Consider the following 55,992-nt stretch of genomic DNA (forward strand, 5'->3'; position numbering starts at 1 on the left):
TTGCGACGCGCACCGGGGCAATCGCGGCGGGAGCGGCCGGGATCGATCCCAAGTTCGTCGTGATGCACCAGATGTGGCTGGGCGGCGGCTTCGGCCGGCGGTTGGACGCCGACATGATGGTGCCTGCGGTGCAGGCGGCGAAGGCCGTCGGCAAGCCGGTCAAGGTGATCTATTCGCGCGAAAACGACATGACCATGGACTATTCGCGTCCGCTGACCTTCCAGAAGGTGAAGGCGGGCCTGGATGGTGACGGCAAGCTGATCGCGCTCAACCACGACGTGGTCTCGGCCTGGCCGACCGCGCGCTGGGGAATCCCCGATTTCCTGACGCCATCGGTCGACAAGAAGGGGCCGCTCGACTCGTTCACCGTGAACGGGGCAGACTTCTTCTATTCCGTGCCCAATCACAATGTCCGCGCGATCAAGAACGAGCTGGCGCACACCGCCACGCCGTCCGGGCAGTTGCGCTCGGTGGCGCCGGGCTGGACGTTCTGGGCGGTCGAAAGCATGATCGACGAGATTGCGCACGCGACCGGCCAGGATCCCGCGCAGTACCGCATCGCGCTACTGGATGGCAAAGGCAAGAACGACGGCGGCGCGCAACGGCTGCGCAACACCTTGCTGGCGGCGATGGGCATGGCCGGCTACGGCACCACCAAGGTGCCGAAGGGCGAGGGCATGGGCATCGCCTGCGTCTCGTCGCAGGAACGGGCAACCGCAAGCTGGACCGCCTGCGTGGCTCATGTCGCGGTCGCTCCATCCGGCGAAGTCAAGGTCAAGAAATTGACCGTGGCTACCGACGTCGGCATGCAGGTGCATCCCGACAACATCCGCGCCCAGGTCGAGGGCGCGGCGCTGTGGGGCCTTTCGCTCGCCATGTATGAGAAGGCGACGCTGAAGGATGGCGGTATCGAACAGACCAATTTCGATACCTATACACCGTTGCGGATGAGCCAGACGCCGGAGGTCGCCGTCAACGTTATCGCCAACGGCGACAAGCCGACCGGCGTCGGCGAGCCGGCGGTGACCGTCGTCGCGCCTGCGATCGGCAACGCCATCTTCAACGCCTGCGGCGCGCGCATCCGCTCGTTGCCGATCACGGCGGAAGCGGTGAAGGCCGGCATGAAGGCGTAAGGTAAGCGTGATTGGTTGATGACAAACAATCCGCCGGGGGCGATGCCTCCGGCGGATTTTTTCTATGCCACCGTCGTCATGCCCCGCGCGCGCGGGCCATCCAGTACGCAGCGGCGGTGCCGTTTCCACGCCCGTCACGGCGTACTGGATCATCCGCTGGAGCCTGTCATCGGGCTCGCGTTCGCGCGACCCGGTGGCGGATGATGACGACCGCGGGATGCCGCGAGTGCGGCGCATCACGAACGAGGTCACTAAAATTTTAGCATTTATAGTAGCTCGCATTCACGATGCCTCTTAAGCCCCGGGGAACTCCTTATCCGCTAGCCTCGGTTGCACGTCATCACCGCTAGGGGTCCGGGGTTTCATGACATCGGCAGCCAACAAGACTTCGACCAAGCGCCGGCTGTTGCTGGCTTCGGATCGGAGCGATCAGAGCAGCGAGCTCGCCAGCATTCTGCGGTCCGTCGGTCAGGTCGACACCATCGCGACATCAGACATCCCCGACGCCCCGGAACGCGATCTCGCGGGCATCGTGGTCGACATCAATTTGCGTTCCGCCGAGAGCGTGCAGTTGGTGCGCAACAAGCTGCGGGCCGAGGCCTATCGCGAGATGCCGCGCCTGTTCGTGCTCGCGGACGCGCTTCATCACGGCTCGATGCAGGCTTGGGCGCTCGGTGCCACCGATACCATTGCGCGGCCGTTCGACGCACAGGGAATTCTGCAGCGGATCCGCGCCGCGTTTCCGGACAGCGATGGATATGACGACACCGATCGCGGCAAGGCCCTCAACAGGGGCGTCGAGGCGGCGCATGCCGTGATGGTCAAGATCTTCGAAAAGCTCCCGGCCGGCGTCCCCCTGAAATTCAGCGACATCGTCGAGGCCGAGAGCAAGATTCTCAAGGCAATCAAGCATTCGTCCTTGCGCGAATGGTTGACCACGGTCGGCTGCCATCACACCGGCAGCTACCGCCATTGTCTCTTTGTCACCGGCTTTGCAGTGGCGTATGCGCAGCACCTTGGCATGCGCGAGGACGACCAGCGCCGTCTTGCCCGCGCCGCCCTTCTGCACGACGTCGGCAAGGCGTTCATTCCGGTGGCGATCCTGGACAAGCCGGGCCCGCTGACGCTGGAAGAGATGGAAGAGATGCGCCAGCATCCGCGCCGCGGCTATGACGCGCTGTTCGTGCAAGGCGGTTTCCCGCCCGAAATGCTCGACGTGGTGCTGCACCATCATGAGTATCTCGACGGCACCGGCTATCCCAACGGCCTGAGCGGCAAGCAGATCAGCGACATCGTGCGGCTGACCACGATCGTGGATATCTATGCGGCGCTGGTCGAGAAGCGCGCCTACCGGCTGCAGTTCACGCATGCCAAGGCGTTCGGCATGATGGAAGAAATGGGCGACAAGCTCGACCAGCATCTGCTGCACGCCTTCCGCCCGGTGGCGTTCGGGTATTATTGATTTTCCTTCTCCGTCGTTCCGGAGCAATGCGCAGCGTTGAACCCGGAACCTCGAGATTCTCAGGTGCCAGTTCGAGGTGAATTGAAGGGATTGCGTAGGCTGGGCAAAAGGAGCGTCAGCGACGTGCCCACCGTTCCTTGCGCCGTTGTTGCCGCGGGAGGGTAGGCACGCTTCGCTTTGCCCACTCTATGATTGCGTGCTCAGCCTTCCAGCATCTTCCTCAACTCTGCTTTCGCCACCTTCTCCAGCGTCGAGCGCGGCATGTCGTCGACGAAGTGAATCTCGCGCGGCACCTTGAAGTCGGCGAGGCTGTTGCGGCAGGCGGCCATCACGGCGTCATGCAGATCGGGCGGCGCATCCTTGACGCCGGCCTGCGGAATGATGAACACCACCGGCACCTCATCCAGCATCGGATGCTTCTTCGCCACCACGGCGGCCTCGCGCACGCCCGGTACCACCGCGATCACCTGTTCGATCTCGGAGGCTGCGACATTCTCGCCGCCCACCTTGAGCATGTCCTTGGTGCGATCGCCGAATTTGATAAAGCCGTTCTCCAGCAGCGTGACGCGGTCGCCGGTGATGAAATAGCCGTGCTCGTCAAAACTTTCGCGCGTGGCCTTTTCATTGTGCAGATATTCGGCAAACAGCGACAGGCCGGGAATGCCCTTGATCAGGAGATTGCCGGTGCCGCCGACTTCAGTCGGCCCGCCGTCGTCCTCGACGATGCGGATCTGGTATTCCGGCGCGGCGCGGCCGACCGACATTGGGGTGTTGGGCTGGTCGACCTCGCCGACGATGCCGTGGGTGATGGTCTCGGTCATGCCCCACCAGCCGATGATCTTGACGCCGAAGGCGGCAAACGGCGGTGGCTCGGATACCGCGGTGCCCCACAGCCGGAATTTGTGGCTCTTCGGAATCTCGTGCTCCAGCAGCGCCTTCATGCAGAACGGAATCGTCGAGGTCCAGGTGCAGTTGTGTTCCAGAGCGACGCTCCAGAAGCGGCTGGCGGAAAAGCGCGGCTGGATCACGCAGGACGCGCCGACCCACAGCGCCGCCAGCATTGAATAGGCCAGCGCATTGGTATGGAACAGCGGCAGATAGGTCTGGTGCACGTCGCCCGCGTGCAGGTCTTCATGCACGGCGTTGATCTTGGCGCCCCACAGCGCATTGGCGTGCGTCCACAACACCGCCTTCGGACGCGACGTCGTGCCTGAGGTGTATTGCACGCTGCACGGCGCGAACGGGTCAGTCGCCCGCCGCGGCCGATCGGCACCGTCGGCGAAGAGCTGCTCGAAACGGTCGCCGCGCGATACGCTTTGCGCAGGCGCGCTGCCGGCGTCATGCGAGATCACGGCGATCCAGCGCAAGTCCCGGCAATTGGCCGAGATCAGTTCGGCATAAGCGGGCTGGGTGATGGCGGCCACCGCGCCGCAATGGCCGGCGAAATACTCCATCTCGGCTGCCGCCGAGCGGGTGTTGGTGGTGACCGCGATGGCGCCGAGTTCGACGCAGGCAAACCAGGCGAGCATCGCCTCGATGCAATTGTCGAGATGGATCAGCACGTAGTCGCCGGGCTTCACGCCCCGCTTAACGAGACCGGCAGAAAGGGCACCGACGCGCTCGTGAAATTCGCCATAGGACCATCTTTGCGCGGGACCCTCGAACGGCGCCCAGATCAGGAATGGATGATTGCGGCGGCTCTCGGCGCGCATCCGCAGCAGCCAGGGCACGTCGAGGCCCGCGAACGGTCCGACAATGCCCGGCGCTGGCTGTGAAAACGACATGATTCCTCCCATGCGGCCTTTACGGCGGCCTTGGATTTGCTTGGGAGTAGTTCTGCCATCGGATGGCGCCCGGGGCAAATCGGGAATTGCGGGGTTCTCTCCCCGTCATTGCGAGTGAAGCGAAGCAATCCATAGCTCCCACGGGGACAGTGTGGATTGCTTCGTCGCTTCGCTCCTCGCAATGACTGGGAGGGGGTGCCTTACTTCACATCACCCTCATACGACGAAATCTAAATCAGGCTCCCATCCGGATCCCGGCAATAGACCGAGCGCAGCGTGCCGCGGGCGCCTTGCCTCGCCACCGGGCCTTCCTCGATCGCAACGCCGTTGGCCTTCAGATGCGCCACGACCTCGTCCGGCGTGCTCGACGTCAGGAAACACAAATCGTCGCTGCCGGCGGTTTCGTGGTCGGCCGTGAACCACTCGACCTTGTCGGCGTCGCGTGGCCGCACGTTGATCTTCTGGTTACCAAACACCAGCGAGGTCCGCGGCGTTTTGCCCGGGCCTGGATCGAATACCTTGACCTCCATGCCGAGGATCTTGCGGTACCACTCGGCGGAACGCGCCACGTCGGACACGTTGATGACGAGGTGGTCGAGAGCGTTAACCCTGACGGACATGCCTTATCCTTTCGTCGCGGTCGGAGACGTTGCGCCGCACTGGCCGCATCTGACTTTGTTTGTTACAACGCGGCCCGCGTTCGGTTCAATAGAACCGAGCCCTAATAGAAACGGACCGGGCCTGAACCCGGCCTCCAAGGAGAAGCTTTATGATTTCACGTCGCACCGCGATTTGTCTGGCCGTCATCGGCCTTTCCACGGCCGCTTCGATCGGCAGCGTTTCGGCGGCGGATTATCCGACCCGGCCGGTGAAATGGGTCGTCGGATATCCGCCGGGTGGCGCGACCGACATCATTGCGCGCCTGATCGGCCAGCGGCTTTCCGAGCGGCTCGGCCAGCAATTCGTGATCGAAAACAAGCCGGGCGCCGGCAACAATATCGCCACTGAATCGGTGATCAATGCCGAGCCTGACGGCTATACGCTGCTGCTGGTCAATCCCGCCAACTACATCAATGCCACGCTCTACGCCAATCTGAAGTTCAACCTGGTGCGCGATCTTGCGCCGGTTGCGGCGTTCAACCGCGTGCCGAACGTGATGACCGTAAACAAGGACGTGCCAGCCAAGACGGTCGCCGAGTTCATCGCCTATGTGAAGGCCAATCCCGGCAAGGTGAACCTGGCGTCATCCGGCAATGGCACCTCCGTGCATCTGTCGGGCGAGATGTTCATGGCGATGACGGGCGCCAAGATGCAGCACGTGCCCTATCGCGGCGCGGCGCCTGCAATCACCGATCTGCTCGGCGGCCAGGTCCAGGTGATCTTCGACAACATGCCTTCCATCCTCCAGCATGTGCGCGCGGGCTCGGTGCGGGCGCTAGCGGTCACCAGCGCGGCGAAATCGCCGCTGCTGCCTGACGTGCCGACCCTTGCCGAAACCGTTCCGGGTTACGAGGCGAGCGCGCTGTTCGGCATGGGAGCCCCGAAGAATACGCCCAAGGAAGTCATTGCCAAGCTGAACAAGGAGATCAACGAGATCCTCGCCGAACCGGCGATCAAGGCCAAGCTGGTCGATCTCGGCGGTGAACCGCTGATCGGCACGCCGGAGGCGTTCGGTGCGATGATCGTGGCCGAGACCGAGAAGTGGAAGAAAGTGATCGAGGAAGCCAAGGTCGAGAAGGTGCAGTGATCTACCTCACGGAACCTCGGCGCGGCCGCCGTGTTTTATGGCAAAGGCGACGCGGCTTTTGCGTTACGTGAAGGAGACAAAATGATGCGCAATGCAATGTTAGCACTATTGGCGCTGTCGGCGGCGACAGTCGCTACTGCCGCCGGCAGCTCGCCGGCGGCGGCCTACGATTATCCCTACTGCCTGCAGGGTCGCGGCATCGGCATTCCCGGTGATTGCTCCTATGCCTCCTATGAGCAGTGCCTGGCAGCGGCCTCCGGTCGGGCGCTCTACTGTAATATCAATCCGCGCGTAGCCTTCGGACAACAGCAGCGGATGCGCATTTATCGGGATTATTGATCGAGCCCGGGAGTTTCTTTCTTTTCCCCGGATGGCCGGACTGATCCGGCCGTCCGGACTTCCGTCGTCAGAGCTCTCAAACAGGTGATGCAAACGCCGGCTTGACGGCGTTTTGTTTGCCTCTATACTAAACCACATGGTTAAGTATCACGAAGATGCCCTCGATCGCACCTTTGCCGCGCTGTCCGATCCGACCAGGCGCGCGCTGCTGGCGCGGCTGGAGAATCGCGAAAGCCTGTCGGTCAGCGAACTGGCGCAGCCGTTTTCGATGTCGCTGCCGGCTGTCATGAAGCATCTCGACGTGCTGTCGGACGCCGGCCTGATAGCGCGAGAAAAGACCGGCCGCACGGTGTCGTGCCGGTTGACCGCCCAGCCGATGGAGCAGGCGATGGATTGGCTCAATCGCTACCGGCGCTTCTGGTCCGACGCGCTCGACCGCCTTGCCGCTTTTGTGGAGGAAGACCCATGGCCACCCAGTCAAGCCTTGCCAAGCACGACGCTATCAGCGATGCCGATCTCGCCGCGCGCCCAAGCCTCACGCTCACGCGCCGGTTCAGCGCAGCGCCGGAAAAAGTCTACGCCGCGTGGGCCGACCCGGAAAAGCTAGTGCAATGGTTCGGCCCTGCCTCGGTTGAGGAGGGCTCGGTGAAGGCCGACATCGACCTGCGCGTCGGCGGCCGCTACCGCATCAGCTTCCGCGCCGACGGCAGTTACAACGAGGTCGGCGGCATCTATCGCGAGGTCGTGCCGAACCGGCGGCTAGTGTTTAGTTGGGCATGGCATTCCACGCCTGAGCGGGAATCGCTGGTGACCATTTCGATCAAGCCGGAAGGCAGCGGTTCGCTGCTGGTCTTCCATCACGCGCAGTTTGTCGATGAAAAAGCGCGCGACAATCACCAGCGCGGCTGGACCGAATTCCTTGGCAAGCTTGAAAGCTACCTGGCCTGAACAAAGGAGCCGCCCATGCAACTGCATCCCGTCGCGTCCCGCGAGGAATGGATCGCAGCCCGCAAGGCCCACCTTGCGCGTGAGAAGGAGTACACCAGGATGCGCGAGCGTCTCAGTGAAGAGCGCCGCGCGCTACCGTGGGTCAGGGTGGAGAAGAACTATTTGTTCGACCGGCCCGGCGGCAAGGTGTCGCTCGGCGAGCTGTTCAACGGGCGCAGCCAGCTCGTCGTGCAGCATTTGATGTTCGCGCCGGATTGGAACGAGGCCTGCAAGAGCTGCTCGTTCTGGGCCGACGGGTTCGAGCGCATGATCCCGCATCTGGCCGCTCGCGACACCACGATGGTCGCGATCTCGCGCGCGCCGCTGCAAAAACTCGCCGCGTTCAAGCAGCGGATGGGCTGGACTTTTGACTGGCTGTCGTCCGGCGGCAACGAATTCAACTACGATTTTGGAGTTTCGTTCACGCCCGAGCAGCTCAAGTCAGGCGGCACGCTTTACAATTTCGGAACCACGCCATTTGGCGGCGAAGAAGCGCCAGGGATCAGCGTGTTCTATCGCGACGAGACAGGGAATATCTTCCACACCTATTCCTGCTACGCGCGCGGCCTCGACATGATGAACGCCGCCTATCATTATCTCGACCTGACCCCGCTCGGGCGTCAAGAGGAAGGCCTGCCCTATCCGATGGACTGGGTGCGGCTACGTGACCAATACCAGCCCGCGCCAGTTCAGGCATCCTGTTGTCATAGCTGAAAGCGCCTGATCGTCATTGCGAGGAGCGCAAGCGACGAAGCAATCCATCTTCCTTGGCGGCCCGATGGATTGCTTCGCTTCGCTCGCAATGACGACGACAATGACACGAGGAATCCGCATGCCCTACGTCGATGGCTTTATCGTCGCCGTGCCGAAGAAAAATCTTGAGGCCTATGCCCGCCTGTCAAAAAAAGCCGGCAAGGTCTGGCGCGAACATGGTGCGCTCGACTATCGCGAATGGGTCGCCGACGACGTCAAGGTCGGCAAGTTCACGTCGTTTCCACGTGCCGTGAAGCTCAAGCCGGGCGAAACCGTCGTGTTCGCCTGGATCACCTACAAGTCGCGCGCCCAGCGCGACAAGATCAACGCCAAGGTGATGGCTGATCCCAGGCTCAGCGAGATGATGGATCCGAAATCGAAGCCGCCGTTCGACGGCAAGCGGATGATCTATGGCGGGTTCGAAAGCCTCGTGAAGGTGTAGCCGCAAGGGCGTCTCCGGACGTCCGTGTGGGGGCGCTGATTGTCGCCGGCACCGCTTCAAGGACCGAAGGCGCAGACCGTCCACATATGTCGGCCGTCAGCTCCGCCGGGTCTGCGCCTCCAGGCCGCGGCTGTAGCGCGACATCGCGAAGCAGAACAGGAAGTAGATCAGCGCCACGAACAGGTAGACTTCAACGCTGAACGGCTGCCAGGCGGGATCGATGATCGATGTCTTTGCCGTCGTCAGCAGGTCGAAGATGCCGATGATCAGCACCAGGCTGGTATCCTTGAAGAACGCGATGAAGGTGTTCACCAGCGGCGGAATCACGTGGCGGATCGCCTGCGGCAGGATGATCAGGCCGTTCTTCTTCCAGTAGGAGAGCCCGAGCGCGTCGGCTGCGTCGTGCTGCCCCCTAGGCACCGCCTGCAGCCCGCCGCGGATGACTTCGGCAAGATAGGCGCCGGCAAACAGCACGAATGCAATCTGCGCCCGCAGCAGCTTGTCGATATTGACGCCTTCGGGCATGAACAGCGGAAACATGACGCTCGCCATGAATAGCAGGCTGATCAGGGGAACGCCGCGGATCAATTCGACATAGAGCACGCAGAGCGAGCGGATCGCAGGAAGTTTGGAGCGGCGGCCCAGCGCCACAACGATCCCGAGCGGGAAGCCGAAGGCGAGCCCGAACGTCGCCAGGATCAGCGTCACCGGCAGTCCGCCCCAGCGGTCCTGCGACACGTAGGTCAACCCGAAGGTACCGCCCCACATCAGAACGCCGATCAGCGCCAGCGCGGCGGCCCAGATCAGCAGCAGTTCCTTGCGCCACCAGCTCCGCCGGGTCGACACAAAGAACAGCGCGATGAATGTCAAGCACACCAGCGCGGGCCGCCATTGCTCATTGAACGGATAGGTGCCGAACAGGATGAAGCGGTATTTTTCAGGGATCACGGCCCAGCAGGCGCCGAGCCCGCGGACCGAGCGGCATGCGCCGGTCTGGTCGCCGGGGACGGACCAGACCGCATTCCAGTAACCCCATTGCACCAGGCTGATCAGCGCCTTGCCGAGCAGCACGACGAGGATCACGGTGATGAGCGAGGATGTGACCGAGGCGAACAGGTTGGCGCGCAACCAGCGGATGACGGCGCCGCCCGGCGTCTTGCGGGATCGTGCGCCGCCGAACGGCAGCGGATTTTGCGGCGCCTCGGAGATCGACGTCATCGGTCAGCGCTCCACCAGCGCGATGCGCGCATTGTACCAGTTCATCAACAGGCTGATGCCGAGGCTGATCGACAGGAACACCATCATGATCAGCGCGATGGCTTCGATGGCCTGGCCGGTCTGGTTCAGCGTGGTGTTGGCGATCGAGACGACGTCCTGGTAGCCGACCGCAACGGCCAGCGAGGAATTCTTGGTGAGGTTCAGGTACTGGCTGGTCATCGGCGGAATGATCACACGCAGCGCCTGCGGCAGCACGATACGCTGAAGCACGAAGCTGCGGCGCAGGCCGAGCGCGCTGGCCGCATCCCATTGTCCGCGGGGCACGGCCTGGATGCCGCTGCGTACGATCTCGGCGATGAAGGCCGAGGTGTAGGTGACGAGCGCGATCAGCAGCGCGAAATATTCCGGCGCCAGCGTCAGCCCGCCGACGAAATTGAAGCCGCGCAATTCCGGCATCGTGATGGTCCAGGATGCACCGAGACCAAACGACACCAGCGCCGGCAATCCAGCGATGAGCGCCAGCGCGTAGGGCCAGAGATGGCGCACTTTGCCGTCGGCCTCTTGCCGCGCCATCAGGTGCCGTCGCAGCACGAACAGCGCGATCAGTCCGCCGATCAGAGCCGCGATAACCCAGAGATTTGCCTCCGTGATCGGAATCGCGGGCAGCACCAGCCCTCTGTTCGAAAGAAAGATGCCTTCGATCGGCTTCCACGCGGCCCGCGCCGCCGGGAGGCCCTGCATCAGCACGTACCAGAACAGGAGCTGCAGCAGGAGCGGAATGTCGCGCAGCAGTTCGACGTAGACGGCGGCGAGCCGCGACAACAGCCAGTTCGACGACAGCCGCGCGATGCCGACCAGCGTGCCGAGCCCGGTCGCCAGCACAATGCCGATCACGGCGACGCGCAGCGTATTGACGATGCCGACGATGAAGGCGCGAACGTAAGGATCCCTCGGGCTGTAGGCGAGCCAGGTGTCCGTGATCGGCATTCCGGCCTCGCGGCCGAGAAAAGCGAAACCGGTCGAAATCCGCCGTGCCGACAGATTGTGCAGGGCGTTCGACCACAGGAATGCGATGATCGCGACCGCGATCCCGACCACCACGACCTGCCAGAGAAGTCCGACGATCTGCTGGCGACTGAGCGAGAAGCGCAATTGCCTGCGGCGGCGGAGTTCGGACCCGGATGTCGTCACAGCGCAAGGATCCTTCTGCCAACAGCGATCTTCGGCCATGCGCCGGAGGGCGCGTTTCATATGTTGCATCAAAACACAAAATATGCAACATTTGTTTCATGGCGCAACCGCAACCGAAATCCTCGCCGCTTAACGAATTGTGCAGCGCGTTGCCAACGCTTCCGGCGCGGCTGCAGCAGGTTGGGCGCTTCGTCGCCGCCAATGATTACGATGCCACCACGCGTTCGATGCGCGATCTGGCCGCCGAGGCCGGCGCCGATCCCGCCGCTTTCACGCGTCTGGCGAAGGCGCTCGGCTATTCCGGATGGGACGAGTTGCGCGCCGCGTTGACCGAGGCGCGCCGGCCGGCGCAGGCGCAGCCCTTCTCAGCCCGCACCCGCGGCGGCCGCAAGGGTCCTCATGCCGAAACCTCGCTGGTTGCCGACAAGTTGGAGGCTGAGGCGGCGGGCCTTGCGCGCATTTCCACCGGCTCGGTGGCCGACGCAGCCAAGGCCCTGCATGCCGCGCGACGAATTTGGATCGCCGGCTTTCGAAGCTGCCGCAGCGTGGCCGAATTGCTCAATTATCAGCTCCGACTGTTCCGTTCCGATGAGGTGCAGCTGGTCGGCGGCTCCGGTCCGGAAGATCTCGACCTTGGGGCGTTTCAGCGCGGCGATGCGGTCGTAGTCATCGGCTTTGCGCCCTATTCCAGGGCCAGCGTGCTGTCGGCGCGGGCCGCTCACGATTCCGGCGCCACGCTGGTTGCGATTGCCGATGCGATCGCCGCGCCGATGGCGGAGGGCGCCGATCATTTGCTGCTCTACGAAGCCGCCGCATCGCCCGGATTTTTCCCGAGCCTGACCGGAGCCATCGCCATCGCGCAGTCGCTGGCGGCGGTCACCTTCGTGCTCGGCGGTGCCAGGGCAAAGCGCCGGCTTGAAGAGACCGAGGGCCGGCTCGCTGCGATGTCGCAATATGTTGCCGAGAAAGGTTGACCGTGATGAGAGCCAGCAAGAGCCGGGTGCTGCATCGAAGCCTGCGCGAAACCCCTCCCAAGGCGATCGGCGGCGAAGGCGTCTGGCTGATCGCCGAGGACGGCCGGCGGATCCTCGATGCGTCCGGCGGCGCTGCCGTCTCCTGCCTCGGCCACCAGCATCCGCGCGTACTCGAGGCGATGTCACGCCAGGCTTCCAAGCTCGCTTATGCCCATACCGCCTTCTTCTCGTCGGAGCCGGCCGAGGCGCTGGCGGACAAGCTCGTTGGCCATGAGCCCGGCGGGCTTGCTTACGCGTATCTGGTCAGCGGTGGCTCGGAAGCGGTCGAGGCCGGCATCAAGCTGGCGCGGCAATATTTCATCGAGATCGGCCAGCCGCAGCGCCGGCACTTCATCGCGCGCCGCCAGAGCTATCACGGCAATACGCTCGGAGCGCTGGCGGCCGGCGGCAACGCCTGGCGCCGCGAGCCTTACGCCCCGCTACTGTCATCCGCCTTCAGCCATGTGACGCCGGCCTTCGCCTATCACGAAAAACGCGACGGCGAATCCGAGACAGATTTCGTCAGCCGTCTGGCGGCCGAACTCGAGGAGGAATTCCAGCGCCTCGGCCCGGAGAACGTGGCGGCGTTCATCGCCGAGCCGGTCGTGGGTGCGACCGCCGGCTGCGTGCCGGCGCCGGAAGGATATTTCCGCGCCGTCCGCGAGATCTGCGACAGCTACGGCGCGCTCGTCATTTTCGACGAAGTAATGTGCGGCATGGGCCGCACCGGCACGTTGCATGCCTGGGAGCAGGAAGGCATCGCGCCTGACATCCAGGCGATCGCCAAGGGGCTTGGCGGTGGCTATCAGCCGATCGGCGCCATGCTTGCGAGCGGGCGCATCGTCGATGCCGTCCGCGACGGCTCGGGCGCGTTCCAGCACGGCCATACCTATCTGGCCCATCCGATGGCCTGCGCTGCGGCGCTCGAGGTGCAGCGCGTGATCGACGCTGAGCAATTGCTCGACCGGGTCAAGAAGCTCGGCAGTCAGCTCGAGCGGCGGCTGACCGAGCGCTTCGGCAATCACCGGCATATCGGCGATATCAGGGGCCGCGGTCTGTTCCAGGCTATCGAGCTCGTCGCCGATCGTCCCACCCGCGCGCCGTTCGATCCCGCGCTGAAGCTGCATCAACGCGTCAAGGCGATCGCCTTCGAAGGCGGCCTTGGCTGCTATCCCGCGGGCGGGACCGTCGACGGCCGCAGCGGCGATCATGTCCTGCTCGCGCCGCCCTATATCGCGACGTCGGACAATATCGACATGATCGTCGATCGCCTGGGCCAGGCGGTCGACAGCGCCTTGAAAAGTGTAGGTCATTAGCAGGAGGGCAGTATGAAGTGGATCGTCATCGCTACAGGCTTACTCGCCGCGTCGGGCTGGATGGCAGAAGCCGCGACGCTGGATACCGTCAAGCAGCGCGGCATGCTGGTATGCGGCGTCAGCATCGGTTTTGCCGGTTTCTCGACACCGGACTCGCAAGGCAACTACAAGGGCCTCGACGTCGACTATTGCCGCGCGCTGGCGGCCGGCGTGCTCGGCGATCCCAAGAAAGTGCGATACGTCGCGCTCACGGCGCAGAACCGCTTCACCGCCCTGCAATCGGGCGAAATCGACGTACTCTACCGCAATTCGACCCAGACCTATCTGCGCGGCACAACGCTCGGGCTGCGGCAGGGCCCGGTCAATTTCTATGATGGCCAGGGATTCGTCGTGCGCGCTGATGCCGGCGTGAAGAGCCTCAAGGACCTGAACGGTGCCACCGTCTGCGTCGCGCAGGGCACGACCCACGAGGTCACGCTCGGCGATTACGGCCGCGCCAATGGCATCGATTGGAAGCCATTGGTGTTCGACCGCACCGACACGATGTACCAGACATTCTTCGGCGGCCGCTGCGATGCCATGACCCAGGATGCCTCGGCCCTGGCCGGCGCGGTCACGACGGCGGCCTCGAATCCCGCCGACTACACCGTGTTGCCGCAGACGATCAGCAAGGAGCCGCTCGGCCCGTTCACCCGCAATGGCGACGAGGCGTGGACCGACATCATCGCCTGGCTGCACTATGGCCTGATCGAGGCTGAAGAACTCGGCGTCACCGCTGCCAATGCCGACGAGATGGCGAAGTCCTCCAGCGTGCCGGCGATCCAGCGGCTGCTCGGCACGTCAGGCGAGCTCGGATCGCGGCTTGGCCTCGACAACAACTGGATGCTGCAGGCGATCAAGGCGAGTGGTAATTACGGCGAAATCTTTGAGCGCAACGTCGGTAAGTCGAGCCCGTTGAAGCTCGATCGCGGCCTTAACGCGACCTGGAACAAGGGCGGCCTGATGTATGCGCTGCCGTTCAAGTAGTGAGACGTGCGGCGCGGCAGGTTGACACACCTCGCGCGGTAGGCAGAGGGACCCGCATGCGCATAGCCCTGATCCACGCCCTGAAACACTCGATTGTGCCGATCGAGGCCTCGTTCGCGAGGCATTGGCCGGACGTGCGCCTGATGAATCTGCTCGACGACAGCCTCTCGGCCGATCTGGCGCGCGAGGGCGGGCTGACCGAGGCGATGACCGAACGCTTCCTGCGGCTTGGGCGTTATGCGGCAGGCACCGGATCGGATGCGATCCTGTTCACCTGCTCGGCGTTCGGCCCCTGCATCGAAGCGGTCGCGCGTGCGCACGCGCCGATGCCGGTGCTCAAGCCGAACGAGGCGATGATCGAGCAGGCCGCCGCGCGGGGTAAGAAGATCGGGTTGCTGTCGACGTTTCCGCCGACGCTCGCTTCCATGCCGCGGGAATTTCCGCCGTCGATCGAGCTGGTGCCGAAACTGGCGGACGGCGCGCTGGGCGCGCTCGATCGCGGCGACCGCGCGACCCATGATCGCCTGGTCGTGGAAGCATCCAAGGACCTGCGCGACTGCGACCTGATCGCGCTCGCCCAGTACAGCCTGGCACCGGCCGCGGCTGGGGTCGCTGAGGCAACCGGGCGGCCGGTCCTCACCACGCCCGACAGCGCGGTGCTGAAGCTGAAGAAGATGCTGGGTGCCGGGCCGGACTAGCTAGGCTTCTTTCGCCTTAGCCGGCTTCTTCGAAGGCTTCTTCGCCGCCGCAGCCGCCGCTTCTTCGGCCGCGTTCCGGATCGCCCGCGCGTAGCTGTCGGCGGTGTTTTGCGCCGAATTCTGCAGCCGCCTGGCCGCGGCCGTGCCGAGCTCCATCGTGCTCCTGGCGATCAGCCGGAATTGGTTCCGGGTGTCCTTGTCCTTGGACTTGGCGGCGCGGGCCATGATCTGGTCGCGCCGTTTCTTGACGGCGGCCATCAGGGCCTTGTTCTGCGTCTTTGCGATTTGCCGGATGACGACGTCGAGATCGGCTTCAGCCATGATAGGTCACTCTTAGCGCACCATGCCGTTCCGCATGGTGCGGGGAATCATTGGCGCGTCGCGTTTGAAGGATAGGCGCCATTGTGTCGCCGCGGCGCCGTCATTTCAAGCGCCGATTCTCGCATCGTACGCCGCCGACTATTCGCGCAACCCGATAACAGTAGATTAACGGTGTATTGGTAGAAATCCTCAACCAACAGGAAGGGAAGCGGCATGCGTAACCTCACCGTCTATCAGCGTTTTGCGATGATCATTGCGGCGCTGACGATCGTGCTATTTGCCGTTTCCGCCCTGCAGATCCTGGTGCTGCGCGATTCAGTACTGGAGGAGCGCCGGACCACGGTCCGGGATCTGGTCGAGGCCGCGACAAAGATTCTCGCCCACTATGAAGGTGAGGCCAAGGCCGGCCGGATCGGGCCGGACCAGGCGCGCCAGATGGCCTTTGCCTCGATCAGCGCCATGCGCTGGGGCGAATATTCCGACTATATCGGCGTCTACGGCACCGGAAGCGCCGACGCCGGTGTCACCTATGTGCATGCCAATCCGAAATACATCAACGTCAACCGCTGGGACTTCAAGGACAAGAGCGGCAAGCTGTTGATCCAGGACATCGTGCGGACCGCGCGCGCCGGCGGCGGTTTTGTCGAATACCTGGCGCCCCGGTCGGCCGGTGGCGCCGAGCTGCGCAAGATCTCCTATGTCGGGTCCTTCGGTTCGGGCGACAAGCTTCTGGCGCTTCAGGCGGGCGCCTATGTCGACGATATCGACGCCGTGGTGTTTCGCCGGATGATCTGGGCCGGCATCGCCGGCCTCGCGGGCCTGGCCCTCGCGGCATTCGTTGCGTTCTGGCTCGGCCGCGGCCTGGTCGGCCCGCTCAACCGAACCTGCGCGGCGATGGACGAACTGGCCAAGGGCAATCTTGCGGCCGAGATTCCGTTCGTCGACCGGACCAACGAGATCGGCCGGATCGCGCGCAGCCTTCAGGTCTTCAGGGATCACCTGGTCGAGACGACGCAGCTTCGCACCGAGCAGGAAGCGATGAAGGCGCGCTCCACCGAGGAGCGGCAAGCGGTTCTGTCCCGCATCGCCGACGAATTCGAGCGCAGCATCGGTGGCGTGATCCGGGGCACGGCCACCGCCGCCGACGAGCTGCAGAATTCCGCTTCATCGATGTCCACGATCGCGGTTGGGACGACGGATCAAAGCGCCAAGGTGGCGGCCGCCGCCGAACAGACCGCATCGAACGTTCAGACCGTTGCGGCGTCGGCTGAGGAGTTGTCGTCCTCGATCCAGGAAATTGCCCGGCAGGTCACCCAGTCATCGTCGATTGCCCAGAGCGCGGTCGGGCAGGCCAACCGGACCGAGGCCATGGTCGGACGCCTGGTCGAGGCTTCGCAAAAGATCGGCGAGGTCATGGCGCTGATCCAAACCATCGCGGGACAGACGAACCTGTTGGCCTTGAACGCAACCATCGAGGCGGCGCGGGCCGGCGAGGCCGGCCGGGGCTTCGCCGTCGTCGCCAACGAGGTCAAGGCGCTGTCGTCGCAAACCGCCAAGGCGACCGACGAAATCACCAGCCAGATCCAGGAAATTCGCGAGGCGACCGGCTCGACCGTCGCGGCAGTCCGCGAGATCGGCACCACGATCGGGCAGATGAACGAAATCACCGGTTCGATCGCCGCCGCGGTCGAGGAGCAGGGCGCCGCGACCAAGGAAATTGCCCGCAGCGTTCAGCAGGCGGCGCAGGGCGCGCAAGAGGTCATGCAAAACATCGCGGGCGTTCGCGAAGCCTCGAGCCAGGTCGACGCTTCCGCAACCCTCGTCCTGAATGCCGCCGCCCAGCTCACCTCGCAATCCGAGCAGCTCGAGACCGAGACTGGAAAATTCCTCGGCAACATCCGCGCGGCCTGATTTAAGCTTCCTGGCCATAGCCGGGCATAGCCGAGCGGAAGCGACGCCGTCCTTCGACGGCTATGCCCCGCCATGACGGACAATGGCGGCCCGCGATTAATTCAACCGTGCGCCGATCCCCGTGAGCACGCGGTAATCCGGCTTCGACTGAACTCCGTTGTGCTGGTTGATAACAGGCACACCGAAGGACACGAAGCCCGAGAAGCGATCGACGCCGACGCGCACGCCGGGCGAGAGATAGACGGTGGTGCCGCCCGAATTCGGATCGGCAATGCCGGCGATGCGCTGCTTGTCGTGCCATTCACCATTGAGCTCGAGAACGAGGTCGAGCGTATAGGGCGTTTTCTTCATGTCGCTGTGGTCGTGATTGGCATGATAGAGACAATGCTCCTGCAACTGGTTGCGCGGCTGCATGCAGTATTCGTGCAGCTCCACCTCTTTCGCGGAGCCGGTGGGGCCGACCAGGCGGTATGACACCGCGGTGCCGAACAGGAAGCGATCGCCGAGATTGGTGTTCTGCGTGCCGGTGCTGATCAGGTAATAGAGGCCGCTCACGTCGAACGACCAGCGGCCCGTGCGCTTGGTGAAGGCGGCGCCGAACAGGCCGTCCCACGAGCCCGAGCCCGGCTGAAACTCGGCCTGGAAAAGCTGGCCGGCGGCGTCGCGCTGGCTGGTGCTGCCGGTCGGCGTCTTGAAACCGAACAGCACGGCAGCCGACGTGCCGGTCTGCGCGTTGTTGTGGAAGCGATATTGCCCGAGCATGGTCACGTCGCCGAAACCAGCCGAGTTGCCGCGGCGGTTGATGCCATCGGGGCTCATCAGGCTCGTCATGTCGCTCGGATTCATCATGCCCATATGGCCGCCGCTCAGCATGTCCTCTGCTGGCTCACGGATGTCGGAACGGCGGACGCCGGCCGCGCGAACCGCGAGGGTCAGATCGTTGGTGATGCCGTAGGCGACCGAAAGCGAGACGCTGTCGATTGAACGGAGCGAATGCGCGTGCGTGCCGCGGTTCGCGGCAGCGAGCAGGTCGGCATCGCTGAGCTGGCCCAGCCGGATGAATTCGTAGCGGATCGAGGCGGCAATCAGCCCCTCGGAAAGCGTGTCGGCGGAGATGGTGTTGATAGGGCCGCCACTGCCGGTATTGCCGCCGCCGCCGGGATGATGCGCTTCGGCGGGAGCCGCGAGAAAGAGCATCACGGATGAAAAGAAACCGGCCGCGGGCCGTCTAAGATACGCACACACTTACGCCCCCTGTACTCACTGTGTGGTGATTAGCCATCACAATCGGGCGCGAGATTGACTGGATCGTGCGAGAAGCGCGGCTTGCGCGCGACGGAAGCGAAGCGGAAAAACGAAACCGCCGTCGCGAGCGCGGCATCTGTGCGGCTGTCGCGTGTCGGGCGAACGGCGAAACAAGCGCAGCGCGCTTGCGCGGTTGTACGACCGATTTTGTTCGCGTCGCGACCAGTTGCCGCAATGAGGTCCGGCAGCGGTCGTATTCGCGTCCGATTGTTTCTCTACATGCCGTTCTGTCCAGCGTAAGCATGAGTACCGGAGCGGACAGCATGACAACCATATTTAGAACCTTCGTCGTATCTATTGCAGCGGCCGCCTTTGCCGCGACGGGCGCCGCGGCGCACGAATACAAGGTCGGCGCACTCGATATCGGTCATCCCTGGTCGCGCCCGACCCCGAAGGAGGCCAACATCGCCGGCGGCTATCTCACCATCACCAACAAGGGAAAGACTGCGGATCGCCTGATCGGCGGCACGTCGCCGGTTGCGAGCCAGATCGAGGTGCACGAGATCGTTGATGTCGACGGCATGGCCAAAACGCGCCCGCTCGCCAACGGCATCGAAATCAAGCCCGGCAAGATCGTGGAGCTCAAGCCCGGCGCGCTTCGCATCGTGCTGCTCGGCCTCAAGGAACCGCTGCAGGTTGGCCAGAAGATCAAGGGCACGCTGGTGTTCGAAAAGGCCGGACCCGTCGACATCATCTACAACGTCGAGGAAAATCCGGGAGCCGCGGTCAGCGGTATCGCCCACAAGCACCATTAGAGCGATTGCACTTCCTCGCCGGCGAGGAGCTGACTGGAAGGGGATTCAACCGGCGCGCCGCCGCCAGCGGCGGCCGCTCTTCGCATTCGTCATTTTTCATTGGGGACGGTAATCGGTGTCCATCTCGAGCCAAACGTCGCTCGTTACCCCTGGCAAGCCACAACCATCGCCGCGAGCAAGGTCAGTCGCCTTGCAGTCCGTCGCCGCGGTCCTGTCGGCATCGCTTCTCGGAATTGGATTGGCTTACTGTGCCTGCACGTTGCTGATTACTGCCGTCGCACATGACAGGAGCAGCTCATCCGTTCTCTCGACGGGTGGTCGTGCGCTGGATGTCATCTGTTCAAGCCGCGCTTCTTCAGCTCTGCCGCGGACAACGCGTGCGGATGAATGACGCGGTGGCGTTCGCGACATTTTGAGTTCCGGCCGCGGGCCGCCTCCGTCCGATGAGTGGCCGCCGTCAACCGTCCGGAAACCACGCGCACGCTCTCCCAACCGCGCTAACCAATCGAAAATCGTTCTGCCGCAAGTTCGTCGTCGGGAAAAGAAATGGGGAGATCCAGACATGAACGGCCTGGCCATCATGGAAAACGTGCGCCGATACCGCACCGTCGCATCCTTGTACCGTCAAACCGCGGCCTTCCGGCCGCTGCGTAGCGATTCCCTTTTGGCGCAAGCCAGGGAATGGGAGTACCGCGCCGTCGCCGAACTGGAAGCCTATTTTGGGGCTTTCTGCCAGGCGGCTTCCGGCAACGCGCCGTCGCACACCGCTGGCTGCGCCATGAACTGACGGCGAGTGCTCCGGAAGCGGCAGCGCTCTGAATTAACGAAATTGCGGGCGGCGCGGGTAAGATCTACCTTCGCCGTTTCCAGATGAGCAACTCGAATCGATCAAGCGAGCTTGGTTAACAAAGATTTGTCAGCTCGCGGACACGATTAATCCTACTCTCAAATCCTTCGCAAGATAGACGCAGTGGTCGTCGGCAAAGACACGGCCATTCGCAATTGCAACCGCCAATCTGCCGCGCCTGACTTGGCGCATGCTAACCTCGTACCGCACGCGCCTTGTGTCCGGCGTGACGCCGCCTCGCAAACTGACTGCGCCAACGCCGACCGCGCGTCCTTTGCCCGGCGAGCCCGACCAGCCCGGCCAGTAGCCGATGACACACATGGCGTCGAGACGGAGGCAGCGCGGCATGACCGGATCACCGGCAAAGTAGCAGTCGAAGAATCAAAGGCTCGGCGTGATATCGAGCTCGCCGACGACATGCCCTTGCCGAATTCGCCGCCGTCCACGCTGATCCGACGATACGGTCCATCATCAGCATGGGCGGCGCCGGCGACTGCGCATTGCCCGGGCCAAAATAGCCGCCGTCGCTTGATTTGAGCAGCTCTTCCCTGCTGTAGGACGACTGCGGAACGTGAAAGTCGCGGGGATCGGTCACGGCTGTATCAACTTCGATGTCTGGCGGGTAGCTGAATGGCGGGCGGTCTCGTGGCAGCCCTAGCCGCCCAGACGATCCGGCCGATAACCTGCCACGGACTACGACCTTGCGCTACGCCTCATGGGCGGCCGTCTTCCCGATTTCGCGAGCAACAGCGCGCTGCTCAAGTCGCTTTCGATGTCATGCTTGACGCGACAAACATTCCGATATTGTCGAGCGTAGCATCGGCAGCGCCGAGAATGCCGGCGCTGGAGGGAAACACATCCAGCATGCCGTCCCAAACGTGGACCTCGATGCCATCAATGCCTTCTGCATAGCGCAGCGAATCGTCGAGCAATATTTCGGCGTCGCCGACATGGACAAGTATCGGCGGCAAGTCAAAGTTCGGGGACGTCTATCGCCGCTACTGCGCGCGGGTACGGCGCTGGCTGTAGCGCTTGCCGCCAGGACATGGTGCCGGGAAGCCCATGCTCGCCGGTCCCGCTGCGCAGAACGCCATGGCATCGGCCGTCGGAAGGCGTATAATTGGGTGGTCCTTCGCGCAATTGATCGACATCACGTGGAGGTGGCCATGAAATATGTGCTGCTTGGTAACCTGAGCCCGGAGTGGGCAAGCAAGCAATCGGAGCGGATCGGCAAGGCCAAGGCAAAACTCGACAAGCTGGGCATCAAGGTCGAGTCGATCCACTACACGCAGGGCTACTACGATTTCGTCGACATCGTCGATGCCCCGAATGAGCAGGCGATGCTCGCGTTCTCCGTCTGGTACGCGACGCAAGGTCTCGGACGGGTCCAAAGCATGCCGGCCTTCGACGCCGAGAGCTTCGAAGCCGCGGTCAAAGACGCGACGGGCTAAGCGCCGCGGCGCGGCGCATGGCTTGGCTGCCGTGTCTACTTCGCTTGTGCGAGCTTGGTGCGGCATTCTCCCCCGGGGCGCGGTGGCGCTTCGCCGGACCAATAGAGGCGCGACCTCCCATCGCGAGAAGATGCGTGCGGGCTTGCGAATATTGATTCCCCGAGAAAGTCTGGCTCATCGGGCTCCCAAGTTCCACGTGCGATTTCGGCGACTCCCGCTGATCGATCATCTCGCCGCTAAGCCGCCGCCGGCAGGCTGAGACGGGCCGTGGCAGATGGAGCATAAGCAGGCGGGTGTCTGCCGCCGCGCGCTCGATTTCGACCGCTAAATGTAAGGTTGTTCACAATACCGGGTACATCCGCGTGCTAGCATCGGATGGTCGCCAACCCGCGGCGGTGCGCGCAGGGGCTGGCGCCCCGGGTTCCAGCCAGAGCTGCCGGGGGGAACGGGCGCTTGGTCCAGGAGGCGGCATGAGCTTGCGCATTGCGACGTTCAACGTTGAAAATCTGTTCACCCGCCCGCTCGCCATGGACCACGATCAGGCTCCGGGCGGACAGGCCGCGATCGACGATCATGCGGAGCTCAATCGCATCATCAGCAAGACGGTTTACGATGCGTCCGACAAGGCGCGGCTGATTGCGCTCGATGAGGTTTACGGGTTCAGCGCGCTCAATCCGCCGCAAAATTCGCTGGTGCAGTTGAACAAGGTTCGCGGCCACCTGTATTCGCGGTCGCGGGCCGGTGTCGTGACCGTGGTGGCCAACGGGCGCGCCGACTGGACAGGCTGGTTCTTCCTGCTATCGACCGACATAACCTGGGAAGCGACGTTCAACACTGGCCGCGTGATCGCCGAAGTCAACGCGGACATCCAGGTCTGCATTGAGGTCGAGAACCGGCCCACCTTGGTGCGCTTCAACGAGCAGGTGCTCGGCGCCAAATTCAGCAGGGCCTATCCGCATGTCATGGTGCTCGACGGCAATGACGAGCGCGGCATCGACGTGGGCATCATGAGCCGCTTCCCGATCCATTCGATCAGGAGCCACGTCGACGACCGCAACGGCAACGGCGAGCGCACGTTCTCGCGGGATTGTCCGGAATACCTGATCGAGCTGCCCGGCGGCGGCGAGTTGCTGGTCCTGCCAAACCATTTCAAATCCAAGCGGGGCGGCAATTCACCTTCCGTGCAGGCGCGCCGGAAGGCTCAGGCCGATCGCGCCCACGCCATTGCCAAGGACGCCCTGGCTGCGACGCCACTCGTTCTGATTGCCGGCGACCTGAACGATACGCCTAACACGCCGTTGTTTACGTCGCTCTGGCAGGACGGATTTGTCGATGTCAGCGACCATCCGTCCTATCCCACCGACCGGCCAGGCACCTTCGATACCGGGACCGCCGCCAACAAGATCGACTACCTGATTATGTCGTCCGGGTTGCGAGAAAAGCTGACTGGCACCGGCATCGAGCGCCGGGGTTCATACCATCCGCACACCTGGGTGCCCTTCGACACCGTGACGAAGCCGGCTGATGAAGCATCCGATCATCATCTGGTTTGGGGCGACTATTCGATCTAGCCGAGGGGCGGCTTGCCGACTCGATCGGGAAGGAAGTGACACGCCACGGCCGACGAAGATGGGCACTGCTGCTTCGCCGTGGCGCTATGATGCCGTGGTCTGCTGCACGATCCAATCGGTAACGTTCCGAGCATCAGCGATTTTGTGCTACGCCGTGGTGCCAGCGCATGCTTCCGCTTGGCTCACGCGACCCGGCGCCGCGTTCAGGCGGAAAAGAAAGGCTTGGATGGTCTGACGGCTGAGCTTGCAGCTCGATGACCGGTGGCGCCTAGCTTGTGGAAGCGGGCTCAAGCTCGACATGGCCAAGCAGGCATGAACGCAGGGTTTCGATCTCGGGACAATCCGCCGTGCCAAGCGGGCCGATCAGAAAACCACCCTCCAAAGGCTCGCACCTGTAACCTGGATACCGCCGCAACCTTTCGGCGATCACGACATCGACCTTACCCTCGAGCAGCTCGTCGAGACCCGCGGGCTGGCTGAGGCGAATGGCTACCTGTGGCTGCGTCTGACGGAACTGCGCCAGGCGCGTCCGCAATCCATCTACGTCGAAACCCGCATGTACCCCGATATGCAGCAGACTTGTGACGCCGTCAGGTCTGAGTTCGGCAGTGGCGTCGGCGAGGCAGCGAAACGCCTGACGTACCCGCGCCAGATAGGTTTCCCCGGCAGACGTCAGGATCACCTGCCGCGTGCGCCGCTCAAATAGTTGCACCCCTAGCCGCTCTTCCAGCAGGCGGACCTGCTGGCTGACGGCGCCGGCAGTGACGTGCAGTTCGTGGGCGGCCTGCTTGAAGCTGAGATGGCGGGCGGCGGCCTCAAAGGCGCGCAGGGCATTGAGTGGCGGCAGCAGATACGTCATGGCGACCCCGGACTATCCGATAGGGCCGCAGGGTGCATGAGTTTCGCTCGTTCTACAAAAGAGAAATCCTGCTTTGTCGCAGGTGAGGGCGGGCCGTACCTATGGCCGACTTGGACGCAAGCCTCGAGGAAGCCTGCCATCGTGCCGCCTGAAATGCCGTCGATCGAGACTTCATATTCCTGGACCCGCCTCGTCGTCTCCATCACCCTCAGCACACTGGGCTGCGTGGGCATGTGGTCTCTCGTCGTGGCGCTGCCGGCAGTGCAAGCCGATTTCAACTCGCCTCGCGCCGACGCGACGCTGCCCTACACGCTCACGACCATTGGCTTCATGATCGGCGGCATCATTGTCGGCCGACTAGCGGATCGATTCGGCATCTTGCCGCCTCTCGCTACGGGCACCATCCTGATGAGTCTCGGCTACATCCTCACTGCGTCCGCTCCGAGCCTGCCCGTCTTCGCGGTTGTCTCCGGCGTCACGATCGGCCTCGGCGGCGCAGCGAGCTTTGCGCCCTTGGTGGCCGACGCCTCGCTGTGGTTCGACAGGCACCGCGGGCTCGCCATTTCCCTGGCCACCGCCGGCAGCTCCCTTGCCGGCGTGGTCTGGCCACCAATCCTCCAACACTTCATCACTGTGGTCGGCTGGCGGCAGACCCATATCGGCATCGGCCTGTTCTGCCTGGCGACGATGCTGCCGCTCTCGCTGGTTCTGCTGCGGCGGCCCGTGTTGCACAAGGCTACGCGCGAAGCGGCGAGCACCGGCAGTACCTACCAGGCCACAGGCTTGGCTCCGGGCGTTACCCAAGGTCTGCTGGCCTTCGCCGGCCTGTGCTGCTGCGTCGCCATGTCGATGCCGCAGGTCCATCTGGTCGCCCACTGCGGCGATCTGGGATACGGCCCTGCGCGCGGCGCCGAGATGCTGGCGGTCATGCTCGGCTTTGGTGTGGCGAGCCGTCTGATCTTCGGCTGGGTGTTGAACCTTATTGGCGGGCTGCCGACCTTGCTGCTGGGCTCGGCGATGCAGGCCGTCTCACTCGCGCTTTATCTGCCGTTCAACGGGTTGGTCTCGCTCTACGTCATTTCCGCCATTTTCGGCTTGGCGCAGGGTGGCATCATCCCGAGTTATGCGGTGATCATTCGCGAGCTGTTCCCGGCGCAAGAGGCCGGTCTTCGCGTCAGCCTCGCCATCTCGGTCACTCTCGCTGGCATGGCGCTAGGCGGCTGGTTGGCCGGTGCAATCTACGACTGGACCGGTTCCTATACAGCGGCGCTGGTCAATGGCATCGCCTGGAACATCATGAACATGGCGATCGCAGCCTGGCTGCTACACCGGCGCACTCTGCAGAGGCGATTGGCGGCATGTCGACAAGAGGTGTTATCGGCTTGACGTGAAGCCTGCGCGTCAACCGGCAAGATCGTGCAGCATCGCAGGATTGGCGCACCACGGCCGATCCGGCCGGATAGTCGGCGACGGACTGCGATCTTGCGCTACGCCTCATGGTGTCTACGCGAGACCATGATGGCCGTCCGCTGACGCGTAGGCGTCCTGCATGGCAGGAATTTCATTACCGTCGTTCGCAACGCCTATGGCATATTTGCCGCGCGAGGCTATGCGTTTGAGGGAAGAGGGGCGAAGATGCAGCACGGCACGGAAGGGGCAATCCGTGGGCTCGGATACGCGGCACTCAATAGCATAACGCTGCGCGAAGGCTGGCTTCTCGCGCGAAACCGCGAGCAAGGCACCGTCGTCATCCACCTGGCGCAACTCGATGCGCCCGCGGACTTCGTAGCTCCCGGCCAACTTCGTTTGTGAGAGGATCGTCAGTGGCGCGCAAGGCCGGAAAGAAAACGCCGAACCGGGGCGGCATGGCCTTCGGGCGCAACCTGATGGTGCTGGGTGCTCTCCCGCTCGGGCTCGGAGCCTATTGTGCAATCATGGGTACGCTGACGCTCAATTGGCCGCGCGCGACCGCCGCCATCGCCAGTGCCGAAACGGTGCGGCAGACGGTCAATGCCGAGAACCGCGGCGCGGGCGGAGGACAGGAAGGCTGGAATACGTTCCGCGTGCTCTATACCTACCGCGTCGGCGAGCACGATTACGTCGCGGGCGGCGTCGAGCCTTATGACCTTGGCATGCAGAACTCGGCGAGCGCGGGTAACATGCGGGTGCTGCACCCGCCCGGCAGCCGCGCTGAGATCGTCTACGATCCGCGCAACCCCGAGATTGCCTATCTGAAGCCGGGGCCGAGTTCGGCGGCGCTGGCCTTCACCGCCATCGGGCTCATCATCTTCCTGTCCGGTTTCTGGGTGCGCCGCAAGGCGGCTGACGGCCTTGGCGCGATGAACGCGGAAGGCGCGACCGAGCGGATCGAACGCGCCCAGAAGCAAGGCACCAGGCTCCCCTGACGCGGTTCGCTCCGGCCCTTCGCATGCGTGCGGCGAAACCAAATTGGGGCCTCGGCAAGCCCAAGTGCTGCTGTCGACGACGCGATGCGGCGCTTGCGTGCCAATCAGCGACAATGCCGCGCAAAATCGTAAACTGGCGCGCCACGGTCGATCAAGATGGGCACTACTGCTTCTCCGTGGCGCTACGATAAGGCGGCCCGCCGCACGCTCCAAACGACTAGTCTGCGAGAGCATACGATGAAGCTGGACGCTAGGCGGTCCCGAACATGACCTTGCGCCCATCTGGATCAACTACAGTCAGCACGACATCGTCGACGGACCAGGGCGAAATGCCAAGCCCGTCCAGGTGGGCGCGAAACATCCTTTGATCTTCAATTTTGAAGTAAATGTGCGTCAGGTTGGAGCCTGCCAAAGGCGGATATGTGTACTTGGCGAACGCCTTGGCATCATGGATCGCAAATTGCACTCCGTTCCGCTCGAGCCGCCAGTAAATGTATTCGCCCTTCATTCCCACGGTCTCCAATGGGAGTAAGGCCACGTCTTTATAAAATCTGGCCGTTGCCTCTGGATGTTCGCTGGTCAGGAAGATCCCTCGAAATGTCGGCTCCATGTACTCTCCTGCGTACTCTCCTGTGCGGGCCCATTTCCGCAGTATAATGGCTTCAGACGCTCGACACAGCCCAGTGTGTGGAGCAACTGCCCGTAGTTGCGATGTCCGCTCGTGATGCTGGTTCGCCATAGCGTTGCTGGCCTCGAAGAACGGCGAGGCAACCGGCAGTAACTCAGTGCGGCTGTCGGCGGCTTGATGCGGCGCTTGCGCGCGGCAGGATGTGAAGTCGCAGCATCGCAAACTGGCGCACCCGACACGATTCGAACGTGTGACCTTTGCCTTCGGAGGGCAACGCTCTATCCAGCTGAGCTACGGGTGCTTCGCCGCTCCATTTAGCCGATTGGCCGGGCGGGGGCAACCGGCCGTTGCCCGGGTCGTGAGACGAAGGTGACACGACGCAGGCCGCGTTTCCGGTGCAAAATTCCGATCCGTTCCTGCCAATTGGTGGTAGTCTTGGCGCGTTGAACCATGGATGGGGACGTCCGATGTATAAGAAGGTTCTTCTCGCCTATGACGGTTCGGTCGAAGGGCGGCGCGCGTTGCGGGAGGGCGCAAAGCTCGCACAGCTCTGCCGTTCCGAGGTGTTTCTGCTCGCCGTTGTCGAAGTTTCCTCGATCATGACGCCCGAGGCCGGGCTGACGATCCCGATCGAGCTGCAGACCGAGGATTACAAGGCCATCCTGAACGAAGGCACCGAGCGGCTGAAGGCGCTGGGCTTTTCGCCGACGGCGAGGCTCGAGGTCGGCGATGCCGGGCAGAAAATCGCCGAAGTCGCCGAGGAAATCGGCGCGCATCTCGTTGTTGTCGGGCACCGCCCGCAGGGGGCGCTGGCGCGCTGGTTCGGCTCGATCGGCAGCTATCTCGTCAAGCGTCTGCGCTGCAGCGTGCTGGTGGCCCAGACCGAGATCAGCGACGCTGAGTTCGAGCGGCTGAAGCCTGCGGAAATCGCGGCCTCGGGATAGACTGCGAGCTCAATTCGCGGGAACGATGATCTTGCCGATCGGCCACAGCGCGATGCCGGCGAGCTTCAGGTGTGCCCAGGCAAAGGGAATGCCGATGATGGTCACGGCCAGCACAACGGCCGTGACGACGTGCCCGAGCGCCAGCCACCATCCCGCCAGCACCAGCCAGATGATGTTGCCGATCACCCCGAGTGGCCCGGTGCCGATATCATCCTGGCCCGTATAGAAGTCGCGCGATACGGCCCTGAAGCCGAACGGGAACAAGGTGTAGGCCGCGATATTGAATGCGGCCCGCGCCCAGGGAATTCCGACGATTGTGATCGCCATGACGATCGACGCGATCAGCCAGCCAAACGCCATCCACGCGCCGCCGAGAACGACCCAGATCACGTTGAGGATCAGTGAGACCGGCGACATGGCTGCTATCCCTATATTGACGCAATCCTGCTGAAGCTGTGGTGCGGGTGGACCCGATTGCCCCAGGCCCGGCAGACGCTAGACTGATTCCCACGACGATCAAGCAACAAGCGCGCCAAAGAATGCGTCAAGGGAGAAACGCCCATGCGTCCACTCGAATTCGGCTGGTATCTGCCCACGCATGGCGACACCACGGCGTACGGCCTGATGGAGGCGCAGATTCCTAGCTCGTCTGAACTGTGCGACCGCGTGGTGCAGGCGGCGGAACAGGCCGGTTTCGAATATCTCCTGATCCCGGTCGGCTCGGTGTGCTGGGAGGCCTGGATCACGGGCGCGTTCATGGCGGCGCGTTCGTCGTCGATCAAGCCGCTGATTGCGGCGCGGCCCGGCTATATCAACCCGGTGTTGCTGGCGAAGATGATCTCGACCTTCGACCAGATGTCGGGCGGGCGCATCTGCATCAATTTGATCGCCGGGCAGAACGAGAGCGAGGTCGAAGGCGAGGGCGTGCGTTACCCGAAGGAAGCTCGCTATGAACTGATGGAAGAGGAGGTCTCGATCCTGAAGGCGCTGTGGACCACGCGCGGGCCGGTAAATTTTGACGGAAAATTTCACAAACTGTCGGGCGCGCATATCCGGCCGCGGCCGCGCCAGCAGCCGTTCCCAAAATTCTATCTCGGCGGCGGCTCGCGCAAGGCCTGGGAATTGTCGGCGAAGCATTCCGACGTGCATCTGTTCTGGGGCGACCTGCCGGAAAAGATTGCTTCCAATATCGCCGAGATCAGGCAGATGGCGCGCGACCATAGCCGCGAAAACGACATCGGCTTCGGCATGCGGCTGCAGGTGATCTGCCGCGAGAACGAGGCGGATGCCTGGGAGGCCGCCAATCAATTGGTGCGGCACGCGACCGAGCGGCAGAAGCAGGAAATGAAGACGCTTTATAACCGCTCGGAAGCGAACCTGCGGGTGCAGCAGCTCGCCCGCGAGCATGGCGATCTCCTTCTCCCCCATTTGTGGACCGGCATCACCAAGGTCCGCCCGGGCGCCGGTATCGCCGTCGTCGGCGATCCCGCCCAGTGCGCCGAGACGCTGCAGCTTTTCATCGACGCCGGCTGCCATTCCTTCTGCCTGTCCGGCTATCTGCATGACGAGGAGGCCGAGCGCTTCGGCCGGCTGATCCGGCCTATCCTGGCCGAGAACAATCGCGGCCGGTGGGCGGCGTAGAACAGTAGCTGCGGTTATGCTGCAGTGCATCCGCTGGGGCTGTTCGACTTCGGGCATGTTGCTGCGGTGCGCTCGCGGGTCTTCATATCGCTCGCGGCGCCGTGCGCCCGGCGCTAAAGTCGGGCCGCGAATTCAACTGGGTACCGCCAAATGAATGGGTCGAGTTCGGTACTTGCGTGGAGCTCCGCCCTGGAGGACTTCGCGCTGTTTCGAACGCTCAGTTCCGAACAGCGGCTCAAGGCCCTCAACGCCATGGTCCGCCAGGATCTGGTGCGCGGCCAGATGCTGGTCGCGCAAGGCGGGCCGTCGGACTCGCTTTTCCTGGTGCTGCACGGTGCGCTGGCGGTGCGCAAGACCGGCTATCTCGAGCCGATCGCCGAGCTTCGCGCCGGCGAACTGGTCGGCGAGATCGGCTTCTTTGCCAATGTCCCGCGCACGGCTGACGTGATCGCCATCCGCGACACCAGCGTGCTGGCGTTGACGCGGCCGGCCTACCAGAAGCTCGTCGCGGAAGCCCCTGCGATCATCGAGGCGCTGCTCGCGGCGCTGGCGCAGCGCTTCGCCAGGGAGACCGCGCGCATCGCACCGTTCCGCACCTCGCCGAAGGCGCGAACGGTGGCGCTGATCGGTGGCGGCGTGGAGCCGCTGCCGGAAACTTTCAATCGCCGGATGCGCGAGGGGCTGGCCGTGACCCATGCCGAGATCGTCGACGCCGCCCGTCTGCAGGCGATGTTTCCGGGACGCGCGCTCGATTCGCATGAAGTCACGGAATGGCTCAACAAGCTCGAACACGCCGCGCCGCTGGTGATTTATCTCGGCGGCCATGAGACGTCGCCCTGGGCGCGCAAGGCGATCCGTCAGGCCGACATGGTCGTGTTCGCCTGCCGCGGCGAGGCGCCTGCCGCCGCATTGACGGAAATCGAGGCCTTTGCCTGCGAGGTGCATGCGATTTCGGCCAGGCGCCTGGTCCGCATCCATGACCGGCGCAGCGCCGCGGTATCTGGCACCGCAGCCTGGCTTGCGCGGCTGCCGGCCTTCATGCATCACCATGTCGCCCTTGAAGACCAGGTCGATATCGACAGCCTGATCCGCTTCATGTGTGGCCGGGCGGTCGGCTTCGTCGCTGCCGGCGGCGGCAGCTTCGGGACCGCCCATGTCGGCATCTACAAGGCGTTTCGCGAACGCGGCGTGATGTTCGATATTTTTGTCGGCACCAGCGTCGGCTCCGCCATGGTGGCCGGCTTTGCCAAAAATCTCGAAGCCGAACATCTCGAGCAGGGCACGCACGAGATCTTCGTTAAAAGCAGAAGCTTCCGGCGGCCGACCTGGCCGCGCTATTCCCTGCTCGATCACAAGGCGTTCGACCGCGCGCTTGCGCAACAATACGGTGCGGACTGCCGGATCGAGGATTGCTGGCGGCCGTTCGCGGCCGTTGCCACCAACCTTTCGACCCACAATCTCGAATTGATCCGCACGGGACCGCTGTGGCAGGCGGTGCGGGCGTCGAGCGCGATTCCCGGGCTGTTGCCGCCGTTCTACACGGCGGAGGGCGCGATGCTGGTCGATGGATGCCTCATCGACAATGTGCCGCTGGCGTCGATGCACCAGCTCAAGAGCGGCCCCAATCTGGTGGTGCATTTCGGCGAGCCAGCCGCCGAGATGTTCGATGTCGACTATGCGTCGCTACCGGGACGGTTTGAGCTGATCGCCGCCATGCTGACGCCGTTCCGCAAAAAGCTGTTGCCGGCGGCGCCAAGCGCGGTGAACGTCTTGTGGCGAAGCCTGGTTGCGCATCAGCGCTACGATACGCTGCCGGTCGGTCCGTTCGATACGGTGATGCGGCCGCCGCTTCCGCCCGATATCGATGTGACGGATTTCGATCGCCACACCGAAATCTTCGAAGCGTCCTATGCCTGGGCCAAAGAGGCCATCGCGGCGCTGGAGTCGGGTGGCAGTTCGGCGATCGCAGCCATACTCGACGCCGCCGCGCTGGAACGGCGTCAGGCCACCGCCGTCTCGGTCTCCACTCGCGCGCCCAGCAGCCGCCTGGCCTCAGCGGCCGGCTTGGGCGCGCTGAACAGATAGCCCTGCATCTGGGTGCAGCCGAGCTGGCGCAGCATCTCGCGTTGCTGCACGGTCTCGACGCCTTCCGCGGTCGTGGTCATGTTTCGGGCGGCCGCGATGTTCACCACCGCCTGCACGATCGCTGCAGAGCCATCGATCTCGATGTCGCTGACGAAGCAGCGGTCGATCTTGATCTTGTCGAACGGGAATCGCTTCAGGTAGCTCAACGAGGAGAAGCCGGTGCCGAAATCGTCGAGCGCGATGCGCACGCCGATGGCGCGAAGCTGGTGCAGGATCGCCAGCGCGCTTTCATCGTCATGGATCAGCACCGCCTCGGTGATTTCGATCTCGAGCCGGTCGGGCGGCAGGCCGGAGGCGGCCAGCGCGCCGGTGATCCGCAGCGCCAGCGTCGGCGACTTCAACTGGATCGGAGAGACGTTGACGGCAAGCCTGACGCGGGACGGCCAGCCGGCCGCTTCCGTGCAGGCGGTCTGCATGACCCAGTCGCCGATCTCGTTGATCAGGCCGGTGTCCTCGGCGACGGGAATGAATTCCGCGGGCGACACCATGCCGCGTTCAGGATGACGCCAGCGCAGCAGCGCCTCGCAACCCGTCACCTCGCCGCTCGAAAGATCAAGCAGCGGCTGGTAGTGGATATCGAAGCTGCCGGCGGTCAGCGCCTGCCGAAGATCCTGCTCCATGGCGAGCCGCGCCTGGGCGCGGGCGTCCATGGCCGGCTCGAAGAAACGGTGGGTGCGGCGCCCCTCGGCCTTGGCGGCATACATCGCGAGATCGGCATGCTTGATCAGTTGGTCGAGCTCGGTGCCGTCCTCGGGCGCGAGCGCGATGCCGATGCTGGCGTCGGTCGAGAGCTGATGGCCCAGGCATTGATAGGGGTGGCGTATCGCCTCGTAAATGCGGGCGACGAATTCCTCGACCTCGGCACGGCCGCGGATCGCGGTCTGGATCACCGCAAATTCATCGCCGCCGAGGCGGGCGATGAGATCGCCCGGCTTGATGCAGTCTTTCAGGCAGGCCGCGACTGCCTTCAAGAGTTCATCGCCGACATGGTGCCCGAGCGAATCATTGATGCCCTTGAATTCGTCGATATCGATATAGAGCAGCGCGAACTGCTGGCCGCGTATCGCCTTGCGAAGCTCGCGATCGATCTGCTCGCGGAACAGCACCCGGTTCGGAAGGTCAGTCAGCGCGTCGTAATGCGCCAGATGGGCGATCTTCTCGTTGGCGAGTCGGCGCTCGGTGACGTCGTCGACGACGTTGATGATGTAGCGTGCCTGTCCCGCCGCATTGCGGATTCCGAGCCGTTTGGAGGTGATGAAGCGCGGGCCCATCGCTTGGCTTTCCCAGACATGCTCGTCCTTGAACAGGCCGTCGGGGGATTGCAGCGTCTTTTCCTCATCGGCGGCGATGATCTCGGCGGCTTCCTTTGGAAAGATGTCGGCGGCTGTCCTGCCTACGATCAGGTCGCGCGAAATGCCGAACTGGGTTTCCGCCACGCGGTTGACCAAGAGATAGCGCCGGTCGTGCACGTCCTTCACGGTGATCTGCGAAGGGATGTGATCGATGATCTGGCTCAGGAAAGCGTAATTGCGGTCGCGCTCCTGTTCGAGGTTGCGCCGTTCGGTGATATCTTCCATGGTGGCGACCCAACCGCCATCCACCAGCGGCTTTCTCACGGTCAAGAATGTGCGCCCGTCGGCGCACTGGGTGACGCTGTGGCCGGCCTCGCCACGCGCGATGTTCTGCACGACCGAATGACAGAACTCATCGATGTCGCCGTCGAACGAGCCGCGATCCTTGCGATGCTGCATCAGCTCGCGAAGATGGCAGCCGGGCTTGACCACGTCGGCGGACAGATTGTGCATGTCGATGTAACGCTGGTTAAAGGTGACGAGGCGAGCCGAGGCGTCAAACGTCGCCAGGCCCTGGATCATGTTGTTCAGGGCGGTATCAAGCCGGCCCCGCTCGGTTTCCAGCCGCTGCTGCGCTTCGCGGCTCTGCCTTGTGATCTGCCGGATGATCAGGAACAGGATCAAGGCGACCACCGCCGCCGACAGCGTCGCCGCGACGACGAGGAATCTGGTCTGCTCGCGCCAGTCGGCGAGCGCGGCGTCAACTGTGTTGGTCGCGACCACAACGCCCGAGTAATGTGTGAGCGGCGCCGCAGATCCCAGCCTGTCCATCTGGTCGATCGGACTTTGCACGCGCAGCGTCTGTGATCCGCCGCTTTCGCGCACGCGCTGCAGCAGCGGCGCTGTCGAGAAATTCTGACCGATCAGCGCCTCGACACGCGGATAGCGCGCCAGCAGGGTGCCGTCGGCATGAAACATCGAGATGGCGGCGCCACTTCCGAGTGCGACCGAAGCGAAGAATTTTTCATAGTTGGCCGGGTTGATCCGCCGCGTCATCACGCCGAGGAACACGCCGTCCTCGCCGCGCAGTCGATGGGCGATGACCGAGTTCAGGTTGCCGGTGAGATAGCTGCGAACCGACTCGGCCAGAACCGAGGGTGATCGCGCGTCGAACTTGAAACTGTTGAAATAGGCCCGCTCGGAAATATTGAGCCTGGGCGCCGGCAGCGGCCGCGACCAGTTGATCATGTCGCCGTTGGAATCGAAGATCGAGATATCGCCGAGATAGGACAGCACGCCTGCCTTGGAGCGCAGGATCTCGTGTGCTTCAGAGCTTGCGACGCGGTCGCGAAATTCCTTCTCCGAGGCGAGGCCGGAGATTTGCAGCCGGGAGATCACGTCGTCGGCGAGCGTGTCGGAGTCTTCAAACTGCTGGTCGAAGTGCCGAGCGAGCAGGAGAACCGTGTTTTCCAGCTCGCGTTCGCTGTTGCGGAGCGCGCGCTCACGGAATTCGCCGGCCATCATCATGGTGCCGACAAAAATCGCGGCGACCAGCAGGCCACCGCAAATGGTCAGCCAAAGCACCGGGCCCCGGACCGTCGCGGCAAGGCGTCGCCCGGTGGCTGCGGCTCGGGCCTTCATGTCATGCAGGAGGTGAAACAGACCGCGCATTCTCCCTTCTCCCGGGAACATGCATACGATGCGCCGATGTCATAAGCCGTTAGGAAATCCGGTTACCTAAGGCTTAATCGCGTCCCTCGCGGTCACGGACAAAGCGGTATTCTGCTGCTTTTGCCGTTGTGGCGCGTCGCCTTTAGCGGCGATACCCGCCGCTGCGCGCGTAGGCAGGTCGGGCTTCCGGCGTCGGGCGGCTGCCGAGGCCGGCGCGGGCCTCGCTGGCCCGCGGGGCCGCCAGCTTCAGATCTTCGAGGAAAATCGGCTTCGAGAAGTAATAGCCCTGGGCGTAGCGGATCTTGGTCGCGGCCTGCAGATAGGCCAATTCCTCGAAGCTCTCGAGCCCCTCGGCGATCACGGTCATGCCGAGCGCTTCGCTTAAAGATTCGATTGCCCGCAGGATGCCCTGGCTCCGGGGGCGCTTATGAATGTCGGTGATGAAGGAGCGGTCGATCTTGATCTCGTCGGCGGTAATGTCGGCCAGTGCAGACAGCGACGAATAGCCGATGCCGAAATCGTCGATCGAGATCCTGACGCCGAGCTTGCGGAAGATCGGCAGGATCTCGTCCTGGAAGTGCGTCTTGGTAACGAAAGCGTCCTCCGTCACCTCGATCATGAAGCGCTTCGGAAAGCCGGTGGCCTCGATCGCCTCGGCGAACGGCCGCATGAATTCGGGATTGCCGGCCTGTTTGGCCGCGACGTTCATGCTGATCGTGGTGTCGGGGCCGAAGCTGTCGTTGATCAGGTCGATCGATTTGACGATCTCGGCCAGCACCAGGTGCGTCAGTTCGTCGATCAGGCCGAGTTCAGTGGCGAGGTTGATGAAGGTGCTCGGGGCTTGAATCACCCCATCGTCGTCGCGCAGGCGCACCAGCGCCTCGACGCCCGTGACCGCCTGGGTCCGGATATCGACCTTCGGCTGGAAGGCGCAGCAAAAGCGCTTTTCCAGGATAGCCAGGCGCAGCGATTGCTCGATCTTCATGCGCGCCAGCGCCTCGCGCTCCATGCTGGCGTCGAAAAACGCCGCGGCGCCCTTGCTGCCGTTCTTCACGCGGTACATCGCGATGTCGGCGTTCTGGCGCAGCATCTCGTAGCTGCGCCCGTGTTCGGGATAGAGGCTGATGCCGACCGAGGTCGAGGCAAAGATCTCGGATTGGTCGATGAAGAACGGCGCTTTCAGGCGCTGCAGGAGGAAGTGGATGAACTCTTCGACCTCGGCGACGCTTTCGATCGGGTTGAGCAGCAGCACGAACTCATCGCCACTGATCCGTGACAGGATGTCGGAGTCGCGCAGGTCCAGTCCGAGCCGTTTGGCCATCTCCGCCAGCAACGCGTCGCCGGCCGCGTGCCCGTAGTAGTCGTTGATGTGCTTGAAATTGTCGATGTCGAGAAACGCCAGCGCAAACCGGCCCTGTCCGTTATCGTATTTCAGCAGACTGTTGACGCGATGCTCGATTACGCGCCGCGCCGGCAGGCCGGTCAATTCGTCGTAATAGGCGGAGCGGAACAGGTGGTCCTCGAACGCCTTCTGCTCGGTGATGTCGGTGGAACTCGAGATCAGGAAATTGCGCCCGGCGACCCGGATCGGCCGATGCGAGGTGAGAAACACCTGTTTGGTCGGGCCGGCAATGGCTTCTTCCAGCATGGCCGGGCGACCGGTGCGCAGCAGCTCGAGACAGGTTTCGCGGCGGTCGCTCAGTTGCGAAGCTGCCGGCGCCGTGGCGGACGTCTGCAACAGGGCCGCCGCGGCATCGTTCACCAGCACGAACTCCCCGTCTTCGTCCTGAACCGTCACGCCAGCCGGAAGCAGCTTGAAGACATCGCGCAGGATGCTCAATTCGGAATCAAATGTGCTTTCATCGCTGGCCTGCGTCGCGGCCGCCTGAAAGTCTTTCTTGTAGGGACTATGCATGCCAAGGAACTTGGCAAAGTCCCTTGTAGCATTGGTTAAGTGGAACTGCGAAAAACCGGGACAACCCTAGAAGTCGCAGATTTCCAATCGTATTGGCTGGATCGTCATTAACAGAATGTCAACGTGATGCGAGACTGTCCGCGCTCGCAACAGGGCAATCGCGCCTAGCTTGCGGGGAGCCGGCATTGCATCGTGCAATGCACGCCCGACTTCAGGAATCTCACTTCGGTCTTGCCATCGAACGCGCGCAGCGCCGATTGCAACAGCTTGGTGCCGAAGCCCGGCGGGCCAACCTTTTCGATCACCGGACCTTCGGTTTCATCCCAGGTCACGTTGAGGCGTCCCTCCGACACCGACCATGACACCTGGAGCAGCCCGCGGGCCGAGGAAAACGCGCCGTATTTGCCGGCGTTGGTCGCCAGTTCGTGGAAGACCAGCGCCAGGCTGACCGCCAGTTTGGCCGGCAGAAACAGAGGATCGCCGTTCAAATTGAACCGGACGTGGCCATACGGTCCAAGCTCGGAATGCAGCATATCCTTGATGTCGCAGCCGCTGCCGTCGAGCCGCGCGATCAAATCGTCGGTCGCCGACAGCGCGCGGAGGCGGCGATCGATGCTGTCCCAGACCTGAGGCTGGTCCTGCAGGACCTGATGCAGCACTGCGTGAATCGTCGAGGTCTTGTTCTTGAGGCGGTGCTGCAGCTCCTCGACCAGGAGCTTGCGATATTCCTCTTCCTCGATCAGGCGTTTGGAGTCTTCCCGCTGCTGCGCGACGATCCTTCTGTAATGCTCGACACCCCAGATCGCGAACCCGCAAACTGCCCAGAACATCAATAGCAGCGCAAATCGCGCGGGGTCCGCCGGGCTGCCGAAATTGACGGCGACGCCGAGCACACCTCCCGCGATGGCCGTTGCGATTCCGACCCGGGCACCGCCGACGGCGGCGGCCAGAAACACGGCCGGGAAATATGGCGTGAAGAATACGTCGGGGCGGATCTGGGCGATGCCCCACCGGGCGATCGTCGACAGGGCGAGGCAGCCGGCCGCGAAGGCCGTGCTGAAGAGCAGCGAGGGCTGGGAAATTCCCTGCCAACCTTGGCGGAACTCGTCGATCAATTTGTTCATCGGAATGGTCACTTCACGTGATCAGCGAATCCAAAATATGGCCGAGCATAGCGAAAATCCGGATTTTCGGAGCCATGGAAGGCCGCAGGCTGGACCCGCGCCGGGCGATTGAAGTGGAACAAGCTCGCTTGCCTTGTCGGCGCGGGGCGGGAATAGTGGCATCAACCAATATCGATGGGGGGAGAGATGGGACGGCTGGACGGCAAGGTTGCTGTGATCACCGGTGCCACCAGTGGCATCGGATTGCACACCGCGGAGCTATTCGTCGCGGAAGGCGCAAAGGTCGTGATCGCCGGTCGCCGCGTGCCGGAGGGTGAGGCGCTGGCCAAAAAGCTCGGCGCATCCTGCATCTTTCGCCAGACCGATGTCACGGCGGAAGACCAGATGAAGGCGCTGATCGGCCTTTCGGTGGAAAAATTCGGCCGCATCGATTGCCTGTTCAACAATGCCGGCGGACCGGCGCAGACCGGCGGCATCGAGGACCTTGAGACCGAGCGTTTCGACGCCGCCATGGCGACGCTGGTGCGCAGCGTGATGCTCGGCATGAAGCATGCCGCCCCGCACATGCGCAGGCAGGGATCCGGCAGCATCATCAACAACGGCAGCATCGCCGGCCGTCTGGCCGGCTTTTCGTCGTCGATGATCTATAGCGCGGCGAAGGCCGCCGTCATCCATCTCACAAAATGCGTGGCGATGGAGCTCGGTGAAGCTAATATCCGCGTCAACTCGATTTCGCCGGGTGCAATTGCGACCGGGATTTTCGGCAAGGCGCTCGGCCTGCCGGTGGAGGCCGCCGAAAAGACCCCGGCCGTGATGCGCGAGGTCTACAAGTCGGCCCAGCCGATTCCGCGCGCCGGCCTGCCGGAGGATATCGCACAGGCCGCGGTGTTTCTGGCGAGCGACGAATCCTCCTTCATCAACGGCCACGATCTGGTGGTGGACGGCGCCATGACCGGCGGCCGCAACTGGAGCCAGCAGCAGCAGGGTTATGTCGCGTTGAAGAAGGCGTTCGATCAGGGTGGAGGTTAGGGGCCGTCATTCCGGGACCGTCCGAAGGATCGGACTATGGTGCGCAATTGCGCACCTGAGAATCTCGAGATTCCGGTTCGACGCTTCGCATCGCCCCGGAATGACGGATGCAAAAGTTGACGCGCTTGGGAGAGACGCAAATGTCCGAAACACTCCGGTTATCGCCGTTAACCGAAGCCCGCCCATTGTATCTTGCCATCATCGCCGGCCTTGGTTGCGCCTTCGTCATCGGCAAGACGCTGCCGTCGACCATGGACGCCGTCTCGGCGATCTTCGAGCCGCTCTGTGCCAACAGCGTGACCGGTTCGCAGGATGTCGTCGAGCCGATCAGTTCGCATGCATTGCCGAACGTGCCGGGCAAGCGCGTGACCATTGTTCGCGTATTCTACGGCCCCGGCGGCTTTACGCCGGCGCACCGGCATGCCGGCTCTGTCACTGCCTACATCACCAAGGGCGAGATCCGCTCGCAATTGGCCGGCGGGCCAGTCGAGACATTCAGGGTCGGTCAATCGTTCTTCGAGCCGCCCGGCTCAACCCATCTGGTCTCGGCCAATGCCAGCGCCACCGAGCCCGCGGAATTGATCGCGGTGTTCGTGGCCGACGAAGGCGCGCAACTCACGACACTGGTGAAGTGAGGGACGCGCCCACGATCCCAATCGTCATGGGCCTAGCCGTTCGAAGGACGGCATCGCTTCCGCTCGCCTATGACCCGCGCATCCATCGAAAGAGTTAAGCGAAGCGCGATGGATTGCCGGGTCAAGCCCGGCAATGACGACTAGACCGCCTTCACCACCACGCGCAATCCATCGCGCGGTTTCGGGATCGGCCACATCTGCCAGTCCGCCTTGTAGCCGGGCTCCAGCGACACCTCCAGGTTCTGCAGGAAGTGCCGCGCAAAAGTCTTCGCCTGCATGTAGGCGAAGTGCAGGCCGAGGCACATATGCGCGCCGCCACCGAACGGCACCCAGGCGAAGCGATGGCGGCTGCGTTGCGCCTCGTCGGAGAAACGCATCGGGTCAAACCTATCCGGCTCGGGCCAGATCTCCGGCATGTGATGCGTGAACAGCGGGTTGACGCCGACCAGCGTGCCGGCGGGTACGCTATACCCCTTGAACGAAAAGTCGCGCACCGCGCGGCGCGGCATCGACGGCACCGGCGGCTTCAGCCGCAGCGCTTCCTTGAACGCCATTTCAGACAGCGGCATCCTTTCGAGATTGTCGATGCTGAAGGGATCGTTGGCTTCGATGCCGAGGCCTTTGACTTCCTCGCGCAATTGCTGCTGCCATTCGGGATGGGCGGCAAGCTCGCCGACAAAGGAGGTCAGCGATGATGTCAGCGTGTCATGTGCCGCCATCATCAGAAAACTCATGTGGTCGATGATGTCCTGGGTCGACAGCAGCGCGCCGTCCTCGTGCGTCGCCTGGCACAGTTGCGAGAACAGGTCATCGCCGCCGCCACGCGCGCGGCGGATCGGAATCTGTTCAGCGAAATAGGCAACGATTCGCTTGCGGCCCGCGACGCCGCGGCCCATCTGCGTGAACGGCAGCGGTCGCCGGATTGGCGCCACCGCCGCGGCCACCATGTCGATGAAGGCGCGGGTGATCTCGTCGACCTCGGGCCCGATCTCGGCGCCGAGGAAAGACGTTGCTGCCAGATCGAGCGTGAGCTGCTTCATCGCTGGATACACCCGCATCTCGCCGGGCTGCGATTTCCACTGCTTGACCCGCGCGGCAATGCCGCGGTCGAGATCGACGAGGTAGGATTTCATCGGCCCCGACTTGAAGGCAACCGACAGCGCGCGGCGGTGCAGACGGTGCTCCTCAAAATCCAGCAGCATCAACCCGCGCGGAAACAACAGGCCGAGGATCGGTCCCCAGCCATAGGTGGAGGAGAACAGGCGCGCCTGGTCGAACAGCACGAGCTCGTTGGCCTCGGGGCCGAGCATCGTCACGCTGGTCTCGCCGAACAGATGGGTGCGATAGATCAGGCCGTATTTGGCGGCCGACTTTTCAATCTGTCCTTTGGGGTCGGCCAGCACCGCCAGCGTGTTGCCGATGAACGGCCAGCCCTCGTTACCTGGAATGTGCCGCAACGCCTTGGGGTTCGGCGGCACCGGGATATTGACGGCGGAAGCCACACTCTGCATCGACATGGCAATTGCTCCGGTTGAGCTTCGAACATAGCAGATATTATCCACCGCGTTTGGCGGCTTCCTTCTGCAAATCGGGCGCGTTCGCCGTGGCGATCGGGACGCGGCCGGGTCCAGTCTCCGAGAGCGCAGCGGCGGCCTTCTCGTTGCCCAGGATCTTCGCCATCACGGCTTCGCCCGCCCGCTCGAACACGGCGCGGTTCTCGATCACGAACTTCTGTGACTTGCGCAGGCTGTCGATGTAGCCATTGATTTCCGGCACCACGTAGCGTGCCACCATGTCCCAGCTGCGGCGCGTGGCTTCGATATTCGCCCAGTCATGCGCGAAGCCGATGATGCTGCCGACGCCGCCCGACAGTTTCATCACGTTCTTGATCAGGTTGACGAGATCGTCGGGCGTTCCAATCGCGGAAGCGGCGCCATCGACGAAAGCCGTCTGATCGACGGCCTCGTCGGGCGATTTGAATGCAGTGACGCCGGGCCGCATCAAGGTGCCGACATTATATTCATTGTGCCAGCGCATCAGGCCCTCACGCGCTTCGCGCCGCGCCTGCTCGCGCGTCTCGGCGACGTGCCAGGAGAGCAGCACGCGCCAGTTGGCGCGGCTCACACTGGTGCCGGCGTTCTTCGCCGCATCCTCAGCGAACTCCCATTGCTGGGCGAGCGACATCAGGCCTTTCGTCGACATCGAGCCGAGCGAAATGATGCCGATCCCATATTTGCCGGCGAGCGTCATGCCCGACGGCGAGATCATGGACGCCACCACGCACGGCATTTCCTCCTGCAGCGGCAGGATCTGCAGCGCAGCGTCCTGCATCGTGAACCAGTCGCTCCTAGCGGTGACGCGCTCGCCCCTGAACAGCCGGCGGATGATCGCGAGCGCTTCGTCCTGACGGTCGCGCTGCGTCATCGGGTCGATGCCGAGCGTATGCGCATCGGAGGCAAGCGCCCCTGGGCCGGAGCCGAAAATGGCGCGGCCGCCCGTCATCCAGTCGAGTTGCACCATGCGCTGCGCCACGTTGTAGGGGTGATGATAGGGCAGCGAGATCACGCCGGTACCGAGCTTGATGCGCTTGGTGCGCTCGCCGGCCGCCGCCAGAAACATTTCCGGGGAGGCGATCATTTCCCAGCCCGACGAATGGTGCTCGCCGCACCAGAACTCGTCGAAGCCGAGCGTGTCGATCTGCTCGACGAAATCCAGGTCGCGGCGGAACTGCAGCAGCGGATGCTCGCCGATCGGATGATGCGGGGCGAGAAAGGCTCCGAACTTCAGGCGTGCCATGGGTGGTTCTCTCCGGATTATTGTTCTTCTGCATTGCTTGGAATGAAACCTACGGGGTGGACCGGAGCAAGGCAATCCTCGTCGGCCTGCTGCCGGTGCATGGATGTCGCGCGGAGTTGGCTGGCTTGCCGCTGCCCGGAATGACGCGATGTTTCGCCGTCGATACGTCGCACCGCTAGCAGATGGCGATACCTTCATCGTGAACGTCGCGATCTACCTGATCGCCTATGCCACGCTGGTCGTTACCGGCGGGCCGGCGTGGCCGCCATCGGCGCGGTGCTCTTCGCCATCAAGTCCGCGCACCCGGCGCGGTTGGCATTGCTTGCGGCCGCGGCGCTGTTTGCGTTATCGATCAGCGCCTGCGCCGTATTTCTGACATGGATGCATCGTGTCACGGGATGACACATTAACGTCATCAGACAAAATTTGATTGTGGGGAATGACAGTGCACGGCCTTTCTATTTTGCGGTGCAACAACTATCTGTGGGTAACGTGATTAGAAAGAATCGCTCCAGGAGTTGTCGTTGTCTCTCGCCAAGAATGTCGAATTCTTGCGCCACTTCCCGAAGCTGAACGGGTTCAATGGCCTGGGAATCTATGGCCGGAGCACTTTGCCCGGGGCCGGCAGTCCGCTCGTCGAAATCAGCGGATTTGGCACCAACCCCGGCGCGCTTCGGATGTTCGCCTATGTGCCGGATCCGTTGCCGCGCGCGTCGGCGCTTGTCGTCGTGCTGCACGGCTGCGGCCAGACCGCGGCCGGCTACGATTTCGGCACCGGCTGGTCAACGCTGGCCAGGCGCTATGGCTTTGCGCTGTTGATGCCCGAGCAGCAGGCGTCCAACAACGCCAACACCTGTTTCAACTGGTTCAATCCCGGTGACACCGCGCGCGGCCGCGGTGAAGCCGCTTCCATCCGCCAGATGGTTGCGCGGATGGTCGCCGATCACAAGATCGATCCGCGCCGCATCTATGTGACCGGACTTTCCGCCGGTGGCGCGATGACATCGGTGATGCTGGCGACCTATCCGGACGTGTTCGCCGGCGGCGCCATCATCGCCGGTCTGCCTTACGGCATCGCCAGCAATGTCCGCGAGGCGCTCGGCGGCATGATGCAGTCGACGTCGCGTCCCGCCGGCAAGCTCGGCGATCTCGTGCGCAAGGCCTCGAAGCACAGGGGACCGTGGCCGAAAGTGTCGGTGTGGCACGGCAGCGCCGACCGCACCGTCAACCCGGCCAACGCCAACGAGATCGTCAAGCAATGGCTCGACGTCCATGGTCTGCCGGCGGCGCCGATGTCCACCGGCGATGTCGACGGCTATCCGCGCGAGGTCTGGTGGAACGCCGACGGCGAGACCGTCGTCGAATCCTACACCATCACCGACATGGCCCACGGCACGCCGCTGGGGCTCGCCGGCAACGACGAGCGCTATGGTGCGGAAGGCGCGTTCCTGATCGAGGCCGGAATTTCCTCGTCCTATCACATCGCGAGCTTTTTCGGCCTGACCGCGCGCGTCGCTCCGGCCAGCGAAGTGGTCAAGCCGGCGCCAACGCCGAAGGTCGTGCCATCGGCTGCGACCAAATCCCTGCAGTCATCCGATCTTGCCGCCAATCTCTGGTCCAGGACCCACAAGCCGGTTCGGCAGCCCAATCCTGCGCCGCGCGAACCGAAGCGTCGCGGCATCGATGTCGGCGCCGTCATCACCCGCGCGCTGACGGCTGCGGGATTGATGAAGTAACTCGGCATCGCAGCGAAGCGGATAAGTTCAGCTCACATCTCACCGGTGAGGAACGGATTGGTCAGGCGCTCCTGGCCGAGGCTGGAGCCTGCGCCATGGCCGCAGATGAAGCCGACATCGTCGCCGAGCGGCAATAGCTTGTCCTTGATCGAACTGATCAGCGTGGCGTGGCTGCCGCCGGGCAGGTCGGTGCGGCCGACGGAGCCGTTGAACAGCACGTCGCCGACATGGGCGAAGCGCAATTGCTTGTTGAAGAACACCACGCTGCCCGGCGAATGGCCGGGACAGTGCAGGATGTCGAACGTCAACTCGCCGATCGAGACCTGATCGCCTTCATCGAGCCAGCGGTCGGGCCCGAAGTTGCGAACCCCCGTCATGCCGAAACGCTCGCCGCTCGAGACGACATTGTCGAGCAGAAACTTGTCGGCGATATGCGGACCCTCGATCTTCACGCCCAGCGCATCGCGCAAATCGGCGGCGCCGCCGACATGGTCGATATGGCCATGCGTCAGCCAGATCTTCTCGACCGTGGCGCCGGCCTGCTTGATCGCTTCCAGAATCCTGGGAACGTCCCCACCGGGATCGATCACGACCGCCTTCTTGGACGGCTCGTGCCAGATGATGGTGCAGTTCTGCTCGAACGGCGTCACCGGCACGATCATCGCGCCGGCCTTTGCCTGGTTATCGGTTCGCTCGGTCATGCCTGCAGATTGCCGATTTTTGCCGTTCCGCCAAGCGGAGAATTTCGCATTTTGCGGGGAACAGGCCTGCAATGCGCCGCTCTCCGGGGTCACGCCGGCTGTGCAGCCTTGCCGGAAGTATCGCTATCGATGTCGCTGCGCTTGAGCAGGTAATCGAGACCGCCGATCCGATACCAGCGGTACCCGTATCCTTCGAGCAACAGCCTGTGCCTGCCGCGCTTGTTGGCGCGGCTGTGATCTTCGGACAATAGATTGACCAGGAGCTTTCCGGCGTCGCCGGGAAGTCCGACCGCAAAGGCGATCTCGCGCGGCCTCTCGTCGAGATTATGCACGAACAGCACAGAATTGTTGCGCCAGTCGTAGCGGATCACCAGCACGGCGGGATCGCGTGTCGCGATCACCCTGAAATCGCCCCAGCCGACCTCAGGTACCTCCTTGCGCATCCGGACGATGCGTTCGGTCCAGTTCAGCATGGAATTGGGATCACGGCGCTGCTTTGCCGCGTTGACGTGCTCATACCCGTACGGGCCCTTGTCGATCAGGGGCAGGCATGGGCGGTCGCCTTCGGTAAAGCCGGCATGCGGCTCGGTCGACCATTGCATCGGCGTACGCGCGCAATTGCGTTCGGGCAGCTCGAGATTGTCGCCCATGCCGAGTTCGTCGCCGTAACGGATCACCGGCGTTCCCGGCAGCGTGCACATCAGGCTATAGGCGAGTTCAAGCCGCCGGCGATCGCCCCCGAGCATCGGTGCCAGCCGGCGGCGGATGCCGCGGTCGTAAAGCTGCATGTCCTTGTCGGGACCGAACGCTTTGAACACGGCGTTGCGCTGCGCCTTGGTGAGCCGGCCGAGATCGAGCTCATCATGGTTGCGCAGGAACAGCCCCCATTGCGCGGTCGCGGGTCGTGGCTTCGTCGCCGCCAGCGATTTCGCCAGCGGTCTGGAATCGGCGGAGGCCAACGCGTAGAACAGATGCTGATTGACGTGGAAATTGAACATCATGTGCATGCGGTCGCCATCGCGGCCGAAATATTCCATGTCGGTCTTCGGCAGCACGTTGGCTTCCGCCAGGATGATCGCGTTGCCTTGTCGCCACTGCAGGAATTCGCGGAACGCGCGCAGCATGTCGTATTGCTCGACGGGCTTTCGGACGTTGGCGCCCTTGGTCGCGATGATGAATGGCACCGCGTCCATGCGAAAGCCGGACACGCCGAGCTGGATCCAGAACCCCATGATCTTGAGGATCTCGGCCTGCACATGCGGATTTGAAGTGTTGAGGTCAGGCTGGAAATCGTAGAAGCGGTGAAAGTACCAGGCGCCGGCTTCCTTGTCGCGGCTCCAGGTCGATTTCTGCACCCCCGGAAACACCATGCCGGTGTTGGCATTGGCGGGGCGTTTGTCAGACCAGACGTACCAGTCGCGATAGAACGAGTCCTTCGAGCGCCGCGCCTCGCGAAACCAGTGGTGCTGGTCCGAGGTATGGTTGACGACCAGATCGATGATGACGCGGAGACCGCGCTGCTTGCAGCCATGGGTGAATTCGACGAAGTCGCCCAGCGTGCCGTAACGCGGATCGACGCCGTAATAGTCAGTGATATCGTAGCCGTCATCCCTGCCGGGCGACGGCTGAAACGGCATCAGCCAGATAGCGGTAATGCCGAGCCCGTGCAAATAGTCCAGGCGCCGCAACAGTCCCTTGAAATCGCCGACCCCGTCGCCATTGGCATCCATATAAGTGCCGACAGACAAGCAATAGATCACGCCGTTCTTGTACCAGAGATCATCGATCATGCGAGCGCCGTCCTCATCGGTCCGCTTCGCGATGCCTCAGCGGCCACGGGATAAGCGGTGAGGGGCTTGCAGGTTCCGCGATTGCGGTGTCGTCCCGGCGAACGCCGGGACCCACAACTACGGGCTTTTGTTATTGCGAAAGCTGTTGCTCCAGCCGGCTACAACAATGGAGTGCGGTGCTTATCCATCAACACAGGGTCGAATCTATGCTTTGACCTATTCATTCCCGCAACGTTGTTAACGCGCGTTTTGCAATGGAGGTGAGCCGGTGTGTGATCCGCGCGGCTTCATGATAGGCTTGTCTGTCGTTCGGAACTTGGGGTTTCTATGAGTCAGGGTTCTGCATCGCCGCTGGTCGGGCCGCGCACAACCGCCCGCGCCTTCTTTGTCAGCGAACGCCTGAATACGTCGGGCCTTGAGCGCGGCGACGTCCTTGCCACCACACCGCTTGCATTTCGTGTCAATACGAATGGCGTCGCGGTTCTCTTCCGCTATGGGGTGGTGGTCCTGATCGGGCTGAATGCGCTGGAAGAGGAGGAATTCCTTCGCGGCCTCGACAAGCGCATGACCGGAAAGTTTGCACGGCGGGACGAGGAAATCGCAATCATCGAGCTTGCCCAGGAGAGGGAGGACCAGATTCCACCCGGCGGGCCGATCTGCCTGCAGAGCCTTTCGCCCGAGCGGCTGATCCTGATCGGCGAGGCGCTGGCGAAGAGTGTTGTTCTGGCTCGGCACGAACGCGAGGTGGCCAGCGTCTTTGACACGACTGAACCGTTCGCGCGGGAACTGGCGCAGAGCGGGCGTATGCGCGGCGGTCGTCGCTCGATCCTGCGAAATATTGGCAGCGCGCTTCTGGTGCGGCACCGGGTGTCGGGACCGGTCGAGGTGGAAGAGAAACCCGACGTGCTCTGGGACAAGCCGCACCTGGAGCGGCTGTATGCCCGGCTGGAAGACGAGTACGAACTGAAGGAGCGCGCGGAATCGCTGAACCGCAAGCTTGCTGTGATTGCCGAGAGCGCGCAGGTGTTGACCGATATCATCGACACGCGTCGCTCGCTGCGGCTCGAAGTGATTATCGTGCTGCTGATCCTGTTCGAGGTGATGATTACGATCTACCAGCTCGCGATGAGCCGGCACCCGTGATCTGGGCGGGGATGGTAGCGGGACCGTCATTCCGGGGCGGCTCGCAGAGCCGCACCCGGAATCTCGAGATTCCGGGTTCGATGCTTCGCATCGCCCCGGAATGACGATTGACTACTTCACCGCTTGATTTGCGCCTTCAGCGTATCCTCGACGACGCGGTCGAATGACGACGTCTTGGGTCTGGCCTTGGCGCGCTGGTCGGCAACGTATTTGTCGCGCTTGGCGACCAGTGCCGCGAGCTTCTCGTTGAGCGCCTCCAGTGTTTTGTCCCTCGGACCCAGGTTCCCGAGGCTTCGCGGTGCGCTGAAGTCGAAAACAGGGCGGGCCGGGGACAAATTTACGGCCGCCTCGGCGAGTGGGCGCCTGTTGCAGGGTCCAAAATCGGTTATGGTTCGAGCGCCATGGAATCACCCGCCCGTCAAATCAGCCTCGTGCCTGCACCGGATCGCCGCCAGTCGGAGACGGCGCTGGCCGTCGCGCGCGGCACCGCGCGGCTGTTGTGGTCGCTGGGCTTTTCCTGCATCAGCGAGCTGCCGCTGCCGTCGGGGCGGCGCGCCGACCTGGTGGCGCTGAACGAGCGCGGCGAAATCTGGATCGTCGAGATCAAGTCGTCGGTGGAAGATCTGCGCGCCGATCAGAAATGGCAGGATTACCGGATGCATTGCGACCGGCTGTTCTTCGCCTTCACGCAGGATTTGCCGTGCGAGATATTCCCTGAGGGTACCGGCCTGATCATCGCCGACGCCTACGGCGCCCATCTGCATTGCGAGGCGCCCGAACATCGGCTTCCAGCGGCCACGCGCAAATCGATGACCGTTCGTTTTGCGATGGCGGCTGCACAGCGGATCAACCGCTTGGTCGATCCGCAGGGGCATGCCGAGTTTTAGACCGCGAAGCGCCGGATCAAATCCGCAGTTCGAGAGAGCATCTGCCAAATCAGCCGGCGAAACAGATGGGCCGGTTAATTAAAGCCGCCTACCGTTCGGCTCGATCCTCCCAGTCCTCCCACTCTACATCATGGACTTCCAGGTAGCCGGAAACGGCTGCGCCGACGGTTGGGAAAAAGCAGCTCTCGCCAAGCTGCGCCAACAATCCGAATTTCTTCAGCTTGTCCTTCACCGGATCCTTGAGTTCGGCAAAGCAAAGCTCAATTGCCTGTGCGTGCAACGCCTCGTCCAATTCAGCGAGCGTATCGCCGGCAGTGACATCCACGTTCGTGACCGGCTCCGCCGCGACGACCAGCCAGCGTACGGGTGTCGGCGATTTCGCCACTGCGTCCAGCGCGCGTTCCTTGAAAGATTCAGCGTTGGCGAAGAATAGGGGCGCATCCCACCGGAAGAGGACCAGTCCGGGAATCTGGCGTGCATCTGGATATCTCGTGATGTCGTGGTAACCTTTCACACCATCGGCGCGGCCCAGCACGGCGGAGTGCGGACGCCATGCGTCCCATAGAAACTCGGCAATGGCGAGGGCGATTGCCAGACCTATTCCTGGAATCACTCCGAGCACGGCGACGCCGACAAAGCAGACGATCGATAGCCAGAACTCCCACCGCTGAATTCGATAGATCCGCTGGAGGTCGGTAACCTCAATCAAGCTGATCGCGGCGGCGATGACGACAGCAGCCAATGCAGCATTGGGCAAATACTGAAGGAGATTGGGTGCCGCCAGCAGAAGAAAAGCGATAGCGAGCGCGCCAACGACGCAGGTCAACTGAGTGCGGGCGCCGGCAGCTTCGGCAATAGGCGTCCGCGAACCGCTGCTGCTGATCGGGAAGCCTTGAAAAAGACCCGTTGCCAGATTGGCGGCGCCGAGCCCCACCATCTCCTGGTTGGGATCGACATGAGTGCCCAAGCGTGCGGCATAGGCCCGCGAAAGCACGCTCGTATCAGCAAAAGATACCATCGCGATCGCACAGCCGCCGATCAGCACCGGGACAATATCGGCGGAACCAATCCAGGGAACGGCGAAACCGGGCAGCCCCTGCGCAAGCGGACCCAGAACCGTCACGCTGTAGCGTGTCGCGAGGTCAAGTGCAGCAACGGTGGCCGTTGCTGCGACTACTGCAATCAGAATGCCCGGCAGCCGCCTGTATTTCTGGAGCAGGAGAATAACCGTCAATGTGCCGAGCCCAATCCCGAAGGCAACCCAGTTGGTCTTGCCTTCCAGGATTGCACCGGCGATCGCCCATAAGCTCCGCAAAGATCCTTCGCTCTCAATCGAGAAGCCGAACAGCTTCGGTAGCTGGCTGATCAATACGGTCAATGCAATTCCATTCATGTAGCCGTAGCGGATCGGCTTGGAAAGAAGCTCGGTCAGGAAGCCAAGGCGCGCGATACCCGCCAGAATGCATACCGTCCCGGAGACGATTGCCATCATGGCGGCCAAGGTTGCAGCGCGGATGGGATCGCCGCCCGACAAGGGAACGACAACGCCAAGGATGATGGCTGCAAGAGCCGAGTCTGGTCCCAGGACGAGGATGCGGCTTGGGCCGAATAACGCGTAGGCAAACAGCGGTACGATCGTTGCGTACAAACCGTAGATGCCGGGCAGGCCCGAGGCCTCCGCGTAGGCAATGCCAACCGGGACCAGCATGGCCGACAGCACGAGCCCGGCGAGGATATCGTGCCTGAGCCACGCCGTTTCATATCGAAGGAGGGTGGCGAGACCTGGCAGCCAGCGTATCCAATGCTTCATTGCCGGGCCACGCGGAGTCTTGATGGACGCTGCCTACGATTCAGACCCTCATCCTGAGGAGCGCGGAACGCACGTCTCGAAGGATGTGGTGGCCTCCACTCGGCCCTCAGAGTTCGAGGCGCCGCTGTCGCGGCTCCTCACCATGAAGGGCGGGAGTTACCGCGGCGCGCGCTTGGCCAGAATCCGCTGCAACGTGCGGCGGTGCATATTGAGGCGACGCGCGGTTTCGGAGACGTTGCGGTTGCACATCTCGTAGATGCGCTGGATGTGTTCCCAGCGTACGCGATCCGCCGACATCGGGTTCGACGGCAGCTCGGATTTCTCGGTGCCGCTGGCGAGCAGAGCTGCGACTACGTCATCGGCATCGGCGGGCTTCGACAGATAGTCCACGGCGCCCATCTTCACGGCGGTGACGGCGGTTGCGATGTTGCCGTAGCCGGTCAGCACGATGGTGCGCGCGTCGGGGCGCTTGCGCTTCAGCGCCGACACCACATCGAGCCCGTTGCCGTCGCCAAGCCGCAGATCCACCACGGCGAATGCCGGCGCAGCCTTGTTGATCTGCGCCAGTCCGTCGGACACAGTGTCGCAGGATGTCACCGTGAAGCCGCGGATTTCCATGGCGCGCGACAGGCGCTCCAGAAACGGCTTGTCGTCCTCGACGATCAGCAGCGAGCGGTCGGCGAGGTCGTTCAGTTCGGCGATAGCGTTCAAGGCAGGGTTTCCCGGTTGCAGATGAAGAGCACTATATAGACCATATGGCGCGGCGGTTTCGCACTGCCAAGGGTCTCAAAGGTCGCGCTGCCCCGACTTCCTCAATCCTTAACGTGGTGCTAATCGCCTGATCCGAGGGCGGTTTCGGAGGGTTCCTCGGCTTCAAAGCGGACACGCGGCCAGACGATCTGGACCACGGCGCCGTGATCGGGAAATGTCCGGTTCGAGAAGGAAACCTTGGCGCCGGTGCGCTCCAACAGTGTGCGGGCGATAAAGATGCCAAGACCGAGCCCGGCGCGCGGGCTTTGGGGGTCGTCGGTGCTGCTGCGCCGCCGCGATAAATAAGGTTCGCCGATCCGTTTCAGCATATCCGGTGCGATGCCGGGCCCGTCGTCGGAAATGACGATTTCGACAGTGTCTGAGTTCCACCACGCGTTCACCTCCACCGTCGTCCGCGCGAAGTCGACGGCATTCTCCAGGATGTTACCGACGCCGTACAGGATGGCCGGGTTCCGGGCGCCGACCGGCTCACGCGTAGCTGCGACAGCTAGCCGCACCTTGATCGCGACGCCGAAATCGCGATGCGGCGCGACCGCCTCCTCGATCAGCGTCGATATCGGCATGAGATCGAAGGGCGCGCCGGAGGAGGAGAGCTGGGTGATCTTGGCCAGGATCTCGCGACAGCGCTGCGCCTGCTCGCGCAGGGTCTTGAGGTCGGAGGCCAGCGGATCGTTGCCGTCGACGGTCTTTTCCAGCTCCCGCGAAATCAAGAAGATCGTCGAGAGCGGCGTGCCGAGTTCGTGCGCGGCGGCAGCCGCCAGCCCGTCGAGCTGAGTCAGATGCTGCTCGCGCGTCAGCACCAGTTCGGTGGCAGCCAGCGCATCGGACAGCTTGCGCGCCTCCTCGGCCGCCTGGAACGCATAGAGTGAGGTGACCCCGATCGCGAGCAGGATCGAAAGCCACACGCCGAGCAGATAGATCGGCGGCAGCACCAGCGGGTCCTCGCTGTCCCAGGGCAGCGGCAGATGAAAGAACACCAGCGCCGAGGCGCAGGCGACCGCGAGTAGCCCGAGCCCCACGGTCATCCGGATCGGCAGCACCGTCGCCGAGATCAGCACCGGGGCAAGGAACAGAAATGAAAACGGATTCTGCAAGCCGCCGGTCAGGAACAAGAGCGCGGCCAATTCGACGATGTTGAGCGCGAGCAGCGCCGCCGCATAGACTGGTTCCAGCCGCTGCATCGGGTTGAAGGCCACCTGCAGCGCGAGATTGAGCAGCGCCGAGACGCCTACAATGGCGACGCAGGCGATGACGGGAAACTCGAACTCCAGCCCGTGCCCCACGATGAAAATCGCGGTGAGCTGGCCGAGCGCCGCCAGCCAGCGCAGCCGGAGGATCGTATCGAGACGAACATAGCGGTGCGAATGACGGAAATCGGAAGCGGCAACGTCGGACATGACGGGAGTTTAGCTGTCGGAGCGGACGATCACAAACTCGCGCGTTCTCGTCCTCAGTAGGGGCCTGCATGGTTCTCCCGGCGATGCGAAGCATCGTCCGGAGACGCGCCGCGTTGCCGCGCTCCTCACCATGAGGGGATCGTCTGCCCTCATGGTGAGGAGCCGCGAAAGCGGCGTCCCGCACCGTGCGGGCCTGCCTCGACGCCAAGGAGTGCAAAGCCTTGCGCTCGCCCCCGCAATGGCCCAATGAACAGGCCGAAATGGTCAATAGCGACGCCATGCCAGCGCAACTGGCCGCGGCCGGGCCGGTAGGCTCCGCCGCGATCGAGGTCGCGCATCTGATCAAGCTCTACAAGACGACGCGCGCGGTGGATGACGTCACGTTCCGGATCGCGCGCGGCAGCGTCACCGGGCTGCTCGGCGGCAACGGCGCCGGCAAGACCACGACGATTGCGATGATCATGGGGCTGGTGCTGCCGACCTCGGGTCGCGTCCGGGTGCTCGGCCATGCGATGCCGGAAGAGAGCGCCGAGGTGCTCGGCCGGATAAATTTCGAGAGCCCCTATGTCGACATGCCGATGCGGCTCACGGTGCGGCAGAACCTCACGATCTTCGGCCGGCTCTACGCGGTCAAAGATCTCGCCGAGCGCATCGAACAGCTCGCATCCGACCTCGATCTGAAGGATTTGCTCGACCGCGCCAACGGAAAGCTGTCGGCCGGGCAGAAGACCCGCGTCGCGCTGGCGAAGGCGCTGATCAACCAGCCGGAGCTGCTTCTGCTCGACGAGCCGACGGCCTCGCTCGATCCTGATACCGCCGACTGGGTGCGCCAGCATTTGCAGGACTACCGCAAGCGTCATGACGCCACCATCCTGTTGGCGTCGCACAACATGCTGGAGGTGGAGCGGCTGTGCGACCGCGTCATCATCATGAAGCGCGGCCGCATCGAGGACGACGACAGCCCCGACCAGATCATGGCGCGCTACAACCGCACCACGCTGGAAGACGTATTCCTCGACGTCGCCCGCGGCCGGATGGCGGAGGGTACGTCGTCATGAGCGAGCTCGCCACCCATCGGGCGATTTCCGCCCATCGCATCCAGGCGATGGTGCTGCGCTACTGGTATCTTCTGATGTCGTCCTGGCCGAGGCTTCTGGAGCTGATCTACTGGCCGGCGCTGCAGATCATCACCTGGGGCTTTCTGCAGAACTACATCGCGCAGAACGACGGTTTCTTTGCGCGCGCCGGTGGCACGCTGATCGGCGCGGTGATCCTGTGGGACATCCTGTTCCGCGGCCAGCTCGGCTTTTCGATCTCGTTTCTCGAGGAGATGTGGGCGCGCAACCTCGGCAATCTGATGATGAGCCCGCTGAAGCCGATCGAGTTTCTGATTGCGCTGATGATCATGAGCCTGGTCCGGCTCGCCATCGGCGTCATTCCGATGACGCTGCTCGCGCTGTTCTTCTTCGATTTCAATTTCTTCGCGATCGGCCTGCCGCTGATCGCGTTCTTCTGCAACCTGATCTTCACAAGCTGGTCGATCGGGATTTTCGTCTCGGGCCTGGTGTTGCGCAATGGGCTGGGGGCCGAGAGCATCGTCTGGACGCTGATGTTCGGCCTGATGCCGCTCGCCTGCGTGTACTATCCGGTCGCGGTGCTGCCGACCTGGCTGCAAACCATCGCCTGGACGCTGCCGCCGACCTATGTGTTCGAGGGTATGCGTGCGCTTCTGATCGATCACATCTTCAGGGGTGATCTGATGGTCTGGTCGCTTCTGATCAACGCAGGCCTGTTTGCTGCCTCGTTCGCCATCTTCCTTGCCCTTTTACGCAGCGCCAAACGGGTGGGCTCGCTGCTTGGGGGTGGCGAATAAGTCACTATTTCCGTGGATTCCCGCGCGTTTTAGCCTTTTGGACCCGTAGATCTACTGGTCGGCGGATTGACGCTTAATTGCGCATTCGGCAGTATGCTGCGTCGCAAAACAGGGATCATGTTAAATGCCGATTGGTGAGTTTGGCGGCGCACCGCCGCTGGTGGCCGAAGGCAGTCCGGCGCTCACGACGCCGATGTACTGGATGTACGAAATGGGCCATGCGTCGCTCAATCCGGCACGCGCCGTGACCGACGCCACCAAGATCCTGTTTCAAAACCCGCTTAATCCCTGGTCGCACACGCAGTTCGGCAAATCGATCGCCGCGGCCTGCGAATTGTTCGAACGCACCACGCGCCGTTACGGCAAGCCCGAATGGGGCCTCGACTTCACCGAAGTCAACGGCGTGCAGACGCCGGTCGAAGTTCGCTCGATCTGGGAAAAGCCGTTCTGCCGTCTCCTGCACTTCGATCGCAAGCTGACCCGGCCGCTGCGCGCGCCGCATCCGCGCGTTCTGATCGTGGCGCCGATGTCCGGCCACTACGCGACCCTGTTGCGCGGCACCGTCGAGGCGTTCCTGCCGACGCACGAGGTCTACATCACCGACTGGTCCGACGCGCGGATGGTTCCGCTCAGCGCCGGGCGTTTCGATCTCGACGACTATATCGATTACGTCATCGAGATGCTGCACGTGCTCGGCGGCAACATGCATGTCGTCGCGGTGTGCCAGCCGTCGGTGCCGGTGCTGGCGGCGGTTTCCGTGATGGAAGCCACGCGCGATCCGTTCGTGCCGCTGTCGATGACGCTGATGGGTGGCCCGATCGATACCCGACGCAACCCAACCGCCGTGAACAACCTCGCCGAACAGCGCGGCATCGAATGGTTCCGGAACCACGTCATCACCAAGGTGCCGTTCCCGCATCCCGGCGTGATGCGCGACGTTTATCCGGGCTTCTTGCAGCTCTCGGGCTTCATCACCATGAACCTCGACCGCCACACCGATGCGCACAAGGCGCTCTTCAACAATTTGGTGAAGGGCGACGGCGACATGGTCGACAAGCACCGCGAATTCTATGACGAGTATCTCGCGGTGATGGATCTGACGGCCGAGTATTACCTGCAGACCGTCGACGTCGTCTTCGTCAAGCACGCGCTGCCCAAGGGTGAAATGACCCATCGCGGCAAGCTGGTCGATCCCTCGAAGATCCGCCGCGTGGCGCTGATGACGGTGGAAGGCGAGAAAGACGACATTTCCGGGCTCGGTCAGACCGAAGCGACGCACGCATTGTGCCCCGATATTCCCGATCATCGCCGCGTGCATTACGTGCAGAAGGGCGTTGGGCACTACGGTGTGTTCAACGGATCGCGATTTCGTTCCGAAATTGTGCCGCGCATCTCCGATTTCATGATGTCGGCTGCCAATACCAACGAGTCAGCGGCAAAGACCAAGCCAACATTGGTCAGTGCAGCCGAATAGTGCGCCCGCGGCACCGATTCCGTGTCGCCGATAAGTTGCTGAGAAGATTCAAACAA

At 63.2% G+C, this 55,992-nt stretch carries 52 protein-coding genes, 1 tRNA gene and 1 pseudogene; 31 read left to right on the top strand and 23 right to left on the bottom strand.

Annotation, left to right across the window (positions count from 1 at the left end):
* Positions 1 to 1,133: xanthine dehydrogenase family protein molybdopterin-binding subunit (locus tag HCN50_RS08655; RefSeq protein WP_171709237.1), on the top strand; the 1,133-nt coding region annotated here is incomplete at its 5' end.
* 364 nt (positions 1,134 to 1,497) lie between these two features.
* Positions 1,498 to 2,595 (top strand): HD-GYP domain-containing protein, encoded by a 1,098-nt coding sequence (locus HCN50_RS08660; protein ID WP_171709238.1) that lies wholly within the window; start codon positions 1,498 to 1,500, stop codon positions 2,593 to 2,595.
* A 200-nt stretch (positions 2,596 to 2,795) separates the two neighbouring features.
* Here HCN50_RS08660 and HCN50_RS08665 read toward each other — a convergent pair whose 3' ends face one another.
* The gene (locus HCN50_RS08665; protein WP_171709239.1) at positions 2,796 to 4,379 is read right to left on the bottom strand and encodes an AMP-binding protein; all 1,584 of its coding nucleotides are present in this window, start codon (positions 4,377 to 4,379) and stop codon (positions 2,796 to 2,798) included.
* Between the two features lie 230 nt (positions 4,380 to 4,609).
* On the bottom strand, positions 4,610 to 4,999 hold the full coding sequence (locus HCN50_RS08670) for a VOC family protein (RefSeq protein ID WP_171709240.1): 390 nt from the start codon (positions 4,997 to 4,999) through the stop codon (positions 4,610 to 4,612).
* A 149-nt stretch (positions 5,000 to 5,148) separates the two neighbouring features.
* Between HCN50_RS08670 and HCN50_RS08675 the strand changes: the two genes are divergently transcribed.
* The 6 genes from HCN50_RS08675 to HCN50_RS08700 all read left to right on the top strand — a co-directional run bounded on the left by HCN50_RS08675 (position 5,149) and on the right by HCN50_RS08700 (position 8,647).
* A complete protein-coding gene (locus HCN50_RS08675; protein WP_171709241.1) occupies positions 5,149 to 6,126 on the top strand; it encodes a Bug family tripartite tricarboxylate transporter substrate binding protein in 978 nt (325 codons plus the stop codon).
* Positions 6,127 to 6,222: 96 nt separating this feature from the next.
* Entirely contained in the window at positions 6,223 to 6,465 is a 243-nt protein-coding gene (locus HCN50_RS08680) for a DUF3551 domain-containing protein (RefSeq protein ID WP_235976906.1), read from the top strand.
* Between the two features lie 136 nt (positions 6,466 to 6,601).
* A complete protein-coding gene (locus HCN50_RS08685; protein WP_171709242.1) occupies positions 6,602 to 7,072 on the top strand; it encodes an ArsR/SmtB family transcription factor in 471 nt (156 codons plus the stop codon).
* A complete protein-coding gene (locus tag HCN50_RS08690) occupies positions 7,072 to 7,413 on the top strand; it encodes an SRPBCC family protein (protein WP_311967609.1) in 342 nt (113 codons plus the stop codon). Before HCN50_RS08685 ends, HCN50_RS08690 begins: the two co-directional genes overlap by 1 nt.
* A 15-nt stretch (positions 7,414 to 7,428) precedes the next feature.
* Positions 7,429 to 8,166, top strand: a complete 738-nt coding sequence (locus tag HCN50_RS08695) for a DUF899 domain-containing protein (protein WP_171709243.1) — start codon at positions 7,429 to 7,431, stop codon at positions 8,164 to 8,166.
* A gap of 118 nt (positions 8,167 to 8,284) precedes the next feature.
* Positions 8,285 to 8,647 (top strand): DUF1428 domain-containing protein, encoded by a 363-nt coding sequence (locus tag HCN50_RS08700; RefSeq protein ID WP_171709244.1) that lies wholly within the window; start codon positions 8,285 to 8,287, stop codon positions 8,645 to 8,647.
* Between the two features lie 96 nt (positions 8,648 to 8,743).
* Here the strand turns inward: HCN50_RS08700 and HCN50_RS08705 are convergent, their stop codons facing one another.
* Both HCN50_RS08705 and HCN50_RS08710 read right to left on the bottom strand, forming a co-directional pair.
* A complete protein-coding gene (locus tag HCN50_RS08705) occupies positions 8,744 to 9,865 on the bottom strand; it encodes an amino acid ABC transporter permease (protein WP_171709245.1) in 1,122 nt (373 codons plus the stop codon).
* 3 nt (positions 9,866 to 9,868) lie between these two features.
* Positions 9,869 to 11,056: an amino acid ABC transporter permease gene (locus tag HCN50_RS08710; protein ID WP_311967613.1), complete on the bottom strand. Its 1,188-nt coding sequence runs from the start codon at positions 11,054 to 11,056 to the stop codon at positions 9,869 to 9,871.
* A 98-nt stretch (positions 11,057 to 11,154) separates the two neighbouring features.
* Between HCN50_RS08710 and HCN50_RS08715 the strand changes: the two genes are divergently transcribed.
* The 4 genes from HCN50_RS08715 to HCN50_RS08730 are packed head-to-tail and all read left to right on the top strand — an operon-like array spanning position 11,155 to position 15,109.
* Positions 11,155 to 12,030, top strand: a complete 876-nt coding sequence (locus tag HCN50_RS08715; protein ID WP_171709246.1) for a MurR/RpiR family transcriptional regulator — start codon at positions 11,155 to 11,157, stop codon at positions 12,028 to 12,030.
* Between the two features lie 5 nt (positions 12,031 to 12,035).
* Complete coding sequence (locus HCN50_RS08720) at positions 12,036 to 13,385, top strand: aspartate aminotransferase family protein (RefSeq protein ID WP_171709955.1); 1,350 nt, start codon at positions 12,036 to 12,038, stop codon at positions 13,383 to 13,385.
* 12 nt (positions 13,386 to 13,397) lie between these two features.
* A complete protein-coding gene (locus HCN50_RS08725) occupies positions 13,398 to 14,411 on the top strand; it encodes an amino acid ABC transporter substrate-binding protein (RefSeq protein WP_171709247.1) in 1,014 nt (337 codons plus the stop codon).
* A 56-nt stretch (positions 14,412 to 14,467) separates the two neighbouring features.
* The gene (locus HCN50_RS08730) at positions 14,468 to 15,109 is read left to right on the top strand and encodes an aspartate/glutamate racemase family protein (RefSeq protein ID WP_171709248.1); all 642 of its coding nucleotides are present in this window, start codon (positions 14,468 to 14,470) and stop codon (positions 15,107 to 15,109) included.
* Here HCN50_RS08730 and HCN50_RS08735 read toward each other — a convergent pair whose 3' ends face one another.
* Entirely contained in the window at positions 15,110 to 15,430 is a 321-nt protein-coding gene (locus tag HCN50_RS08735) for a hypothetical protein (protein ID WP_171709249.1), read from the bottom strand.
* 213 nt (positions 15,431 to 15,643) lie between these two features.
* Between HCN50_RS08735 and HCN50_RS08740 the strand changes: the two genes are divergently transcribed.
* A complete protein-coding gene (locus HCN50_RS08740) occupies positions 15,644 to 17,341 on the top strand; it encodes a methyl-accepting chemotaxis protein (RefSeq protein ID WP_171709250.1) in 1,698 nt (565 codons plus the stop codon).
* A 96-nt stretch (positions 17,342 to 17,437) separates the two neighbouring features.
* Here HCN50_RS08740 and HCN50_RS08745 read toward each other — a convergent pair whose 3' ends face one another.
* The gene (locus HCN50_RS08745; protein ID WP_376700280.1) at positions 17,438 to 18,538 is read right to left on the bottom strand and encodes a transporter; all 1,101 of its coding nucleotides are present in this window, start codon (positions 18,536 to 18,538) and stop codon (positions 17,438 to 17,440) included.
* 371 nt (positions 18,539 to 18,909) lie between these two features.
* On the opposite strand from HCN50_RS08745, the gene HCN50_RS08750 reads away from it, so the two are divergent.
* Both HCN50_RS08750 and HCN50_RS08755 read left to right on the top strand, forming a co-directional pair.
* Positions 18,910 to 19,401, top strand: coding sequence for a copper chaperone PCu(A)C (locus HCN50_RS08750; RefSeq protein WP_171709252.1), 492 nt, complete (start codon positions 18,910 to 18,912; stop codon positions 19,399 to 19,401).
* A gap of 562 nt (positions 19,402 to 19,963) precedes the next feature.
* Entirely contained in the window at positions 19,964 to 20,188 is a 225-nt protein-coding gene (locus HCN50_RS08755; RefSeq protein WP_171709253.1) for a hypothetical protein, read from the top strand.
* Between the two features lie 129 nt (positions 20,189 to 20,317).
* Here the strand turns inward: HCN50_RS08755 and fabA are convergent.
* A pseudogene (gene fabA / locus HCN50_RS08760) lies at positions 20,318 to 20,843 on the bottom strand (bifunctional 3-hydroxydecanoyl-ACP dehydratase/trans-2-decenoyl-ACP isomerase).
* A gap of 283 nt (positions 20,844 to 21,126) precedes the next feature.
* On the opposite strand from fabA, the gene HCN50_RS34450 reads away from it, so the two are divergent.
* Entirely contained in the window at positions 21,127 to 21,699 is a 573-nt protein-coding gene (locus HCN50_RS34450; protein ID WP_311967626.1) for a GYD domain-containing protein, read from the top strand.
* Positions 21,700 to 22,169: 470 nt separating this feature from the next.
* Positions 22,170 to 23,270, top strand: coding sequence for an endonuclease/exonuclease/phosphatase family protein (locus HCN50_RS08770; protein WP_171709254.1), 1,101 nt, complete (start codon positions 22,170 to 22,172; stop codon positions 23,268 to 23,270).
* A 268-nt stretch (positions 23,271 to 23,538) separates the two neighbouring features.
* Here HCN50_RS08770 and HCN50_RS34220 read toward each other — a convergent pair whose 3' ends face one another.
* On the bottom strand, positions 23,539 to 24,129 hold the full coding sequence (locus HCN50_RS34220) for a LysR family transcriptional regulator (RefSeq protein ID WP_171709255.1): 591 nt from the start codon (positions 24,127 to 24,129) through the stop codon (positions 23,539 to 23,541).
* 153 nt (positions 24,130 to 24,282) lie between these two features.
* Here HCN50_RS34220 and HCN50_RS08780 point away from each other — a divergent pair, with 153 nt between their 5' ends.
* Positions 24,283 to 25,515 (top strand): MFS transporter, encoded by a 1,233-nt coding sequence (locus HCN50_RS08780; protein ID WP_171709957.1) that lies wholly within the window; start codon positions 24,283 to 24,285, stop codon positions 25,513 to 25,515.
* A gap of 117 nt (positions 25,516 to 25,632) precedes the next feature.
* Here HCN50_RS08780 and HCN50_RS08785 read toward each other — a convergent pair whose 3' ends face one another.
* Positions 25,633 to 25,884, bottom strand: a complete 252-nt coding sequence (locus HCN50_RS08785) for a hypothetical protein (protein WP_171709256.1) — start codon at positions 25,882 to 25,884, stop codon at positions 25,633 to 25,635.
* 68 nt (positions 25,885 to 25,952) lie between these two features.
* On the opposite strand from HCN50_RS08785, the gene HCN50_RS08790 reads away from it, so the two are divergent.
* Positions 25,953 to 26,534, top strand: a complete 582-nt coding sequence (locus HCN50_RS08790) for a DUF3592 domain-containing protein (protein ID WP_171709257.1) — start codon at positions 25,953 to 25,955, stop codon at positions 26,532 to 26,534.
* Positions 26,535 to 26,784: 250 nt separating this feature from the next.
* Here HCN50_RS08790 and HCN50_RS08795 read toward each other — a convergent pair whose 3' ends face one another.
* Together HCN50_RS08795 and HCN50_RS08800 are read right to left on the bottom strand one after the other, a co-directional pair.
* The gene (locus HCN50_RS08795; protein ID WP_171709258.1) at positions 26,785 to 27,144 is read right to left on the bottom strand and encodes a VOC family protein; all 360 of its coding nucleotides are present in this window, start codon (positions 27,142 to 27,144) and stop codon (positions 26,785 to 26,787) included.
* Positions 27,145 to 27,386: 242 nt separating this feature from the next.
* Positions 27,387 to 27,463, bottom strand: a tRNA-Arg gene (locus tag HCN50_RS08800).
* A 166-nt stretch (positions 27,464 to 27,629) separates the two neighbouring features.
* On the opposite strand from HCN50_RS08800, the gene HCN50_RS08805 reads away from it, so the two are divergent.
* Positions 27,630 to 28,106, top strand: a complete 477-nt coding sequence (locus HCN50_RS08805) for a universal stress protein (protein WP_171709259.1) — start codon at positions 27,630 to 27,632, stop codon at positions 28,104 to 28,106.
* Between the two features lie 9 nt (positions 28,107 to 28,115).
* Here HCN50_RS08805 and HCN50_RS08810 read toward each other — a convergent pair whose 3' ends face one another.
* Positions 28,116 to 28,523 carry a YccF domain-containing protein gene (locus tag HCN50_RS08810; RefSeq protein ID WP_171709260.1) on the bottom strand — a complete coding sequence of 136 codons (408 nt, stop codon included), beginning with the start codon at positions 28,521 to 28,523 and terminating at the stop codon, positions 28,116 to 28,118.
* Between the two features lie 144 nt (positions 28,524 to 28,667).
* Here HCN50_RS08810 and HCN50_RS08815 point away from each other — a divergent pair, with 144 nt between their 5' ends.
* Both HCN50_RS08815 and HCN50_RS08820 read left to right on the top strand, forming a co-directional pair.
* A complete protein-coding gene (locus HCN50_RS08815) occupies positions 28,668 to 29,747 on the top strand; it encodes an LLM class flavin-dependent oxidoreductase (RefSeq protein WP_171709261.1) in 1,080 nt (359 codons plus the stop codon).
* Positions 29,748 to 29,897: 150 nt separating this feature from the next.
* Positions 29,898 to 31,832 carry a patatin-like phospholipase family protein gene (locus HCN50_RS08820; RefSeq protein WP_171709262.1) on the top strand — a complete coding sequence of 645 codons (1,935 nt, stop codon included), beginning with the start codon at positions 29,898 to 29,900 and terminating at the stop codon, positions 31,830 to 31,832.
* On the opposite strand, the gene HCN50_RS08825 is transcribed toward HCN50_RS08820, so the two are convergent.
* From HCN50_RS08825 to HCN50_RS08835, 3 genes are all read right to left on the bottom strand, one after another.
* On the bottom strand, positions 31,748 to 34,855 hold the full coding sequence (locus HCN50_RS08825; RefSeq protein ID WP_376700272.1) for an EAL domain-containing protein: 3,108 nt from the start codon (positions 34,853 to 34,855) through the stop codon (positions 31,748 to 31,750). The two genes, HCN50_RS08820 and HCN50_RS08825, sit on opposite strands and share 85 nt — an antisense overlap.
* Positions 34,856 to 34,997: 142 nt before the next feature.
* Positions 34,998 to 36,770 carry a putative bifunctional diguanylate cyclase/phosphodiesterase gene (locus HCN50_RS08830; RefSeq protein WP_171709264.1) on the bottom strand — a complete coding sequence of 591 codons (1,773 nt, stop codon included), beginning with the start codon at positions 36,768 to 36,770 and terminating at the stop codon, positions 34,998 to 35,000.
* Positions 36,771 to 36,934: 164 nt separating this feature from the next.
* The gene (locus HCN50_RS08835) at positions 36,935 to 37,894 is read right to left on the bottom strand and encodes a sensor histidine kinase (RefSeq protein WP_171709265.1); all 960 of its coding nucleotides are present in this window, start codon (positions 37,892 to 37,894) and stop codon (positions 36,935 to 36,937) included.
* Positions 37,895 to 38,080: 186 nt separating this feature from the next.
* Here HCN50_RS08835 and HCN50_RS08840 point away from each other — a divergent pair, with 186 nt between their 5' ends.
* Together HCN50_RS08840 and HCN50_RS08845 are read left to right on the top strand one after the other, a co-directional pair.
* Positions 38,081 to 38,923, top strand: a complete 843-nt coding sequence (locus HCN50_RS08840) for an SDR family NAD(P)-dependent oxidoreductase (RefSeq protein WP_171709266.1) — start codon at positions 38,081 to 38,083, stop codon at positions 38,921 to 38,923.
* A 140-nt stretch (positions 38,924 to 39,063) separates the two neighbouring features.
* Positions 39,064 to 39,558 carry a cupin domain-containing protein gene (locus tag HCN50_RS08845; RefSeq protein ID WP_171709267.1) on the top strand — a complete coding sequence of 165 codons (495 nt, stop codon included), beginning with the start codon at positions 39,064 to 39,066 and terminating at the stop codon, positions 39,556 to 39,558.
* 140 nt (positions 39,559 to 39,698) lie between these two features.
* On the opposite strand, the gene HCN50_RS08850 is transcribed toward HCN50_RS08845, so the two are convergent.
* Together HCN50_RS08850 and HCN50_RS08855 are read right to left on the bottom strand one after the other, a co-directional pair.
* Positions 39,699 to 41,075, bottom strand: coding sequence for a cytochrome P450 (locus HCN50_RS08850; protein WP_171709268.1), 1,377 nt, complete (start codon positions 41,073 to 41,075; stop codon positions 39,699 to 39,701).
* Between the two features lie 37 nt (positions 41,076 to 41,112).
* Positions 41,113 to 42,354 carry an LLM class flavin-dependent oxidoreductase gene (locus tag HCN50_RS08855; protein WP_171709269.1) on the bottom strand — a complete coding sequence of 414 codons (1,242 nt, stop codon included), beginning with the start codon at positions 42,352 to 42,354 and terminating at the stop codon, positions 41,113 to 41,115.
* Positions 42,355 to 42,612: 258 nt separating this feature from the next.
* On the opposite strand from HCN50_RS08855, the gene HCN50_RS08860 reads away from it, so the two are divergent.
* Both HCN50_RS08860 and HCN50_RS08865 read left to right on the top strand, forming a co-directional pair.
* Positions 42,613 to 42,756: a hypothetical protein gene (locus HCN50_RS08860; RefSeq protein ID WP_171709270.1), complete on the top strand. Its 144-nt coding sequence runs from the start codon at positions 42,613 to 42,615 to the stop codon at positions 42,754 to 42,756.
* Between the two features lie 122 nt (positions 42,757 to 42,878).
* Positions 42,879 to 44,090, top strand: a complete 1,212-nt coding sequence (locus HCN50_RS08865; protein WP_171709271.1) for an extracellular catalytic domain type 1 short-chain-length polyhydroxyalkanoate depolymerase — start codon at positions 42,879 to 42,881, stop codon at positions 44,088 to 44,090.
* A 32-nt stretch (positions 44,091 to 44,122) separates the two neighbouring features.
* On the opposite strand, the gene HCN50_RS08870 is transcribed toward HCN50_RS08865, so the two are convergent.
* Together HCN50_RS08870 and HCN50_RS08875 are read right to left on the bottom strand one after the other, a co-directional pair.
* The gene (locus tag HCN50_RS08870; protein ID WP_171709272.1) at positions 44,123 to 44,791 is read right to left on the bottom strand and encodes an MBL fold metallo-hydrolase; all 669 of its coding nucleotides are present in this window, start codon (positions 44,789 to 44,791) and stop codon (positions 44,123 to 44,125) included.
* 89 nt (positions 44,792 to 44,880) lie between these two features.
* Positions 44,881 to 46,581, bottom strand: coding sequence for an alpha-amylase family protein (locus tag HCN50_RS08875; RefSeq protein WP_171709273.1), 1,701 nt, complete (start codon positions 46,579 to 46,581; stop codon positions 44,881 to 44,883).
* A gap of 327 nt (positions 46,582 to 46,908) precedes the next feature.
* Here HCN50_RS08875 and HCN50_RS08880 point away from each other — a divergent pair, with 327 nt between their 5' ends.
* Positions 46,909 to 47,724 (top strand): RMD1 family protein, encoded by an 816-nt coding sequence (locus HCN50_RS08880; RefSeq protein ID WP_171709274.1) that lies wholly within the window; start codon positions 46,909 to 46,911, stop codon positions 47,722 to 47,724.
* Between the two features lie 116 nt (positions 47,725 to 47,840).
* Here HCN50_RS08880 and HCN50_RS33570 read toward each other — a convergent pair whose 3' ends face one another.
* Positions 47,841 to 48,059 carry a hypothetical protein gene (locus HCN50_RS33570; RefSeq protein ID WP_235976863.1) on the bottom strand — a complete coding sequence of 73 codons (219 nt, stop codon included), beginning with the start codon at positions 48,057 to 48,059 and terminating at the stop codon, positions 47,841 to 47,843.
* Between the two features lie 66 nt (positions 48,060 to 48,125).
* Here HCN50_RS33570 and HCN50_RS08890 point away from each other — a divergent pair, with 66 nt between their 5' ends.
* Positions 48,126 to 48,611, top strand: coding sequence for an MmcB family DNA repair protein (locus HCN50_RS08890; RefSeq protein ID WP_171709275.1), 486 nt, complete (start codon positions 48,126 to 48,128; stop codon positions 48,609 to 48,611).
* An 88-nt stretch (positions 48,612 to 48,699) separates the two neighbouring features.
* Here the strand turns inward: HCN50_RS08890 and HCN50_RS08895 are convergent, their stop codons facing one another.
* From HCN50_RS08895 to HCN50_RS08905, 3 genes are all read right to left on the bottom strand, one after another.
* Positions 48,700 to 50,421 (bottom strand): SulP family inorganic anion transporter, encoded by a 1,722-nt coding sequence (locus tag HCN50_RS08895; protein WP_171709276.1) that lies wholly within the window; start codon positions 50,419 to 50,421, stop codon positions 48,700 to 48,702.
* A gap of 156 nt (positions 50,422 to 50,577) precedes the next feature.
* The gene (locus HCN50_RS08900; protein WP_171709277.1) at positions 50,578 to 51,132 is read right to left on the bottom strand and encodes an ActR/PrrA/RegA family redox response regulator transcription factor; all 555 of its coding nucleotides are present in this window, start codon (positions 51,130 to 51,132) and stop codon (positions 50,578 to 50,580) included.
* Between the two features lie 119 nt (positions 51,133 to 51,251).
* On the bottom strand, positions 51,252 to 52,589 hold the full coding sequence (locus tag HCN50_RS08905) for an ActS/PrrB/RegB family redox-sensitive histidine kinase (protein WP_171709278.1): 1,338 nt from the start codon (positions 52,587 to 52,589) through the stop codon (positions 51,252 to 51,254).
* Between the two features lie 260 nt (positions 52,590 to 52,849).
* Here HCN50_RS08905 and HCN50_RS08910 point away from each other — a divergent pair, with 260 nt between their 5' ends.
* The 3 genes from HCN50_RS08910 to HCN50_RS08920 all read left to right on the top strand — a co-directional run bounded on the left by HCN50_RS08910 (position 52,850) and on the right by HCN50_RS08920 (position 55,936).
* Positions 52,850 to 53,647, top strand: coding sequence for an ABC transporter ATP-binding protein (locus tag HCN50_RS08910; protein WP_171709958.1), 798 nt, complete (start codon positions 52,850 to 52,852; stop codon positions 53,645 to 53,647).
* Positions 53,644 to 54,462: an ABC transporter permease gene (locus HCN50_RS08915; RefSeq protein ID WP_171709279.1), complete on the top strand. Its 819-nt coding sequence runs from the start codon at positions 53,644 to 53,646 to the stop codon at positions 54,460 to 54,462. The genes HCN50_RS08910 and HCN50_RS08915 overlap by 4 nt, the downstream gene beginning before the upstream one ends.
* A gap of 124 nt (positions 54,463 to 54,586) precedes the next feature.
* Positions 54,587 to 55,936 (top strand): polyhydroxyalkanoate depolymerase, encoded by a 1,350-nt coding sequence (locus HCN50_RS08920; RefSeq protein ID WP_171709280.1) that lies wholly within the window; start codon positions 54,587 to 54,589, stop codon positions 55,934 to 55,936.
* Positions 55,937 to 55,992: the final 56 nt, after the last annotated feature.

Source organism: Bradyrhizobium archetypum, assembly GCF_013114835.1.
GTDB lineage: Bacteria > Pseudomonadota > Alphaproteobacteria > Rhizobiales > Xanthobacteraceae > Bradyrhizobium > Bradyrhizobium archetypum.

What these genes read in the sequence shown, in the direction of transcription:
- HCN50_RS08660 (WP_171709238.1), top strand. Translation starts at nt 1,498, where the DNA reads ATGACATCGGCAGCCAACAAGACTTCGACCAAGCGCCGGCTGTTGCTG.
- HCN50_RS08665 (WP_171709239.1), bottom strand. Translation starts at nt 4,379, where the DNA reads ATGTCGTTTTCACAGCCAGCGCCGGGCATTGTCGGACCGTTCGCGGGC.
- HCN50_RS08670 (WP_171709240.1), bottom strand. Translation starts at nt 4,999, where the DNA reads ATGTCCGTCAGGGTTAACGCTCTCGACCACCTCGTCATCAACGTGTCC.
- HCN50_RS08675 (WP_171709241.1), top strand. Translation starts at nt 5,149, where the DNA reads ATGATTTCACGTCGCACCGCGATTTGTCTGGCCGTCATCGGCCTTTCC.
- HCN50_RS08680 (WP_235976906.1), top strand. Translation starts at nt 6,223, where the DNA reads ATGTTAGCACTATTGGCGCTGTCGGCGGCGACAGTCGCTACTGCCGCC.
- HCN50_RS08685 (WP_171709242.1), top strand. Translation starts at nt 6,602, where the DNA reads ATGGTTAAGTATCACGAAGATGCCCTCGATCGCACCTTTGCCGCGCTG.
- HCN50_RS08695 (WP_171709243.1), top strand. Translation starts at nt 7,429, where the DNA reads ATGCAACTGCATCCCGTCGCGTCCCGCGAGGAATGGATCGCAGCCCGC.
- HCN50_RS08700 (WP_171709244.1), top strand. Translation starts at nt 8,285, where the DNA reads ATGCCCTACGTCGATGGCTTTATCGTCGCCGTGCCGAAGAAAAATCTT.
- HCN50_RS08705 (WP_171709245.1), bottom strand. Translation starts at nt 9,865, where the DNA reads ATGACGTCGATCTCCGAGGCGCCGCAAAATCCGCTGCCGTTCGGCGGC.
- HCN50_RS08715 (WP_171709246.1), top strand. Translation starts at nt 11,155, where the DNA reads ATGGCGCAACCGCAACCGAAATCCTCGCCGCTTAACGAATTGTGCAGC.
- HCN50_RS08720 (WP_171709955.1), top strand. Translation starts at nt 12,036, where the DNA reads ATGAGAGCCAGCAAGAGCCGGGTGCTGCATCGAAGCCTGCGCGAAACC.
- HCN50_RS08725 (WP_171709247.1), top strand. Translation starts at nt 13,398, where the DNA reads ATGAAGTGGATCGTCATCGCTACAGGCTTACTCGCCGCGTCGGGCTGG.
- HCN50_RS08730 (WP_171709248.1), top strand. Translation starts at nt 14,468, where the DNA reads ATGCGCATAGCCCTGATCCACGCCCTGAAACACTCGATTGTGCCGATC.
- HCN50_RS08735 (WP_171709249.1), bottom strand. Translation starts at nt 15,430, where the DNA reads ATGGCTGAAGCCGATCTCGACGTCGTCATCCGGCAAATCGCAAAGACG.
- HCN50_RS08740 (WP_171709250.1), top strand. Translation starts at nt 15,644, where the DNA reads ATGCGTAACCTCACCGTCTATCAGCGTTTTGCGATGATCATTGCGGCG.
- HCN50_RS08745 (WP_376700280.1), bottom strand. Translation starts at nt 18,538, where the DNA reads ATGCTCTTTCTCGCGGCTCCCGCCGAAGCGCATCATCCCGGCGGCGGC.
- HCN50_RS08750 (WP_171709252.1), top strand. Translation starts at nt 18,910, where the DNA reads ATGACAACCATATTTAGAACCTTCGTCGTATCTATTGCAGCGGCCGCC.
- HCN50_RS08755 (WP_171709253.1), top strand. Translation starts at nt 19,964, where the DNA reads ATGAACGGCCTGGCCATCATGGAAAACGTGCGCCGATACCGCACCGTC.
- HCN50_RS08770 (WP_171709254.1), top strand. Translation starts at nt 22,170, where the DNA reads ATGAGCTTGCGCATTGCGACGTTCAACGTTGAAAATCTGTTCACCCGC.
- HCN50_RS34220 (WP_171709255.1), bottom strand. Translation starts at nt 24,129, where the DNA reads ATGACGTATCTGCTGCCGCCACTCAATGCCCTGCGCGCCTTTGAGGCC.
- HCN50_RS08780 (WP_171709957.1), top strand. Translation starts at nt 24,283, where the DNA reads ATGCCGTCGATCGAGACTTCATATTCCTGGACCCGCCTCGTCGTCTCC.
- HCN50_RS08795 (WP_171709258.1), bottom strand. Translation starts at nt 27,144, where the DNA reads ATGGAGCCGACATTTCGAGGGATCTTCCTGACCAGCGAACATCCAGAG.
- HCN50_RS08805 (WP_171709259.1), top strand. Translation starts at nt 27,630, where the DNA reads ATGTATAAGAAGGTTCTTCTCGCCTATGACGGTTCGGTCGAAGGGCGG.
- HCN50_RS08810 (WP_171709260.1), bottom strand. Translation starts at nt 28,523, where the DNA reads ATGTCGCCGGTCTCACTGATCCTCAACGTGATCTGGGTCGTTCTCGGC.
- HCN50_RS08815 (WP_171709261.1), top strand. Translation starts at nt 28,668, where the DNA reads ATGCGTCCACTCGAATTCGGCTGGTATCTGCCCACGCATGGCGACACC.
- HCN50_RS08820 (WP_171709262.1), top strand. Translation starts at nt 29,898, where the DNA reads ATGAATGGGTCGAGTTCGGTACTTGCGTGGAGCTCCGCCCTGGAGGAC.
- HCN50_RS08825 (WP_376700272.1), bottom strand. Translation starts at nt 34,855, where the DNA reads ATGCGCGGTCTGTTTCACCTCCTGCATGACATGAAGGCCCGAGCCGCA.
- HCN50_RS08830 (WP_171709264.1), bottom strand. Translation starts at nt 36,770, where the DNA reads ATGCATAGTCCCTACAAGAAAGACTTTCAGGCGGCCGCGACGCAGGCC.
- HCN50_RS08835 (WP_171709265.1), bottom strand. Translation starts at nt 37,894, where the DNA reads ATGAACAAATTGATCGACGAGTTCCGCCAAGGTTGGCAGGGAATTTCC.
- HCN50_RS08840 (WP_171709266.1), top strand. Translation starts at nt 38,081, where the DNA reads ATGGGACGGCTGGACGGCAAGGTTGCTGTGATCACCGGTGCCACCAGT.
- HCN50_RS08845 (WP_171709267.1), top strand. Translation starts at nt 39,064, where the DNA reads ATGTCCGAAACACTCCGGTTATCGCCGTTAACCGAAGCCCGCCCATTG.
- HCN50_RS08850 (WP_171709268.1), bottom strand. Translation starts at nt 41,075, where the DNA reads ATGTCGATGCAGAGTGTGGCTTCCGCCGTCAATATCCCGGTGCCGCCG.
- HCN50_RS08855 (WP_171709269.1), bottom strand. Translation starts at nt 42,354, where the DNA reads ATGGCACGCCTGAAGTTCGGAGCCTTTCTCGCCCCGCATCATCCGATC.
- HCN50_RS08870 (WP_171709272.1), bottom strand. Translation starts at nt 44,791, where the DNA reads ATGACCGAGCGAACCGATAACCAGGCAAAGGCCGGCGCGATGATCGTG.
- HCN50_RS08875 (WP_171709273.1), bottom strand. Translation starts at nt 46,581, where the DNA reads ATGATCGATGATCTCTGGTACAAGAACGGCGTGATCTATTGCTTGTCT.
- HCN50_RS08880 (WP_171709274.1), top strand. Translation starts at nt 46,909, where the DNA reads ATGAGTCAGGGTTCTGCATCGCCGCTGGTCGGGCCGCGCACAACCGCC.
- HCN50_RS08890 (WP_171709275.1), top strand. Translation starts at nt 48,126, where the DNA reads ATGGAATCACCCGCCCGTCAAATCAGCCTCGTGCCTGCACCGGATCGC.
- HCN50_RS08895 (WP_171709276.1), bottom strand. Translation starts at nt 50,421, where the DNA reads ATGAAGCATTGGATACGCTGGCTGCCAGGTCTCGCCACCCTCCTTCGA.
- HCN50_RS08905 (WP_171709278.1), bottom strand. Translation starts at nt 52,589, where the DNA reads ATGTCCGACGTTGCCGCTTCCGATTTCCGTCATTCGCACCGCTATGTT.
- HCN50_RS08910 (WP_171709958.1), top strand. Translation starts at nt 52,850, where the DNA reads ATGGTCAATAGCGACGCCATGCCAGCGCAACTGGCCGCGGCCGGGCCG.
- HCN50_RS08915 (WP_171709279.1), top strand. Translation starts at nt 53,644, where the DNA reads ATGAGCGAGCTCGCCACCCATCGGGCGATTTCCGCCCATCGCATCCAG.
- HCN50_RS08920 (WP_171709280.1), top strand. Translation starts at nt 54,587, where the DNA reads ATGCCGATTGGTGAGTTTGGCGGCGCACCGCCGCTGGTGGCCGAAGGC.